Consider the following 57,671-nt stretch of genomic DNA (forward strand, 5'->3'; position numbering starts at 1 on the left):
GGAAAGTATCAGACGGTAAAGAATATAGCATAATTGTCAGACAAACAACGGCAGATGCGTATAACGTAAAGATAAATAAGTGTTACTATAACGTGCCTGAAGATCTGATAAATAAGCTTTCGGATATTATCACAGAACAAAAAGAAAACTAATATGCAAAAAAACTCCCGACAGTCGGAAAACCTGTCGGGAGAAGTCTTATTAAGGGGATCAATAAGTTATCGCTGTTTTTGTTTCTTTCAGCATATTTATTATATCATATCTATTTTCGTTTTTGTTAAGCTGGCTGCTTAGTTTTCACTAAATATTTTGTGTCCTATTTAATTCATATAACATAAATGAAAACAAAACTTCGGCGGATACGAACTCTCGTATCCGCCAAAATATTATTATAGATCCTTATGAAATAAGCCAGTTAAGTATCTGGAAGTTAGGCTTTGCGTCATCAACGACAGTTACCTCAACAGTGTGAGTAGCCACCTCGTCAGATGAGTATATCTGCTGTGCCTTAGCGTAGTTGCCCCAGCCGCTTGTGAAGTCAGCGTTGATAGTCGCAACGTCCTCGCCATCGACCTTTACCGCAGCCACGCCGGACTTGCCGTCAACTGTCATGTAGTATATCATACCAATGTTCTTTGCAGTTATCTCAAACTTGATAGTGCCGCCTGTTGTCGTTCCCCAACCGTCTGTGAACTTCTGGAATGTTGTAACATCTGTGAATGTTCCCTCATCAGTTGTCTTTACAATGTCCTCTGTCTGACGGCTTCCGATAGTAGCGTCAGCGAATACATCGCCCGTCGGTGCAACAGTGCTTGTGTCAAATGCCTTTGCTTCCTTGTCAACGCTGTCAATATTGTCCTTTATGTTGCCAACGAATTTTGTGAGCAGTGAAGCCATTATAACGTGTCCGTCATCATTAGGGTGAACGTTGTCAGGTGAAATGTCAGCCCATGTGAAGTTGCCAGCCTCTATCTCAGGCATAACAGCGTCATGATAAGAAATCATAGGAATGTTGTAAGCCTGTGCTACCTTGAGATGTGCAGCCTGTGGAGATGTACCCCCCTCAGTTGAAGGTTCAAGTATCATAACTGCAGGATTGTTGTCCTGCTCAAGACACATTCTTACAAGGCTGTCCATGCAGGACTCATAAAATTCATCATCAGCGTCATTGATAAACTCGATAACGATAATGTCAGGCTTAGCCTCCAAAGCGTCACGCTGTGCCCTGTGAACACCTATGTATGAGTCAGTTGCACCGATACCGGCATTAGTAACATCAACGTAGAAGCTTATGTTTTCCTCCCACCAGCTCTTGAACTGGTTTACATACTGATTAGTTGAGGAGTTAGCACCCGAACCTGCCGTGATAGAGTCGCCGATGAAACAGATCTTTGTTGTCTCCTTAGGATTTTGCAGAGCGTAGTCGAGTTTAGCCGCAAGACGGGAAGTGTCGCCCTCGTTGATAACGCTTCTGGCGATCATGTTCTCAGTAGCACCATTTTTAACATCTATCTTTTCCGTAGATGCAGGGTATTCAGCAAGAAGCTTGTCTGAAACACTTTCGGTATCAGCCGCACTTGAATCGGAAGCCTGAGAGTTTGCCGCAGCGGAGTTTGAGTCAGCAGCAGAAGAGCTGTTTGAATCACCGCAGCTTGTGAGAGCAGCGCTTGTCATGCAAAGAGCAAGAGCCGCCGCAAGGAATTTCTTCATAGTAATAAGGTCCTTTCATATCTTGATTTTGCCAAATGGCTGTATATATTAACAAATATATTATACAACAAAAAGCAAATTAATGCAATAGGTATAAAACGATTACATTTGAATAAATCAGGGGCGAGGCTAAGTGAGGAGCGGAGTTAAATGAGGAGTGAGGAATGAGAAATGAGGAATGAGGAATGAGCATAGCAGACCAAAGTAAATTGCAAGCATAAAGTAAAATAATGCACCGAGCGAAGCGAGCAAAAGGTCCAGGGACACGTCCCTGGTCAGGGTCAAGGGGTGAAACCCATTGTGGGTACAGGGCAAAGCCCTGTCGGAGTTTGAGGCAGAGCCTCAATAGGCGCAAGCCTACCAAGCGGTGCAGAGTGGTGAAAGAAGAATTTCTAATTTTATTTTTATATAAAGGTTGAGTCGGAGTGGTGAACTCTGCACCGCCTTTCTAGCCCTAAGCGCAATGTAGATACGCAAAGAGCGGAGCGATTTTGCGGCGGCAGGAACTTGCCCGAATGAGGTGTAGGGGCGAACATTGTTCGCCTGTGCTTGGAGTTTGCTGTAAATTCAGGATTGTAGGGGACGACGTCCTCGGCGTCCCACTCGGAGGAATACTGCTGTATTTTTTGTATCTTTGATGTTGAATTATTCGGGGGGTGACATTATTGTGAAATTTTCCAATAATTTAACGGGCAAGAAATATCGGGACGTCGTATTTCTGCAAAGCAGAAATTGCGCCGCTCCCCTACATGGCTGAAAAATCTTAATTGACACCCCACCCCAACCATGCTATAATAAAAGAAGGAGGTGACATAACATGGAAATGTTTGATCTGAGAGCCGACTATAAAACACTGCCTGACGAAACTCTTCGCAGGCATTTCCGCAGGCTTATAAAAAGGCAGCGGCGATTTGCAGCTTTTACCTTTGCGTTGCTTATTCCTGCGGTTATAATATACGGAATGATGGGATGGGCGAATTTTTTTGCGGCGGAAAGTGCGATGTTCGCATTTTTTGATGCAAGCTCAAATGCCTTTTTTAATTATGTGGCTTTTGCCGCAAGCGGAGCTTTGCTCATGGCGGATACAACTAAATTGATAGTCGCCTCCCCTGCCGTGATGATATTATATATAGGTCTGAAATTCGCCCTTTTTGACAGCGTGTCAGGCGATACTTTCGTTATGCTCGCCTACCTTATAGTAGCCGCTGTCATCACCGCAAAAACTGTGTCTGACCTTAATTTCATGCGTAAACTCCCCAACTTTCCCTTCGACGGCAGAAAAGAGCGTATAGACTTCGAGGGGCTTTCCCGTGATAAAATGACCGAAAACCTGCAAAAATTACTGGATAACCAAAAGGGCGATAAGGTCATAACTAACGATTATGAGGATATCTTTACAAGCGATAAACCACAGGATATCGCCAGCCCTCCCGAAAATACCGACGAGTATCTCCAACAGCATAAAATGTCTTATCAGCGTGTAAGGTCATGGAACGATGTGAGCAGACTGGATTAACAGCCTGCTCCTTTTCTTTAATCATTTAATCAAGTGTGCGAAACTATGTCTTAATTTCTTAAAAATCGTCCGATTTTCTCTTGATTTATTCATTAAATCATGTTATAATAACACTGTGTTTGAATTTATAGGAAAGGAGCTGTGCTGTATGATCGGTAACATCAAAATAATTGCGGTCTGTATGTGTAAAGTCTATGATGAGCGTAATTATAGAATCATACGGGCTCTTAATAATCTTGCTGTTGAAAACGATTACAGGTTGTTTGTATATCACACCTGCTCAGACCTTTATTGGAAGACTCTGTCTGAAAAAGGCGAGCAGTCTGTGTTTGACCTTATTGATTATAATATAACAGATGCTGTCGTGACCTTTGAAGAGGGTGTGTATGCTGAGAATGTAATGACAAAAATCAGAATGGACGCCGCCAAATATGGTAAGCCTGTCATATCAGTCGGCGTAGAGCATGACGATTGCATAAGCATCAAATTTGACTATGCAAAAGGCTTTGAACAAGTGGTTCGCCATGTGATAGAACAGCATGGTGTAAGAGATATAGGCTTTATCGCAGGCAGAAAAGACGAAGAAAATTCAGAAGAGCGTATAGCAGTTTTCAGAAAGCTACTCGAGGAGTATGATATTCCCTTCAGAAATGATGTCTTTTATTACGGTGACTATTGGTCTGTTCCTGCTTTGAAAGCAGTGGACGATATGATAGAAAAAAATAAAGTCCCAAGAGCGATCATCTGTGCAAACGATATGATGGCTATAGCCGCAGGGGCTGAGTTTCAAAGAAGGGGCTATAAGATCCCGGAGGATATTATCGTAACAGGCTTTGACGGCTCAGAAGAAGCTAATTTTTGCACTCCTATGCTTACAACAAGCGGCTGTAGCTATGATGATACCGCTAAAACCATCATTGATGTTATAAGTAAAGCTTTGGCTGGTGAAAAGCCCGAAAAGATATATACAGTAGACTATGATCTGTCCGTTGAAAATTCCTGCGGCTGTGAACCATCAGTGGAGCAGATAAATACAGGGGAGTATATCAGAATACTCCGAGACAGAATGAATCGCTATCAGGACGAGGAGCGTGTCCTCTATGAGCTTGCAGTGAATATCATGAATTGCGAAACTCCTAAGACTCTTGCCACACTGCTGAAAGAGTATGCTTTTGGCGATATGGCTGTTGTGGTGAATGGTGATTTCTTTGACGAACGTAAAGACCCTCGTATAAGCAATAGAGAACCGCTTTTTAGCGATAAAATGATACTTTTGCGGAGCCGTGCCGTGGAAGATAGAGATATCCCACAGTCTTTTGACCGCACCAACATCATTCCCGATATAGAGAATATAATGGACTATAAAGTCCCCCTCATATTCTCCGCACTTGCCTATATCGGCATACCACTTGGCTATGCCTGCTTCTATTTTCCTGTCATGCTCAACGAGTATTTTAAAATACCACTCTATGTAAATTCCCTAAACACCGCCTTGGGCAGCTTCCGAAGCGTCACCTATCAGAAGTATATGACAAAGCATATCGAAGAAATGTACCGTCACGATATGCTAACAGGGCTTTATAACCGTACTGGCTTTTATAACGCCCTTGAAACTCTCCCACGAAGAAACGACCAGCTTGCATTGGTGGTCTCAGTGGACGTTGACGGACTGAAATATATAAACGATAATTTCGGTCACGAGGCAGGCGACTATGCAATAAGAGCCGCCGCAAACGCTATCGACAGCGTGAGCATAGAAAATAAAGTCTGCGGAAGATTTGGCGGAGATGAGCTTGCCCTTTTTGCTATAGTTGATACAGACCTTGCCGAGCAGGTCAAGGAAGAGATAAAGGATAAAATGGCAGAGCTGAACAGACGAAGCGGTAGATCCTATGTTCTCTCAGTAAGCGTGGGCGCAGCCGTTGCTCCGGTAGAAAATTTCTGGTTCGACGATGTTATGCACATCGCCGATAAATATATGTATGAAGATAAAAGACTTAAACCTCATAACAGAATATGACCTGTAATGGGTCTGAAAAAAACTTGTATGGGCGACCTTTGGTCGACCTCTTTTTGTCATTGACCGATCGGCAAAAATTTTCATACACCCTCAGCGGACGGATAAAACCGTCCGTTTTTTTGTTTTTGCACAAGTTTACTTGACAAAATGAAGAAAAAGTTGTATAATATTAATTAATGCTTTATGAACTTTGTGTTTAAGCACCATGTACAAAAACAGCGTCTTATATTTGTGCGAAAGATAGAATTTTGTAAAAAATAGCGACATTTTGCCTTTTTAAAACGTACTTATATATAGTAGACTCACTTTTTGCAGTGTTGTCCACAAGAAACTTTTCAGAACGGAACATAAAAAATGAAGATAAAACAGCTTTTTTCGGGTGATACCGATAATACATTCATACAGTTTTTCAGATACGTCTTTGTGGGCGGCTTTGCCTTTGTGGTGGATTACGGCATTATGACCGCGCTTGTGGAGCTTTGCCGCTTCGACCCCGTCGTTGCCGCGACTATCTCTTTCGTGGCAGGACTTTTGGTGAATTATGTTCTGAGTACGTTTTGGATATTCAAAAATTCAAAGATAAAAAACCGCCTTGCAGAGTTTGCGGCATTTGCCGCCGTAGGCGTTGTGGGACTTGGCATAAACGCCGCAATAATATGGTTTTTCAAGGATATCCTTGCTTCAAAGCTCATATTCGGCACACTTCTCCCGCAGGATAAATATTATCTTGTGGGCAAACTCGTTTCCACAGTGATAGTTTTCATATGGAACTTTGCAGGCAGAAAATTTATTATATTTGATAAAAATAAAGTCTAAACAGGAGAGGATAACACATGGAAAAGGTAATTATTATAGGCGCAGGCCCAGCCGGTCTGACTGCGGCAATAGAGCTTCTTAAAAACGGCGGTGACTATGACGTGACCATACTCGAAGGCTCGCAGGCAATGGGCGGAATATCACAGACAGTGAGATATAACGGCAACCGCATGGATATAGGCGGACACAGATTTTTCTCCAAAAATCAGCAGGTCATGGATTGGTGGGCAGACCTTATGCCTTTGCAGGGCAAGCCTGCCTATGACGATAAAAAGCTAGGCCACGAAAAGCCGCTTGCCGAAAACGGCCCCGACCCTGAAACCGAGGATAATGTAATGCTCGTCCGTGACAGAGTGTCAAGAATTTATTACAATAAGCACTTCTTCGACTACCCTATCTCAATGAAGCCCGAAACCATAAAGAACATGGGCTTTGTCACCACCATGAAAGCAGGCTTTAGCTACCTTTGGGCGTGCGTGTTCAAAAAGCCTGAAACAAACCTTGAGAACTTCTATATAAACCGCTTCGGAAAGGTCCTCTACTCTATGTTCTTCGAGGGCTATACCGAAAAGCTCTGGGGCAGACACCCTAGCGAGATATCCGCAGATTGGGGTTCGCAGCGTGTAAAAGGTCTTTCTATCACAGCCCTTTTGAAAGATATGTTCAAAAAGGTGTTCGGCACAAAGAATAAGGGCGAGGTGGAAACCTCCCTTATCGAACAGTTCTGGTATCCAAAATACGGCCCTGGTCAGCTTTGGGAAACAGCCGCTGAGAAAGTAAAAGAGCTTGGGGGAAAAATACTCACAGGCTGTCAGGTAAAGAAAATAATGTGCGAGGGCAGAAAAGTCACCTCCGTTGTCTGCGATACAGCTGAGGGTGAAAAGACCTTCACAGGTGATATCTTTATCTCCTCAATGCCTGTCAAAGACCTTATCCTCGGCATGGACGGCACAAAGCCTTGCGATACCGTCATAAAGATAGCCAAGGGTCTGCCATACCGTGACTTTGTTACCGTTGGTCTGCTGGTCAATAAGCTCAACCTTAAAAATGAAACAAATAAAACAACTCTCGGCAATATCGTCCCTGATTGCTGGATATATGTTCAGGATAAGGGCGTAAAGCTTGGCAGAATACAGATATTCAACAACTGGTCGCCTTATATGGTGGAAAAGCCTGAGGATACAGTTTGGATAGGCCTTGAGTATTTCTGTGCCGAGGGGGACGACTTCTGGAATATGTCCGATGAGGACTGCGTGAAGTTCGCAACTGCCGAGCTTGTTAAAATGGGAGTTATCTCCGAAAACGAAGTCCTTGATTCCCATAGAGAAAAGGTCAAGAAAGCATATCCTGCTTATTTTGATACATATAAGCATTTCGATACCATGATAAAGTTCCTCGATACTTTCCCGAACCTCTATTGCGTTGGAAGAAACGGTCAGCATAGATATAATAATATGGACCATTCAATGCTCACCGCCATGGAAACAGCCGAAGCCATAAAAACAGGCAAAAAGAGCAGAAAAGATATCTGGAACGTGAATACAGAAAAAGAATACCACGAAGAAAAATCTGGAAACTAATATGAACAAAAAGAAAGGTGGACTTCTTCTGTCCCTGCGGAAAGACATGAACAGAAGAGCCATAAGCGACAGACGGCTTGAGGCGATCTTCCGCACCCTCAGCCGTCACCCTTATATAGTTGCAGCGTTCATATGCCTTGCACTCACAGGCTTTGGAAGCTATAGCTATAAGTTTTTAAACGGCGTCATTGTGTATGGCGTTTTCATGATAATAGAGTTTTTCTACCTCAGACGGTTTTTGAAACAGCTCGATGACAGCGGAAAACATACCGCAGGCTCAGTTTTGACCTTTGCAGGCAAGACCCTTTTGACCCTTGCGGCAGTGAATTATTTCGTACATACCCAGTATAAAGCGGCTTTTATCTGCTTTGCAGGACTTTGCGTCGTGCTTGTTATGTATGTCGCGTTGCTCAATAACGATAAAAAGTTCCACGACCGTGTCACCTGCCTTGCCTTGGCAGGAGCAGGCTTTGTGCTGAGATATTCCTATGTTTTCATGTCCGATATCTATACAAGACAGAATGACGTGTGGTATTTCGGCGGCGAGGGCGGTCACGCAGGCTATATAGAGTATATCTATAATAACAACGCCCTGCCGAATTTTGACCCTACCACCCTTTGGCAGTATTATCACCCGCCTCTGCATCATATCATCTGTGCAGTATGGCTGAAATTCTGCGCCTCCATAGGCATAGAGTATTACATGGCGTGCGAGGCTATACAAGCCTTGACCCTCTTCTATGTCTGTGCCGTAACAATAACAGTCTATAAGATATTAAGGCTCTTTGACCTTAAAGGCAAAGCCCTGACCATACCGTTTGGAATGTGCTGTATGTATCCATACTTTGTCCTTATGTCAGGTGGAATAAATAACGACCCTCTTATGCTGTGCTTTACAGTGGGAGCAATATATTGCGTGCTGAAATGGTATAGAGAGCAGACCGCAAAGAATATCGTTAAAGCCGCCCTCTGTATCGGTCTTGGCATGATGACAAAAATATCCGTAGGGCTTATCGCCCCTGCCGTAGCCATACTTTTCTTTGTGGCGCTTGTGCAAAATCGTAAGAATATGGCAAACCGCCTAGGTCAAATGTGCCTTTTTGGTGTAATATGCTGTCCTCTTGGACTTTGGTGGAGCGTGAGAAACTACCTGCGTTTCGGCATAAAACCAAACTATGTCCCAAGCCTTTCAAATGCCGACGTCCAGTATATAGGCGACCTTACAGCCAAACACCGCCTTACAGACTTCAGCTTCTCACAGATCAAAATAGTCTTTGAGCAGTGGGGCGGAGAAAGCTATAAAGAGTATAACCCTACCATAGCAATGCTTAAAAACTCCATTTTTGGCGAGGGCATAAACGAAACTTTCTTCCCCGAAAACGCAAGGCTCGTGCCATATGCACTTTTCTGGATAGCCTTGGTTCTTGCGGTCATAGCGTTCATCGCAATGCTCATAGTGCTTTTTGTAAAGACCGATAACGCAAGATTTACCGAAAAACTCATGCTCACAGTGGTCTATGCCACTATCTTAGGCAACTATTATAACTTCTGTATCAGATATCCTTTTATCTGCACAATGAATTTCAGATACATAATCCCTTGTATGCTCATAGGACTTATAAATATCGGACTTTTCACAGACCTTTGCAACCGCTCTGAAAAAGCCCCCTGCAAAGCCATAGTCAGCACCCTGAGCTATCTTTCTTCTGCGTTTATCGTCCTGTCCTACATAACATACTTCTTTGTGGCAAGCACCAACGGATAAAACCCCGACCCCATGTAGTGGCGAACAACGTTCGTCCGCCTAGCTTCCCCACAAACTGAAAAATATCGCAAAAAAATACCGACCGCTCAACCCGAGCCGTCGGTATTTTCATTATGCCAATATAGCCTTATTTCTTAGTAGTCACATTCTTAACAGCCGACCAAGCCCCGTAATACTTTGTGCCGCCTACAGTTGTGTAAGATCTTACACGAACATAGTATTTTTTGTTGGCAGAAAGCTTTGAAACAGTGGTCTTGTCTGTCTTGTTGTTTGTTATAGTCACTTTCTTTGCACTTGTGAACTTTGAGTTTGTAGCATACTGAATTTCATATCCGGTAGCAGAGCCTTTCTGCGCCCAATCCACAAAGAAAGCCTTTGACTTAGCCGTAAGCTTCTGTATCTCCTGCTTTGCAGGATTTATCTTGAACGTCTTTGTGATAACTCCGCCATACTTGCCCTTGCCTGTTATCTTTACAGTAGCCTTGCCAACTTTTTTGTTGTTTGAGTATGAAACTGTGTAGTCAGTGCCGTTTTTTAGAACAGTGTTTCCGACCTTTACAGTTACGTTCTGTGTAATAGCCTTTCCTGTGAACGCCTTTGTGGAAATGCCCGAAACAGTAGCCTTTGTGATGTCGTTGTTAGCTGTCTTTATGCTCTTTACATCAGACCATGCGCCGTAGTATACCTTGCCGTTTACGTTTGTGTAAGAACGAACACGAACATAATATGTCTTGTCCCCCGACAGACCGTTTACTGTCAGCGTGTCAGGCTTGTTTGCTGTCAAATGCTTTGAAACTGCACCGCTCATGTTTGCGTTTACAGAATACTCAACGTCATATCCCGTTGCAGAGCCTTTCTGCGCCCAATCAACAAAGAAGCCCTTGTATTTTGTTTCAAGCTTCTGTATCTGCTGTTTTGCAGGAACAATGTCGAACTTAGCACTCAGAGAGCCTGAATAGTTGCCCTTGCCGTATACATAAACGTTTGACGTGCCAACGTTCTTGTTGTTTGAGTATGAAACTGTGTAGTCAGTGCCGCTTGTAAGCGTCCTGCCTGCTACCTTTACTGTAACTGACGGAGTAATATTGCTTCCCGTGAATGAAACGCTTGAAGCCACTGAAACTGTTCCGCCTGCCATTGCACGCTTTGTGATAGTGAAGTTCTTTGATGTGTAACCTGTGTAGTCGCCCATGCCTGTCGCAATAACAGTTGTAACGCCAACGTTCAGATTGTTTCTGTATGAGATAGTGTAATCCTTGCCTTCCTGAAGCACCTTGCCGCCAAACGTAACTGTAGCCGCAGGCTTTTTGTATGTGCCGTCATAAACATAGCTTGTTTCTGAAAGCGTAATAAGTCCGTTGTTAAGGCTCTTCTTTGAAACAACTATCTTAACGTCCTTTGAAACGCTGTTATAACCATTTGCAGAAGCCGTAACAGTAACATATCCTGTGCCTGTCTTGAGAGCGGTCACGTTTCCGTTTTTGTCAACAGTGCATATTGACGGAGTCGTGCTTTTGTATGTGAGAACAGCGCCGCTTGTTGATGAGCTTGCGCCAATGTTCTTGCTCTGTCCCGCAACTATAGTAACGCTTGAAGAGCAGTTAAGATCTGCTTTTTTGCCGTAAGGCTTCATAAGAGCCTCGATAACGTCCTTTGCAGGGCTTGTAACAGTGTTGTTTTTTCTGTTTATGTAGCCGTGATATTCACTGTTGAGAACAATACTGCTTCCGTTGTATACTGCAAAAGCATTGTTGTCCCACAGTACGCATGGAATGTTGTTCTTCTTTGCAAGCGCAGTGTAGTCTGTTGCCCACTTTACACGCTCAGCAGTGTTGTTCTTGTCCGTTGAGCCAAACTCGCCGATAACAACAGGTATACCCTTGTCACGGAAATTGCTTTTCAGCGTGCTGAAAAGGTCCCGAAGCTCGTTCTTTATAGAAGATGTATATGTAGAGGTAGAGCCTGAACCAACATTCATTGCAAAGTTGTAAGGGCTGTAAGCGTGAACTGATACAGCGATGCGGTTTTTGTTGCCTGAGATATCTGTAGGAAGCTTGAAGCCTGAAACAGTTGCCCCGTCTATGGAAGCGTCATAACCAGGACACATGATAAGTCTGCCCCTGTTGTTTGAGCCTGTGTTTCTTATGGTGTCAACAGCCTTCTGATTGAGCCTGTTAATGCAGTCTATAGCGTCCTTTACCTCTGACGGAATGTTCCACTTGTCGAACCACCACTCATATCTTGTGCCAATAAGCCGAGGCTCGTTAAGGGTCTCAAATATAAGATGATAGTCATAATCCTTGAAATATTCTGCCGCCTGTGACCATACGCTCGTAACAAATTTCTCAGAGCTTGAATATGCAGAAGACCTTGGATAATATCCTGCTCCCGAAGCGCTTGCAGAAGACTTTGTGTCATGATGAATGTTGAGAATTACATACATATCGTTTTTGTAGCAGTAGTCAACTACTTCCTTTACTCTTGCAAGCCATGCTGAGTCGATAGTGTAGTTGTCACCCGATACGTGCTTGCCCCAAGAAACAGGCACTCTCACTGTGTTGAAGCCTAAAGACTTTACCTTGTCTATAAGAGCCTGAGTTGTTTTAGGATTGCTCCACGATGTTTCCGTGTCAAGACCCGAACCGCCTGTTGCGTCAAGAGAGTTGCCCAAATTCCAGCCCAGACCCATATCCTCAAGTATGGCTTCCGTGTCAGCGTTTTTGAGAGTATCTCCCGACAATGCCTGCGCATTTATATCCCCAAGGTCAAGACCAATAAATATGGTCATTGCCATTAAAAGAGATAAAATAAAGCTCAGGTATCTTTTTGATACTGATTTCATTCTTTCCCGTCCTTTCATATATAAAATATTAACCTCATCAGTACCTTTTATTATACCACATCTCTGTTCAAATTAGAATACGCTTATTAAACAAATAACGTACATTCTTTTTGTGTATAAATCTCATATGTTCATATTTTTAATCACTATATGAAAAAGTGTCGATTATTAGAGCTGATATAATTATACAATGTTAAAATTTTAGAGGATATTATCTGCAAAAAAATCAGATCTTGCTATTGAAAATGGAGCAGTATTGTGCTATAATCAAATGTGTTCAAAACTTTAGTCCAAAGAAAGGGAAGGTATATTTTATGAAAGTTAAACAGTGGCTTGCATCATCACTTGCAGTGCTGATGCTTGTTTCGACCGTGGGCTGCGGAGATAATTCCTCAAGCTCAAAGGCTGAAAGCAAATCAAACAACAGCTCTGCCGTTGTTTCGGAAACTGCAATGCCTGAAAAGGATTATGCAACAACGACCGACGGCTCAGCGAAAGTCAAGATCGACGGAACAAAATTCATGGTGGGCGACAAGGAGCTTTGGTTCAATGGAGTGAACGCTCCATGGGATAAGTGGAACGACTTTGGCGGAGGCTTTAATTTTGAGTTCTGGCAGGATCATTTCCAGAAGCTTCACAATTCAGGCGTAAATGCCGCAAGGATCTGGATAATCTGCAACGGCGACGTTGGTATGGCTATCTCAGCAGACGGTACATTTGACGGTGCAACAACAGCTCATTGGGAGGATCTTGACAATCTGTTCTATCTTGCAGAGCAGTATCAGATCTATATAATGGCAACAGTTCAGTCCTTTGATAACTTCAAGGATCAGAACCAGAATTATCAGGCTTGGAGAACGCTCATTCAGGACAGCGACAAGACAGATATGTTTGTAGATAACTATATAGTTCCTCTCGTTCAAAGATATGGCAAGAGCGATTATTTCTGGTCTGTGGACCTTTGTAACGAGCCTGACTGGATAGTTGAAAATGAAGAGTGTGGCAAGCTTGATTGGCTCTATCTGGAGCAGTATTATGCAAAGGCAGCCGCAGCTATCCATGCAAATTCAGACGTTCTCGTAACTGTGGGCATGGGTATGATAAAGTATAACTCCGACAGCCAGCAGGGCAACAAAATATCCGACAGCGAGCTTCAGACCGTTTTGAGCGGTGATAAGTATGACAAGAGCCTTGCCTATGTTGACTTTTATTCAACTCATTGGTACACTTGGATGCAGGGAATGTGGGGATATCCTTTCAGCGAATCTCCAACAGACTTTGGCCTTGACGGTACAAAGCCTTGCGTTATAGGCGAATGCCCAGCCGTTGCAAGCGACAGCGATTTCGACATCACCTCAGCTTATGAGGACGCTTACAATAATGGCTGGAACGGCGTGTTTGCATGGAAAACAAGCGGTCAGGACGACGGCTGCGGTCTGTGGCTGGATATACAGCCTGCTATAGAGAAAATGGCAGGTATCTGCGAGGATAAGATATTCCCTAACGGCAAAAAAGCTGTATAAACAAACTTTGATAAAATAATCACAAAAAGAGCCGACTTTTGCGGCTCTTTTTTGTTGCTCTTTTTTGTGAACAAATTGTGCTGTCTGTTGACTATAGTGCGGCATAATGCTATAATAAGATACGGAAAATCAATGACGATTTGCAGAGAGTAAAATGCTGTAGATCGTTATTTTTACGCATTAACGTCATATAATGGCGGCGTGGAAAGGAAGTAAAATCATGGAAGAATACAGCTACATATTGTTTATTGCACTTATACTGCTTTCGACCAAAATTCTCGGACTTGTAACAAAGAAAATGAAACTGCCGCAGGTAGTCGGTGCGTTGTTGGCGGGTGTAATACTCGGACCTGCCGTTCTTAATGTTGTAAAAGAAACTGAGTTCATCTCAGAACTGTCAGAAATTGGCGTTATCGTGCTGATGTTCACCGCAGGACTTACAACAGACGTTAAGGAGCTTAAAAGGACTGGTAAAGCGTCATTCATAATCGCTCTTCTTGGCGTTATCGTACCACTGTTCGGCGGACTTGGACTTGCCGCTGCAATGGGCGTAGGCAAGGGCGATAAGCTCGCCTGCTCACCATTCCTGCAGCATCTCTTCATAGGCGTTGTGCTTACTGCAACATCAGTTTCTATCACAGTAGAAACTCTGAAAGAGCTTGGCAAGCTCTCTACAAGAGCAGGTAATGCCATTCTCGGTGCGGCTATCATAGACGATATCCTTGGTATCATCGCATTGACCCTTATCACAAGCCTTGCAGATACAAGCGTTCACGTTGCAACAGTTCTTATTAAGATAGTAGCGTTCTTTGCAGTGGCTATCGGCTGTACAGTGGTTTACCATGTTGTATTCACAAAGTGGAGAAAAAGAGATAAAAAAGACCTTAGACGTCACGTTATCATTTCCTTCGTTTTCTGCCTGCTCATGGCGTATGTAGCAGAGCTTTTCGGCGTAGCAGATATCACAGGCGCATTTGTTGCAGGTCTTGCAATTTCAAGCGAAAAGGACGTAAAGTATATCTCAAACAGATTTGAAACACTTTCGTATATGTTCCTTTCACCAGTGTTCTTTGCAAGCATCGGTCTTACAATGAATGGTATCAACATGAACGGCAAAATGGTGCTGTTTACAGTTTTGCTCCTTGCTGTGGCAATAATCACAAAGATAATAGGCTGCGGACTAGGCGCAAAGGTTTGTAAGTATACAAATCAGGAAAGCTTGCAGATAGCAATGGGTATGATCTCACGAGGCGAGGTCGCACTTATAGTAGCGGCTAAAGGACAGAAGCTTGGACTTATGGGCGACGAGGTTTTCGCACCTATCATCATCATGGTGGTTGCAACAACGATAATCACACCGGTATTCCTGAAGTTTGTGTTTAAGGATAATCATGAAGAGCACGTTGAGGACGAGCTTATGAAGTCTGTGGAGGGCTTCTCACAGTATGAACAGGAGCTGCAGGAACTCTCAAGAAAAGAAAAGTAATGAAAAAATCAAAGAGCGGAGCAAAAAACTCCGCTCTTTTTTTGTACAAAAAATCCGCTACCACGAATGATAGCGGATATGGGTGCAGGGGCACGCCCCTGCTTAAAGATTGAACATGATCTGATTGAGTACGCTCTCCAGATATTCCTGTCTGCCGCTAGAAAGTGAGTCAGTAACTTCGCCCTTCTCAACTGCATACTTCTCAAGGCTCTCCATGTCAGCCTTACCTGCAATGATGTCTGCACCAATGCCTGTTGTCCAGCTTGCATATCTGTCATCAACGAACTTGTCAAGTCTGCCGTCCTCAATGATCTTTGCAGCAGCCTTAAGACCAAGTGCAAATGTGTCCATACCTGCAATGTAGCTCAGGAAAATGTCTTCCATTGTGTATGAGCCTCTTCTTGCCTTAGCGTCAAAGTTCAGACCGCCGTTTGTGAAGCCGCCTGCCTTGAGAACTTCGTACATACAAAGTGTAGCGTCATAAGCGTTTGTAGGGAACTGGTCTGTATCCCAACCGAGCAGTGGGTCGCCCTGGTTAGCGTCGATAGAACCGAATACACCGTTATCTCTTGCAACTCTCAGCTCATGCTGGAAAGTGTGCTGGGCAAGTGTAGCGTGGTTAGCTTCGATGTTCATTTTGAAGTCCTTGTCAAGACCATATTTTCTCAGGAAGCCGAGAACTGTAGCTGTATCGAAATCATACTGATGCTTTGTAGGCTCCTTTGGCTTTGGCTCGATGTAGAAATCACCAGTGTAGCCCTTTGAACGAGCATAATCAACAGTCAGCTTCATAAGTCTTGCCATGTTGTCAAGCTCCAGACCCATGTTTGTGTTCAGAAGAGTTTCATAGCCTTCTCTTCCGCCCCAGAAAACGTAGCCCTTACCGCCAAGCTTGATAGTAGCGTCAACAGCGTTCTTGATCTGAGCAGCCGCATAAGCGAAAACATCAGCAGAAGGTGATGTGCCTGCACCATGCATATATCTTGGGTGATCGAAGCACTTAGCAGTACCCCAAAGAAGCTTCTTAGTAGGGTCAGCAGCCATTTTTTCAGCTATGTAGTCAACTACCTCAGCAAGCTTTGCGTTAGTGGTGCCGAGATCACCGTACTCAGGAGAAAGGTCACGGTCATGGAAGCAGAAATAGTCGATAGAAAGCTTGTCCATTATCTCGAAAGCAACATCGACCTTCTTCTTAGCTCTTGCCTCAGGAGCAGCCTCGCCCCAAGTCTTGTCAGTAGTGCCGCAGCCGAACATATCAGTGCCGTCGCCGCCCATTGTGTGCCACCATGAAAGAGCGAACTTGAGCTGTTCTCTCATAGTCTTGCCCATTACAACCTCATCTGGGTTATAGTACTTAAAAGAGAGGGGATTAGTTGAGTTTACACCCTCATACTTGATCTTTGGAATATCCTTAAAATACTCTGCCATAATTTTGACCTCCGAATATATTATTGTTTGATCTTAACGATTAAACGATTACAATACAATAATACACCAAATCGCACCCGTTTGTCAACTGTTTTTTATCAAAATTGCATATATTGATATATATTAAAATTGTGGGATAACTGCATAGACACACTATTTTTTTCTCGTACTTTCATCAATATTTCTGTAATAATTTTGTGTAATAACTGCACAAATTCTGACAACTAAACTTGTGCAAACAAATGATTTATCTTTTAATTTGGCAACATTTCTGCAATTGTTGCATTTTTTATGCAACTACAGGGCAAAGCCCTGTCGGAGTTTGAGGCAGAGCCTCAATAGGCGCAAGCCTACTAAGCGGTGCAGAGAGAAAAAGACAAATTGCAGAGTTGCAATCTGATACAAAGCTAATATCGAAGCACAAAACTGCACCGCTTATACTATATCTTTATACAAAGTAAAATCCGCAAAGAGCGCAGCGATTTTGCGGCACTGCAAACCTTGGCTAAAACAACGTAACTCCGATTAGCAAAGACTAAATTAAAAAAAAGTTCTCAATAATGATGTTGACAAGTTTAATTAAATGTTGTATGATTATAAGAATAATAAATTAAGAATTCAAAATGTTTGCGGGAGGTTAATTTATGCTGGATACTAATGTAAACAATAAGTTTGGTAAAGAGGGTCTTACCTTTGATGACGTTCTCCTTATCCCAGGCGAGTCGGATTGTACACCTGATATGGTGGATATCCATACACACCTTACTAAGGATATAGTCCTCAATACACCTATAATGACATCTGCTATGGATACAGTCACAGAGTCAAAAATGGCTATCGCTATCGCAAGAGAGGGCGGTATCGGTATTATCCATAAGAATATGACTATCGCTCAGCAGGCAGAAGAGGTGGATAAGGTAAAGCGTTCTGAAAACGGCGTTATCGTTAATCCTTTCTCTCTTACAGCCGATAAAACTGTTGCTGAAGCTGATAAGCTCATGGGCAAGTATAAGATCTCCGGCGTGCCTATAGTCGATAAGGATGGCAAGCTCGAGGGTATCCTCACTAACAGAGATCTTAGATTTATCACTGATTTTGAAAATATCAAGATCGGTGACGTTATGACTAAGGAAAACCTCGTTACTGCTCCTGTTGATACGGATCTTGAAGGCGCTCAGAAGATACTTATGAAGCATAAGATTGAGAAGCTTCCTCTTGTTGACGCAAACGGTATTCTCAAGGGTCTTATCACTATCAAGGATATTGAAAAGGCTGTTCAGTATCCAAATTCCGCAAGAGATAAAAAGGGCAGACTTCTTTGCGGTGCTACTATCGGCATGACTAACGATATTCTCGAAAGAGTTGCCGCTCTCGTTGAAGCTCAGGTAGACGTCCTCGTTCTTGACTCTGCTCACGGCCATTCTATGAACGTTATAAATTGTCTTAAAAAAGTTAAGGCCGCTTTCCCTGATACACCGGTTATTGCAGGTAATATCGCTACTGCTGAAGCCGCCAGAGCGCTCTGCGAAGCAGGTGCTGACGCTATAAAGGTCGGTATCGGCCCTGGTTCTATCTGTACTACCCGTGTAGTCGCTGGTATAGGTGTTCCTCAGGTCACTGCAGTTTATGACGCTGCTTGCGCTGCTGCTGAGTATGGCATTCCTGTTATTGCTGACGGCGGTATCAAGTATTCAGGCGATATCGTTAAGGCTCTTGCTGCCGGTGCAAACGTTGTAATGCTTGGTTCACTCCTCGCAGGCTGTGACGAAGCTCCAGGCGAAACTGAGATCTATCAGGGCAGACAGTTCAAGGTATACAGAGGCATGGGTTCTCTTGCCGCTATGAATAAAGGCTCAAAGGACAGATATTTCCAGACAAACTCAAAGAAGCTCGTTCCAGAGGGCGTTGAGGGTCGTGTGGCTTATAAGGGTCCAGTTTCAGATACTATCTTCCAGCTTGTTGGCGGTATCCGTTCAGGTATGGGCTATTGCGGTTGTCATACTATTGCAGAGCTTGGCGAAAAGGCTAAGTTCATCAGGATAACAGGCGCAGGTCTTAAGGAGTCACACCCACACGATATTTATATCACAAAGGAAGCTCCAAACTATTCCGCAGGTATCTAATAGAATTTATATACAAAAAAAGAGCAGAGATCTCGTTTCTCTGCTCTTTTTTGCGTTGTTTTGCAAAAAATATTACTCCATAAATTCTCCCAAAAGACCACTTGCAATTGCTACAGTTTCAGGACATGGACGCTTCTGATAGTATTCTTTTGTGCGCTTTGCAGGGTCAGGGTCACTAGGTCCGCTCAGACCGAGAAGCTCACGGCAGATGATAGTGTCAGAGCCAAGCTCTTCCTTGAAACGCTTTGCAAAAAGCTGAACACGCTCATAATCCTTGCCCTTTGCCGCCCTGTCACTGCCTATGGTGTTGCCAAATTTCAATCCAAGCACCATGACTGCACCTGTAAATGCTCCGCAGACCTCTCTCATTCTGCCTATTCCGCCGCCAAAGCCCGAAGCTATCTTGTATGCAGTTTCGCTGTCAAGGCCGATATCCTCAGCCCATGCGCCTACTACCGCCTGTGAACAGTTGTAGCCCTCCATGAAAAGAGCCTTTGCTGCCGCTGCTTTTTCCTTATTCATTTTAAAAAAACTCCTTTTTTGTCATATATTGATCTTCATTATAGCACAGCTTTAAGTTTTTTTCAAGACGTATTATTGGTTAGTATAGTCTACGTCAAATTGCATAAAAAATTGCCATAAAATTTTGCAATATTTTTATATTGTTAGACAAAACTAACCTATTGACAAATGTACACTAATGTGGTATACTTTAATCACAGCAAGGGAAAAGCTGCAAAGAATAACGCAGATAAAGCGAAAACGCTGGTCTGTGGAAAAGTAAAAAATGATATTCAAATAAGGAGGACAAAAATTATGTCAAAGTTTGTATGTTCAGTATGCGGTTACGTTTATGAGGGCGAGGCTGCTCCAAAGGAGTGTCCTATCTGCCATGCACCAGCAGAAAAGTTCAATAAAGTAGAAGAAACAGCTATCACATGGGCTGACGAGCATAAGGTAGGCGTTGCAGAGGGTCTTGATGAGGAAGTTGTTGCAGGTCTTAGAGAGAACTTCAACGGCGAGTGCTCTGAGGTAGGTATGTATCTTGCAATGGCAAGGGTTGCTTACAGAGAAGGCTATCCTGAGGTAGGTATGTACTATGAGAAGGCTGCTTATGAAGAGGCTGAGCATGCTGCTAAGTTCGCAGAGCTTCTGGGCGAGGTAGTAACACCTTCTACAAAGAAAAATCTCGAGATGAGATATATGGCTGAGAATGGTGCTTGTGAGGGCAAGATGAAGCTTGCTAAGAGAGCAAAGGAGCTTGGCTATGACGCTATCCATGACACTGTTCATGAAATGGCTAAGGACGAAGCAAGACATGGATGCGGCTTCAAGGGTCTGCTTGACAGATATTTCGCTAACAAGTAATTTATCTTAAAATAGTATAAATTAAAGATTACGACGAATTTTTCCCGAAAAAGGCGGAGGTATTTGAAAAAATACTTCTGTCTTTTTGTTTTATAAAGCCGTTATAAAGGCTCAAATCTATTGCAAATGACGTAAAACTGTGGTATAATATCTTAGTATGATAAAAAAATGCTTTAGGAGATGATAGTGTGATAGAAACACTGGCGGCGGAAACTGCGACCTTGCAGAACGTTTATGCCCCCTTGCCTTTCAAGGTGCATATGATATTCTGCGTTATCGCTACGCTTTTATATATAACTCAGTTCATAAGGAAAGGTTCTTATCATTATCTTACATTAATGATAGCTATCGACCTTACTATAGTTACTCAGTTTACCACAAAAAGCTTTGTTATCGGTATGCTTTTCGGTGCAGAGGTAGCGCTTCTTGCGGCAACAGCTTTTATTTCCCATAGGTTTGCTAAAAAGCAAAAGGCTTTGGAGAATGCCGAGGAAAAGTCGGAAACTGCTCAAAAGGAAGATGAAGAATGAAAATAGTTATACTTGACTCTGAAACAGTTTCAAGAAACGATGTGTCGCTGGAGGAAATAACAGTCCTTGGTGAAAGCATTGTTTATGGTTTTACACCAAATGAACAGGTCGCAGAAAAGATAGGCGACGCTGACGCCGTTATATGTAACAAGTGCCTTATAACAGAGGAGGTATTCTCAAAGTGCAAAAACCTGAAATACGTCGGTCTTTTTGCAACGGGATATAATAATGTTGACCTCTCCGCCGCAGACAGGCATGACGCAGTGGTCTGCAATGTGCCTGCATATTCTACAAACGCAGTTGCTCAGCATACTTTTGCACTTATCCTCAACTATTTCAGCAAGATAAGAGAATATGCCGAGAAAGTTGACGAGGGTGGCTGGGTGAATTATAAGCTGTTTTCATATTTTGGTATCCCTACCTATGAGCTTGCAGGAAAAACCATTGGTATAGTAGGCTATGGCGACATAGGAAAGAAAGTTGCTGAGATAGCAAGAGCGTTCGGCATGAAGGTCATCACCTTTACACGCTCACCTCAGAAAATAACTGACGGCACGCCTGCGGTAAGCCTTGAAGAACTTCTAAAGACCTCTGATATAGTGACGCTCCATTGTCCTCTTACAAAGGATAATGAGAAAATGATAAATGCCGAAAGCCTTGGCATGATGAAAAAGTCAGCATTTTTCGTCAACACTGCAAGAGGCGGTCTTGTGGACGAAAAGGCTCTTGCACAGGCTCTTGGAAATGAAGTCATTGCAGGGGCAGGAATTGATGTTCTCACAAACGAGCCAATGAGTGAGAACTGCCCGCTCAGAAACGTGAAAAACTGCACTGTTACCCCACATATAGCGTGGGCGCCAAAGCAGACGAGAGAAAGGCTTCTTGAAACTGTTGCGCAGAACTTGAAAATGTGGATAGAGGGTACGCCGCAGAACGTTGTCAACGGAAAATAACAATAAGGACATGATGAAAATGATAGATATGACAAAAAAGAAAAGAGTTGTGGTAAAGGTAGGAACTTCTACTCTTACTCACAGCACAGGGCTTTTGAACATACGCCGTGTGGAACAGCTCGTTAAAACTCTTGCCGATCTGCAAAATGCAGGACATGAGATAATCCTTGTATCAAGCGGTGCGGTGGGCCTTGGCAGAGCAAAGCTTGGCATAAAGGAAAGACCCAAGGACACTCCCACAAGACAGGCTTGTGCGGCAGTGGGTCAGTGTGAGCTTATGTATCTTTACGATAATCTTTTCTCTGAATACAGCCTTAATGTGGCTCAGCTTCTGCTTACAAAGTATATTCTTCTTGAGGACAGACGCATAAATGTGCAGAACGCCCTTAACCGCATTATAGAGCTTGGTTCTATCCCTATTGTGAACGAGAACGATACGGTGTCTATTGATGAGTTGGAGCTTGAAATGGGCGAGAACGATTCTCTTGCGGCAAATGTTGCGGTGCTTGCTAATGCAGATCTGCTTATAATAATGTCTGATATCGAGGGACTTTTTGACAAAGACCCTCATAAGTATGATGACGCTGAGCTTATCCCTGTTGTGCCTGAGATAACGGAGGAGATAAAGGCTATTGCAGGGGGTGCAGGTTCTTCACTTGGCACAGGCGGAATGGCGACAAAGATAAAAGCCGCTGAGATATGCAAAAATGGCGGAATAGATCTTATAATAATGAATGGCAGAGATCCAAGACATTTGTATAAGGTATTTGAAAATAAACCTATAGGAACACTTTTTACAGCTAACGGGGAGGTATAGTAAAAATGAGTTACATCGATATTTTGGGACAGAAAGCAAAAGCTTGCAAAAAGGATATCGCCTTCGCTTCAACAACACAGAAAAATGACGCACTTCTTGAGATCGCACATATCCTGAGAGTTTGCAAGGACGATATTATCGAAGCAAACAAGGTTGACCTTGAAAACGGCAGAATGAGAAAAATGTCTGAGGCTATGCTTGACAGACTTGCACTCAATGACAGCCGTATAGAGGGCATGGCAAAGGCTTGCGAAGAGCTTGCACAGCTTGACGACCCTGTGGGCGAGGTAGTTTCAGGCTCAACAAGACCTAACGGCATGAAGATCGAGAAAGTAAGAGTGCCAATGGGCGTTATAGGCATTATTTTTGAAGCCAGACCTAACGTTACTGTAGACGGCGCTATACTTTGCCTTAAAAGTGGAAACGCTGTTATACTCAGGGGCGGAAAGGAAGCAATAAACTCAAACAAAATGCTTGCCGACCTAATGAGAAAGGCTGTCGAAAGGGCAGGCTTCAGTCCTGATATCATTCAGCTTGTGGAGGATACTGACAGAGGCATCGCTCTTGATATGATGAAAGCTAATGATTATATTGATGTCCTTATCCCAAGGGGAGGCGCACAGCTTATAAAGGCTGTTGTACAGTCTGCCACTGTGCCTGTTATCGAGACCGGCACAGGAAACTGTCACGTTTATGTTGACGCAAGTGCGGATATAAAAATGGCTGTGAACATTGTTGATAACGGCAAGACCTCACGTCCGTCTGTATGCAACGCAGTTGAAAGCTGTCTTGTTCACAGGGATATTGCGGAGGATTTTCTCCCGAAGCTTAAAGAAAGACTTGACAAGCACCACGTTGAGATAAGAGGCTGTGAGCTTACAAGGCAGATACTTGGTCCTGAGAACGTTACTCCTGCTGATGATGACGATTATGCAACAGAGTTTCTTGACTATATAATCTCTATCAAGGTCGTTGACGACATGGCGGAAGCACTTGAACACATCGACAGATTTTCCACAGGACATTCTGAGTGTATCGTAACAGAAAGCCTTTTTGCGGCACAGGAATTTCAAAAGCGTGTTGACTCAGCGGCAGTATATGTAAACTGCTCAACAAGATTTACAGACGGCGGAATGTTCGGTCTGGGTGCTGAGATAGGCATTTCCACTCAGAAGCTTCATGCAAGAGGTCCTATGGGTCTTAGAGAAATGACCACCACAAAGTATCTTATCTCAGGCAACGGACAGATAAGAGAATAGATATTAGTGAGGAATGAGGAGTGAGGAATGAGGAATGAAGGTATCGCCTAACGGCGATGATTTCTCTGTAGGGGCGACCTTTGGTCGCCTGTCTGCTCTGATACTTTGATATATTACAAAAAAGAGGTAATTATAATGATAAAAGCTATGAATATTTCTTATGAGATAGGCGATAAGCTTTATCTCAACATCACAAACAAGTGTCCATGCAACTGCACATTCTGTATTCGTCACAACGGTGACGGTGCTTATGGCTCTGACCCACTGTGGCTGGAACATCAGCCTACTGCCGAGGAGGTAATAGACAACATCAAAAAGCGTGACCTTGACAGCTACAAGGAAATTATTTTCTGTGGCTATGGCGAGCCTACCTGTGAGCTTGAAATACTCAAAGAAACTGCAAAGTATATAAAATCTGTTACAAAGACACCTATAAGGATCAACACAAATGGTCTTAGCGACCTTATCAACAAGCGTGAAACTCCTGCCGAGTTCAAGGGACTTGTTGATATAATCTCAATAAGTCTTAACGCTTCTGACGCAAAGGCTTATGACGAGATAACAAGACCCTCATTCAAGGGCGTGAACTGCTTTGAAGAAATGCTCTCTTTTGCAAAGAGAGTGAAAGAGTTCGTGCCGGAGGTAATGCTCACTGTGGTTGATATAATCGGCGAAGAGGAGATAAAAAAATCTCAGGCGGTTGCTGACAGCGTGGGTATACATCTCAGAGTCAGAGAATATGTTGATTAATATTTTGTAAACAATATATTAAGTTTTATATTTGCTCAATATTCCGTTTTCAGCAAACATCTAAGTGATGTCGGAACAATAACCGAGTGCTGAAAACGGATATTTTTTTGTTCGATAATAAAAAGAAAGCTTGGTAGAAAAAATGGAAAAGGAAAAGATAAGACGTCTTGTTTTGCAGGCAGGACAGGGTGACAGAGCAGCTTTCGGCGAGCTTTACGAAGAAACGGGCAGGTCGGTATATTTTAACTGCCTGAAGCTTCTTGGAAATGCTCAGCAGGCGGAGGATATAACTCAGGACACTTTCATGAAAGCTCTTGAAAAGCTTGACAGCCTTAAAGAGCCTGAGAATTTCTCAGCGTGGGTAAACCGCATTGCCATAAACAACTGCAAAATGTATTTCAGGAAAAATCCCCGCACTGCGGAGGAGGAGTCGGAAAAGATAATCGACGATACGCCCGACAGCGAGCTTATCCCTGACGATTATGCCGACAGCGAAGAAAAACGCAGGATAATAATGAACATTATCGACACCGCTCTCACTGACGAACAGCGTCAGACAATAATACTTTACTATTTTGATATGATGAGCGTGGCTGAGATAGCAGAGATAATGGAATGTTCTGTTGGCACTGTCACTTCCCGTCTTAGCGCTGCAAGAAAGAAGATAAGGGAGGCGGTGCTTATTTACGAAAAGAAAAACAATGACAGGCTTCATGCTGTTATGCCTATACCTGTTCTGTCAAAGATATTTATGCAGGAATGTCAGCATTTGAAGCTGCCTGAATTATCCGTTTTCAGCAACACGGCAGCCGCCGAGGATATTGTTCCCGATAAAAATACTACAATAAGTAAATCGGGAGGAAAAGGTATGTTTTCAACAGTAAAAGCAAAAGTAATAGCAGGAGTAGTCGCATTGGCAGTAGTTGGCGGAGGTATCACAGGGGTGGTGCTTGCAAACAGAGATAAGACATCAGATGCTGATAAGCCAAACACAGCCGTTCAGACAGACGCACAGGGGGAAGTGAACGAGCAGGAGATAGAGGACAATCTAAACGAACTTGATGAAAATGCTGATAATGAAGATAATGTTACTGACGATGATGCAAGCGGTACAAATTCAAACAGCGAGCTTGAAATGGCTGTTTACACTGTGTCTGACGAGATAAAAAATGCTGATCTTTCGTCAGGTCTTGTTCAGCTCAATGGTGACATCATGCAGGTGGGCGGATATATAAAGACGTCTGATTTCTATGCAAAATATGCTGACGAGTATAGCTTTGTATACTGCGATGGAGGTCACTATGAGGATAAAAAGGGCGAAATGCTCAATTATCGTGTAGGTGCTGACAACTATTTCGGCGGTGAATGGTGGGATAGCTATTACATGACCCTTATCCCAAAGGTCGAGCCGCAGGGAGATGAGATAACGGTCTATGTTGCAAATCTAACAAACCCTGACGGACAGGTATCTCTTGCAGACAGCTATGTGGTATGGGCAGAGGAAACGCCTATGTCAAACGATATTTACACCCCTGCTTGGATACCGACCGGTATGCCAACAAGGCTTTGCTATGATGTCACAAGCACAAAGAAGCTTGATGAGATATATGACAACATAGACGATTATTCAGCACAATCAGTGCAGGATATGCTTGCTTCTCAGGGCATCTCAAAGGGCGAGAACAGCATTTCAGGCAACTATCTTTCCTATGTTTACTCACAGGGCGATATGTCAATGAGCGGAACATACTGTGTGAACAGCGACACTGACCCTGATGTTTTCGTTGCATATGTTGCAGGTGAGAAAAATGCCGCAGGGCTTACACCTCTCTACAGATATCATTTTGCCTTCGATACAAATTCAAAAAAGCTTTATGAAAGCAGAATGTATCTTGCAGGTATGTTCTAAAAAAACCTATCCCTCACATCTGTGGGGGATATTTTTTTGCTCGTTGACAGGCATTTTGTTATGTGATATAATTATTTCTGTAATATTATAATAACAAATATTAACCATAAGTAAATTATATATGAAGATTTTGAATTTGCTCAACAAATCGTCTGCGTTTTGCATCTAACTAATGTCGGGACTGATAAAACAGCGGACGAGAAAACGGCAATTCGGAAAGAAAGAGCAGGTCAAAAACATGGAAAAAGATGATATCAAAAAGCTTGTATTGCAGGCGGCACAGGGAAACAAGGCGGCGTTCGGTGCGCTTTATGAAGAAACGGGCAGAACAGTGTATTTTAGCTGCCTGAAGCTTCTTGGCGACCCACAGCTTGCAGAGGATATCACTCAGGAAACTTATCTTACAGCCCTTCAAAAGCTTGGCACTCTTGCACAGCCTGAGAATTTTCCAGCATGGGTAAACAGGATAGGGATAAATCTCTGCAAAATGCACTTTAGAAACAATTCCGCCCCTGAGGACAACTCAGAGGAGATAATAGAGGAGATCCCTGACGAAGGGCTTATCCCGGAGGAATATGTGAGCAATGACGCTAAAAGAAAGATAATAATGGATATTATCGACACTGTTCTCACAGAGGAGCAAAGGCGTTCGGTGATACTGTATTATTTTGATATGCTCACAGTGCCTGAGATAGCAGAGGTAATGAACTGCACCACAGGTACAGTAACTTCCCGTCTTAGTGCCGCAAGAAAAAAGATAAAGGAGGCGGTGCTTATATACGAGGAAAACAACAACGACAGACTTCATGCTGTCGTGCCTGTATTTATTCTTTCAAAGCTTCTTAATAAAGAGGCTTCAAACACCGTTCTTCCGAAACTTACCGTTTTCACAGGCTCAGCCTCAGCCGCTAATGCAGTTCCCGATAGCGTAACATCAACAAAAACTATATCGGGAGGAAAAGGAATGTTTTCAACAGTAAAAGCAAAAGTAATAGCAGGCGTTTGTGCCGTGGCAGTTGTGGGCGGAGGTATCACAGCGGCGGTAATGCTTAGTTCAAATAATAGTGATGACGATGATAATAATGATATTGTTGTTGCTTCTTCACAAAATGACAGCACAGCTTCAAAGGGCGATAAGACCCTGTCTGATACCGCTAACGATAACAAAGACGGCAATCTATATTGGATAGACGGATTTAATGGTGGTACGCCGTCAGATACTTTGCCGCAGGATATTTTCGGCAACAAAATATCAGTGCCTGTTGACCTTAGTGCCATAGACGGCGGCAATGCCAATATGAAAATGTACGGCGACGATATTGGCAGATCTAGTGATATTATGAGCATTGATAAAATGATAGGTGAAAACAGTGACGTTGAGATAACCTTCGTTTCATCAGATGAGAGCCAAACAAACTACGACCTTACCGGTGCAAACCCATTTGACCGTGACGCAAGTGTGGCTGACATTCTCAAGGAAAACAGCTGGAGCATTACCATACCTTTAGAAGAGGCTGTGGATACCTCCGACTGGGAGTATGAAAGCTACGGCTGCTACAGCAATAAAGAAGATCTTGATAAAATAATCGACAAAATGGGCTGCCCTACAAGCATTTATATGGACAGCGAATATGACGGCATGGACGATTATAAATGCTATACAATGTATTGGGAGAACGTTGACTATACAATTTCACTCGGCGTGGTGGAAACATATAGTAATTACGAAGAGTATGACGTAGTGCTTGATTACTTCTCGGCTTCCGATTTCACATACTACAGCAAAAACTATCCGCAGGAAGAAATACACGAAAAAGACGGAGAGGCGGTTTTCACATCTGAGTATACAGGCATAACAACACCGGGCGAGAGCACTGTAAACACTGATGAGAACAGAGTAAAGGTATATGATGACCTCAAGGCACTTGACCTTACTTCAGACGCTGTTCTGCCTAAGGATATAAGCGTAAGCTATAAGGGCATAGACCACGTTTTCACAGGCAATGAGCTTATTGATGATGTAAGAGCAGAAATGGTGGATACCCCTGACGATGAATACGAGTCTGCTCTTTGCTACGGAAAAACAAGCTCGACTGTGGATAATATCATCATCTTCGACTTCTGGCTCAACAGCGATCATACCCTCCATAAGATAAGAATGAGTTTCACCACCGAAAGCGACTGCTCAATATTCGGTATAACAAAAAATTCAACTCCTGAGGAGATGGCTGCGATTCTCGGCACACCTGAGGTCAGCGACAGAAACGGCAAAGATCAGTTTCTTGATTGGAAGAGCGATTCCATGAGCGTGAACGCATATTACTATGACGGCGTTTTGCAGTCTATACAGGCTTACTTTGAAAGCTAGGCGGCTTTTATTTGACAACATAAGCGGTATGTGCTATAATATTTTATATTAATACTTTACTATGATAAAATATAGAGAGGATAATGTAAAATGGGCGAAAAGCTTTGGAGAAAAAACCTTATAAATATAGAGCCATACGTTGCAGGGGAACAGCCTAAAAACGATAAGATAATAAAGCTCAATGCAAATGAAAACCCTTATCCGCCGTCACCAAAGGTAAAGGCGATATTGGAAGGCAAGACCATAGCGGAGCTTAGAAAATATCCTAGTGCTGACGCGTCTGTTCTTAGGGCGGCGCTTGCGGAGCGTGTTGGGCTTAAAAGCGAGAATGTTTTCTGCGGAAACGGCTCAGATGATGTGCTTGCCACAGCTTTCAGAGCATTTTTCAACTCTGATAAGCCTATACTTTATCCTGATATAACTTACTCTTTCTATCCTGTGTGGTGTGAGCTTCTGAAAATACCATACAAGACTAAGAGCGTTGACGATGATTTTGTAATAAATATCGAGGACTTCAAAGAGCCTAACGGCGGCGTTGTTATACCAAACCCTAATGCTCCGACAAGCCTTGGTGTGGGTGAGAAATTTATAAGAGAACTTCTTGAAAACAATCAGGACAGCATTGTTATAATCGACGAGGCATATGTGGATTTCGGCAGATATTCCTGCGTGGAGCTTGTGAAAGAGTACGATAATCTCGTTGTAACACAGACTTTCTCAAAGTCACGTTCCCTTGCAGGCATGAGAGTGGGCATGGCTTTTGCAAGTGCTGAGCTTATCAGCTATATGCGGGCTGTAAAGGACTCATACAATTCCTATCCTCTCGACCAGATAGCCATAGAAACTGCCGTTGCAAGCCTTTCTGACGAGGATTATTTCAAGGCGACAGTTGAAAAGGTCAAGGCAACAAGGGATAGAACAGCGGAAAAAATGCGTGAAATGGGCTTCAACGTCCTTGACAGCGAAACGAATTTTCTTTTTGCACAACATGAAAAGCTCTCCGCAAAGGAGATCTTCACATACCTCCGTGAAAATGGTATCTTCGTGAGATATTTCAACAAGCCGAGAATAGATAACTTCCTGAGAATCACTATCGGCACAGACGAGGAAATGGATCTTATGCTTGAAAAGCTTTCGGAGATATGCAAATAATACAGTTATCACAAAAGCTTATGGATATATCTATTCAGTGTAGGGGCAAAAAGTGTTCGCATCTTAGTTTATGATTTTTTTGAAAGACTTTTATTTGGGCGGCTCTGACCGCCCTTTTTTGTGCCTTATCCCTTAAAATCAGAGCATAAAGGTATTGAAAATCAGAAAATGTTGTGATATAATTATCATAAGTAATTATTGCCTGAAGAAAGGATATGTATATATGTTGATAAATTCACTGGCGGCGCTTGCGCTTGGCTTTGCGCTGGATATGCTCCTTGGCGACCCTGAAGTAGTGGTCTATCCTCAGTATTTTATAAAAAAACTTGTGGCAAAGCTTGATAAGTCTTTCAGAAACAGCTATAAAAATACTCCTGAAGCACAGCGCATGGCAGGTCTTATGATGACAGTGATAGTGCTTCTTATAGTTGCCGCTGTGGCATTGCTTCTTCTATTTGTGGGCTATAAGCTAAATGCCGCACTTGGCATTTTCCTCGAGGGCATAATGTGCTGGTCAGCACTTTCTGTAAAGTCCCTTAAAACTGCGGCAGGGGGAGTGATGCGTGCTGCAAGGGCAGGCAATCTTTCTTCGGCACAGCGCAAGGTAAAAAAAGTGACCTTCCGTGACACCGACGATATGAACATTGACGCTGTTATAAAAAGTACGGTGGAGTCGGTTGCAGAGAACACCACAGATTGGGCGGTCGCACCTATTTTCTGGTCTGCGATATTCGGAGGTCTGGGCGGAATACTCTACAGAACAGTGAATATTATCGACAACACAGTGGGCTATAAAACAGACACATACATAAACTTCGGCAAATTCCCTGCAAAGCTAGACGACGTTCTCAGCTTTATACCTGCAAGAATAGCCGCCCTGCTTATGAAAATGAACGTTTCTTATCTTCACCTTGACAGCAAGAACGCTTCTCAGGTATACAAAAAAGACAGAAGAAAATCCCCTAGTCCTAATTCAGCGCAAACTCAGTCGGTGTGTGCAGGTGCATTGGGTATACAGCTTGGCAGTGATGAGTATTACGGCGGACAGCTTGTAAGAAAGCCTGTTATAGGCAGAAATCTAAAGCCATGCGAGCCTAACGATATATTCTGGGCAAATCAGCTTTTGCTTGGTACATCGTTCTATGCTATGCTTTTTACAGCAGTTATAAGAACGGCACTGTTCTTTGTGATATGATATAAAATAACAATAGCCGAGAGGTAAATGCCCCTCGGCTGTGTTTTTATAGTGTAGAGGCGACCTTGGGTCGCCCGCTTATCGTTAGTTTCTGTGCAAAAAAAAGACCTCCCACCAAGAGAGGTCTTTTGTGTTATCAGTGGTTTCTGTACCAATCACGAACGAACTTGCCGCTTGCTGTGAGCTGTGAAGTGCCGCTCTTTATAGCTTTAAGGTTCGTACCGCTATTGAATGCGGAAGCCGTTTCGCTCTTTCCGCAGGCTGACCAGTTTATGTAGCCTACTTTTAGTGAGTCGAGAAGCTTGAGCCATTTTGTGCTTTCTGTTGAGTTATATCCGCCGTTTCCGCTTGCATCGCAAGTTCCGAACTCAGATACAAGAACAGGAAGTCCCTTTTTGTAGCAGTTCTGAAGTCTGTTTCTCAGCCAATCAGTGTGAGTGTTTGCATAGAAGTGAAGAGCATAAACGCAGTTTTTGTCTGAAAGCTTGTTGCCAAGTACCTGATCTATGTCCTGACTCCATGTGCCTGTACCGCAAATTATGATAGCGTCACTGTCGTATTTTCTGATAGCGCTTACAACGCTCTGGCAGTAACTTTTTATGCCGCCTGTCCATGTTACACCGCCGTTAGGCTCGTTGCAGATCTCGTAAATAACGTTATTGTAGTCCTTGTAGGTCTTAGCCATTTCTGTGAAGAACTTGATAGCTTCATTTTTGTGGTTGTTAGGGTTTCTGTCGTTGAGAACGTGCCAGTCGATTATAGCATACATACCAAGAGATTTTGCATTCTCAACGCCTGTCTTGACTTTCTGCTTTGCCTGCGCCTGATACTTGCCGTTCTCGGTGCAGTAGCCGCCCCATTCATAAGTATACATTGCGATTCTTATGGTGTTGACCTTCCAGTCATCTCTGAGAACTTTAAGTGAGTCCTTTGTAAGGATATCGGAAAAATCCTCCCACATGATGCCGTGAGTTGACATACCCTTTATCTTGAATACCTTGCCGTTCTTGTCAACAATGTTCGCACCCTTTACAGAAAGCTGACCATGCTGTGAAACAGGTGTCACAACAGCAGGAGCTTTAGATGTAGTAGCGGATACCTCTGCGGAATATTTTCCGTAGTGGTTGGCTTTCTTGTCGTCTGTCTTGCAGGCTCTTATCTTGAACTTGTAGGTGGTCTTCTGGCTGAGATTTTTTACAGTGTAGCTTGTGGAAGTGGTCTTTGCGATCTCTTTCCACTGACCATTTTTAAGCTGAAATACTCTGTAATTTGTGCATCCTATCTTTGTCCATGAAAGCTTTACGCTGTTATAGGAAACGCTTGATACTTTAAGACCCTTTGCAGGCTGTGGGTTCGTGGCGGTGTTCCAGTTGTCGGAATATGCGCCGTATACCTTTTTTCCTTTCACGGTCTTGTAGGCTCTTACCTTGAAGTTTTCACGGGTAGCATTTGGCAGATTTTTCACAGTGTATGTGAGGGTCGAGCCACTTTTTACGTCTGCGATCTGCGGATATTTACCGTTTTTCCTCATACAAACTGAGTATCCCGAAGCTCCGCTGACCTTTTTCCAGCTAAGCTTTATCTCGCTGTTGCTAAGTGTTTTTGAAGTAAGCCCTGTGACTTTTCCGACGCTTGCCGCCTCAACAGTTATCGCCGTCTGCGAAAGAAGCGGCGTTTCGTCCACAGCAGGCAGTGCCGCCGCAGCCGACATGAGTGTTACCGAGGTCAGCAGCACAGCGGCGGCTTTTTTCAGACTGGTTAATTTTCCCATAATTTTTCCTCCAATAATGAATATTGTAACTTTTCATTCATATTTATTATAAGTTTAACATATTTTCATTCATTTGTAAACAGCAAAAGCCTATTTTAAAACTTAAATACTTCACAAATTTTAAATTCGTTCATTGGTGAAAATGTAATAAATCCTCCCTATTTACTATAGAAGTACGAAAAATGAATAAATTACAAATGATTAAAAAACGGTAACAAGAGCTTTTTTGGACAGTTGAAAACTACAGTTGAAAACTTTTGAAAATGTTGAAAACTATGTTGAAAATGTTTAAAACTCATGCTATAACAGCAATTTGGTGTTGAAAATTATAAAGTTTTCAACAATCGTCCGTTTTTTTACCCTTGTCTGTAACCAAAATGTAATCAAATCATTACATTGTGATATCCAAAAAAACGTACTTGAAAGAGTTGAAAATGTACAGAATATTATTTGATTTGTAATCATTATGTAACGTGGTTTACTTTATCTCACAAAGTAAGTGAATTTTACATTCTGACGCATAAAAAATAAAAATCATGCCTGTTTTGGTGAAAACCGCTATTTACATCGTGTCATAGACAGTGTATACTATTAGCAAATCATATTTACATAGCAGTACATGACAAATGTCAATTGACAGTTGGAACGTGGTGTGCTATACTTGATTTATTCACAAAAAATATAATGATACAGACAAAGAAAGGAATGGGGAAACGATGGAAACCGTTTTACAGGTCAAAGGGCTTTCAAAGCAGTACAAAAAAGGCATTTACGCCTCCCATAACGTCACTTTTGATGTTGGAAAGGGCGAGATATTTGCGTTGATAGGTCCAAACGGTGCAGGAAAGACAACAACAATAAGAATGATATCAACACTTTTGCAGGCAACAGAGGGCGACGCTATCGTGGCAGGTCATAGTATTCTCACTGAACCTGATATGGTAAGAAAAAGCATTACATACCTCCCTGACGAGGCTGGTGCGTATAAGACCATGACAGGCAGAGAATATCTGGAGTTCATGGCTTCTATCTATGCCGACAACGGAGAACAGGCTTACGAATTTGTTAAGCGTGGCTGTGAGATATGCGAGCTTGGTGACAGGCTTAATGATAAAATATCAAATTATTCCCGTGGTATGGCAAGAAAGCTTCTCCTTGCAAGGGCGATAATGCCGCTCCCTGCACTGGCTATCCTTGACGAGCCGACTTCGGGACTTGATATCATAAACGCCCTTGAAATAAGAAGAATGATAAGAAAGCTTGCTTCTGAGGGCATGAGCTTTCTGCTTTCTTCTCACAATATGCTTGAAATAGAGTATGTTTCAGACAGAGTGGGTATAATTGCAAAGGGCGAGTTGCTGGAAGTCGGCAAGCCTGCGGAGCTTATTGAAAAATATGGCGCTCAGAACCTTGAAGAAGTCTTTGAAAGGGTGGTGCTTGACCGTGAAGTTTTATAGTCTTTTCCGCAAGGAATTAAAGGAAATGCTCAGCCTGCAAACTATTATAACAATGATAGTCACAGTAGTGGTGCTTGTTATGGCAGGTCAGGCAATGTCAGGGGCAATAAGCGACAGTGCCGAAAAGGCCTCCGACCTTACTATCTGCGACCTTGACAAAACAGAGTTCACAGAAAACGTTTTAAACTCTCTGAAAGCTACTGCAAAGGCTGGTGACGGTAAGATAACAGTTGTAGATATAAAGTCTGATGACTATGCCGCAGAGCTTAAAAGGCTCGATCAGGACAGCGTTGTGATAATACCAAAAGGCTTTACAGAGCAGGTAAAACAGCATAAAAAGGCAGACGTTGGATATGTTCAGAGAATGACCTCTCTTGCAACCATGTCAAATATAAACACAGGCTCAGACACTGCCCTTGCAGTTATACAGCAGGCAGTAAAATCAACTATCTATCAGGATAAGCTTTCAAGCGGCGCAATGACAGAGGACGAAATGAATCAGCTTGAAGACCCTGTACTGCTTTCTGAAACAACGGTTGTTGGCGACAAGGCAGATAAAGTGAGCAGTTCTGTAGTGATGTCCCTTTGTTCCGCACAAAGCATGGTAGTGCCTATAATAATGTTCGTTCTTATAATGTTCTCGGCTCAGATGATACTTAGCGCGATCTCTACCGAGAAAATAGACAAGACCCTTGAAACGCTTCTTTCCGCACCTGTTTCAAGACTTTCAGTCCTTGCGTCAAAAATGCTTGCCGCAGGTGTTGTTGCGGCTTTGCAGGCTGTGGTCTATATGTTCGGCATGAGCAAAATGACAGGCGGTCTTACTGAGGGCATGGGAGATACCTCAGCATATGAATCTGCAATGGAAAACCTTGGTCTTACTATGAGCATTGGACAGTATGCTCTTGTGGGAATACAGATGTTTGTGTCTATCCTTATCTCATTGTCACTCTCAATGGTATTAGGAGCACTTGCAAAAGACGCAAAATCTGCCCAGACAATTCTTTTGCCTATAACCTTCTCCGCAATGATACCATATCTTCTTGCAATGGTAGTTGATATCAGAACGCTTTCACCTGTTATAAAGTATATCGTCTATGCTATACCGTTCACCCATACCTTTATGGCAAGCGAGAACGTAATGTTTGGCAACTACAGCCTTTATGCAGGGGGACTTATCTATCAGATAGTACTTCTTGTAGTGTGCATGACTGTCGCACTGAAAATCTTCATGAGCGACAAGATATTCACAATGTCAATAGGCGGAAAGCAGAGAACAAGAAAGTCATTTGCTTTTAATAAGAAATAATATCACATAAAAGCTTATAATTACGCCACTTATATGTAGGGGAGCGACTCAATTTCTGTTTAACAGAAATACGACATTCCACCATATAGGTTTTATCGCAAAACAAAAAAACCGCTGCGGATCTTTCTCCGTGGCGGTTTTGCTTTGTGCTATTTAATTTTCTGAAGTTTTAAGCCCAGTGTTCTCGTCAACAATGCCGTTATCCTGCGTGATATTGAAAATGCACCATTTTCCGCTGCATTTTCCAACGTAGATGTAAAGCTTTGCGTCCTCACTGCCCTTTGAGCCTTTGAAAGTCACGTTCGTTACTATCTCATAAGCCTCTGAAACATTCGGTGCAGAGCCGTAAAAGCTTTTGTATTCGCTCAGGTCATATTCAGATTCTTTAAGCTTTGTTTCTCTGCCGAAAGATACGTCGATAGTGTAATCAGAACCATAGCTTTCAATGAAATCACCGTAAAGGACTTCTTTCATAACCTGCTCTTTGCCATATCCGCCTTCGGTTCGCTGCTGTTCGTATTCGTTCTTCATCTCTTTCGGAAAGCACTCCACGAATGAGTCGAAATCGCTTGTCTGTATGGACTTGAAGTATTTTTCTATTACCTCTGTCTTTGTGGAGTTGAAAATAACTCCGCTTTTGTATAGCACAGCCACGATAACGCCTATAACAACTACCGCCACAATGGCAAGGGTCTTTTTGCCTGCATTGGGATCATAGTGACGCTTTATCTCAGTGTCATCTTTTTTCTCCTTTTCCCACTCGGCATAAAGCTCTTTTTCCTCCTCCGTCCTGAAACGTTCAGGCTTTGTGGGCTTTTTGTATTTGTCGGCGGCGTGGGTCTTTAAGTTTGGGTCGCCATAGCCGCACTTGTCGCAGTGATCTCCCTCATAATAGTTTCCACATGATTTGCAAAGTTTTGACATTTTTGTACCTCGTGTCTGTGTTTGTAGATGTATGGTATGAGCATAAAAGCATATTGGGCGAACACTGTCCGCTCTACAGTTTTACTTCTGCTTGTAGTCTTTGAGGAAATCTCTCATTTCATTCATGGAGTATTCAAGATCCTCAAGCTTAGGAAGATAAACTATCCTGAAATGGTCAGGCTGTTCCCAGTGGAAGCCGCCGCCATGAACAAGAAGTATCTTCTTCTCACGGAGAAAATCAAGCACGAACTGCTCGTCATTTGTGATGTTGAAACGCTTTGCGTCTATCTTAGGGAAGATATAGAATGCCGCCTTAGGCTTTACAGCCGACAGACCGTCAATGCTGTTAAGTGCGTTGTAGATATACTCTCTCTGATCGTAGATACGTCCGCCCGGCAGGAGCAGATCGTCAGTTTTTGTGTAATCACCAAGAGCATATTTGATTATATACTGGCTCGGTACATTTGAACAAAGCCTCATGCTTGAAAGCATATTAAGACCCTCTATGTAGCCTTTTACTCTGCTCTTATCACCGCTAAGGGTCATCCAGCCTACACGGAAGCCTGCGATACGATGTGACTTTGAAAGTCCGTTAAGAGTGATGCAGAAAACGTCAGGGCAAAGTGAAGCGATAGAAGTATGCTCAACGCCGTCCATAAGAAGTCTGTCATATATCTCGTCTGAGAATATGATAAGCTCATGACGTCTTGCCATGTCTGCTATCTTTTCAAGTATTTCTTTTGGATATACCGCACCTGTCGGGTTGTTAGGGTTGATGATAACGATAGCCTTTGTCTTGTCTGTTATCTTCTTTTCCATGTCCTCAAGGTCAGGATACCATTCGGAGCTTTCATCACAAATATAGTGAACGGCAGTACCGCCTGCAAGAGTAACGGAAGCTGTCCACAGCGGATAGTCAGGGGCAGGAACAAGAACCTCGTCGCCGTTGTTGAGAAGACCCTGCATTACCATTGTGATAAGCTCGGAAACACCGTTTCCGGTGTAGATGTCGTTAAGACTTTCAACAGGTATGCCCTTAAAGTGTGCATAATCATAAATAGCCTGTCTTGCTTCTGTTATGCCCTTTGAGTCGGAATAGCCCTGAGCGTTTCTCAGATTGTCTGTCATTGCCTGTATTATCTCGTCAGGGGCATTGAATGCAAACGGAGCAGGGTTTCCGATATTGAGCTTGAATATCTTTTCTCCCTTTGCTATCATTTCATTTGCTTCGTCCATAACAGGACCTCTTATATCATAACACACGTTATCAAGCTTGCTTGATTTTGAAAAAGTTCTCATTTTATAAAGCTTCCTTTCGCTTTTTGGTTTTCTTTTTATCTTTACTCTTTGTAAGCTCAAAGCTTCTGAGGGTAAGATCTTCTATCTCCTCTGTTGGCACGTCGCTGTCGAGATACAATGTTATCCAGTGGACCTTGTTCATGTGATAAGCTTCCGTCACGCCCTTGTAGATATCCCTGTAAAACAGCACTTCTTCGGGTTTTAGCTTTAAGTTTACTATCCACCTGTCATTGTGGAGCATCAAAAGCCCGAACCACTTTTTCGTGTCCCAGTGGCGCAGTGCAGTGGACTGAAAGTCCTCGTTGAAAGGCTGGTCATATGTCGCACCTGCAATAGAACCGCAAAAGTCAAGATATTCTTCTTTTGTCATAAAATCACCGACCTTTGCAAAATAAAGAAGTGTACTCGTTTAAGGCAATACCGTCAGGTGGGCTTTGTGCGGTGTTGCCTTAATAGTATACCTTATTATAATAACACTGCTTTGACCCTCTGTCAAGAAGAAAGTCAAGAAAAAAGCTGTCCCGATCTCTCGGAACAGCTCTTTCCCTGAAGTAAAAGAATATGAAAAATATGAAGAAAGCTTTGTTATTTAGAAACCGTAGCCGTAATTATAGCCGCCAAGACCATTGCCATAGTTTCCATAGTAATCGTTGTAGTCGTCGTTGTTATTGTTATTATTATTGTTATTGTTGTTCTGGTCGTTGTCATTTGACTCAGAAGTGTCCTCTGTGGACTCGCCGAGAACAACGTCAACATTTATCATTTTCTTGTTTCTGTATATAGTAAGCTGAACAGTGTCACCGACTTTGCACTTGTTCTTTATCTCATTCAGCTCGCTGATGTTTGATATAACAGTTCCGTTTATGCCTATAACGATATCATTTTCCTGAATACCAGCCTTTTCAGAGCCGCTTCCCTTAGTAACGCTCTTTACAAGGAAGCCCTGTGGGATACCATAGTAAGATGAATATGCGCTTGTGATGTCTGTACCTGAAATTCCAAGGCTAGGTCTGCCTGTAACGTAACCGTTCTTCATAAGGTCCTCAACAATAGGGAGCGCCTCGTCGATAGGGATAGCAAACCCAAGTCCCTCGCCCACAGATGATGATACCTTTGCAGAGGTGATGCCTATTACCTGACCATATGCGTTGATGAGTGGTCCGCCTGAGTTACCGCTGTTGATAGAAGCGTCTGTCTGGATAAGATTCATTGTCCTGTCCTCAACAGTGAGCGTTCTGTCTGTTGCGGAGATTATACCTGCTGTTACAGAGTTTGCAAGTGAGAAGCCAAGTGGGTTGCCTATTACGATAGAAGCTTCACCTACCTGAAGATCTGCAGATGTGCCGAACTCAGCGGCTGTAAGTCCCTTTGCGTCTATCTTCAAAACTGCGATATCAGTCTGAGTGTCTTTGCCTACAAGGGTAGCTGTGTATGTGAGGTTGTCCTCATCGTCATCAGAGCTACTGTCAGAGCTTGATTTGCTGTCATCTGATTTGCTTGAAGTATCGTTGTAGCTGTCAGGAAGCACAACTGAAATAGACTGTGCACCGTCAACAACGTGTGCGTTGGTTACGATGTAGCCGTCCTCGCTCATTACGATACCTGAACCTGTTGCAGTGCCGTTTGAAAGGATACAGGAGATGCCTACAACAGAAGGTGAAACTTTCTCTACTATCTCAGGGATAGTCAGTGCGTCGGACGGAGTTGAGAGCTGCTGGATAGTTGGCAGATTTGAACGGTCAACAGTGCTTTTTGCACTGTTTGATGAGCTGTCGTCCTTTGAAACAACGGTGCCGCTGTTTGATGAGCCTACAGCGTTCTTTCCTGTAACAAGATTGTAGCCTACAATGGAAGTAGTTCCGATAGCTGCAACGCAAAGCACTGCAATAATGCCTGAAAGCACCTTCTTGCCCTTTGACTTTTTCTTATTAGGATTGTATGTGAACTCATTCACGCTGCCTGCCTGAGCCTGATATTGATTATATCCGTTTTGCTGTGTATAGCTATTCTCAAAATTGTTATTATTGTTATCATTTAAGTTGTTGTTTCTGTATTCATTCATGATGAAAACCTCCTGGTATGTCAGCGGCGTGAGCCGTGGTAGTCAATTTTAACCGCCCCTTGTGGGGCTTTCTTGTTTCGTTATCTAATATTATACTTGTCTATGTGAAAACTGTATGATAAATAGGACAATGTTTAATGTTTTTTACGGGAATATTACGTCATATTGCAGGCTTATTTCTTTCATATTTGGCTTTTTTTATAGGTTCAAATTGCACAAATGCCTTTTTGTATAGTTTTTTTTGCCTCCTTTTACATAATGTTAAGAACAGTTTTGCTTTTGCATATTTTAAATAAATATATCAAATGTTTTTTGTGCATATCGGTAGAAATTTTTCGGATTTTATTCTTCAAAATGTAAAATTATTATTAATTGAAAGCTAAAATCTTGACGGCTACAGAGTTTTCAACCTTTTTTGACAAGATTTATTGCGAAATGCACAAAAAATGATTTTATAGTTTGTTTAAGGTGACTAAATCCTCCGCAAGCCTCGTTTTTATGTTATCTTAAACGTTTAACATCCTTGACAAAATACAGAGAAATTGATATAATTAAGATTAGCTGAATGAACCCATTTTGGCATTTTACATAAAATTGTGGGCTGATTTGCATAATTTATTGCCCGAAATTTGAACATATTGTACAAGAAATACAATATGTTGTGGTCGTTGTGTGCTTCTGACACGATATGTGAATAATGCACAAATATTTTAACCTTTGTTTGAGTATATTACATAGGTCAAAATGACCAATACAGTGGATGAGATGAGGGCGAAGATCCTGTTTGATGTGATAAAGGAGCCATGCGGCATGGACACTATACTTTCAACTGAAGATCTGTGCCGTGATTTTAAGATCGGCGACGGAAGCGTTGTGAATGCGCTGAAAAATATCAACATCGAAATAGAAAAGGGCAAGCTGACGATCCTTAGAGGACGTTCAGGAAGCGGTAAGACTACTCTTATCAATATTCTTGGAGCGCTTGACAAGCCAACAAAGGGCAAGGTCATGTTTGGTGGACGGGATATTACAAGGCTTTCTGAAAGAGCCAGAGATGATATACGACGGTATAAAATGGCGTTCGTGTTCCAATCTGTGGCACTCATGTCGGGAATGACCGCTTATGAAAACGTTGACTTTGGTCTAAGACTTGCGAAATATCCATATGAAGAAAGGGATAAGCGCACAAGGGAATGTCTGCGAAGCGTGGGACTTGAAAAGCGAATGTTCCACCGACCGGGGGAAATGTCCGGCGGTGAACAGCAGCGTGTGGCTATAGCAAGAGCTATCGCACATAAGCCTGACATAATTTTTGCGGACGAGCCTACTGCCGAGCTTGATACGGCAACTGCGCTCCATGTTGTAAAGCTTTTCAAAGAGCTGGTGGCGAGAGATGAGATGACTATCATAATGACCACTCACGACCCCAGCATGATAGATATAGCTGATAAGGTCTATACATTAGAGGACGGTGAGATAGTTGAGTGATGAACTTGATACTATTGTAGCTGCCGACAATGATAAATATATGATACGGTGTGAAAATCTGGTGAAGATCTACAAAACTTCTGATGTTGAGGTGGTGGCGCTCCAAGGACTTGACCTGGATGTCGAGCGTGGAGAACTTATGGCAATCGTCGGAAACTCAGGAAGTGGTAAATCGACGCTGCTCAATATGCTTGGAGGACTTGATAAGCCTTCGGCGGGAAACCTTTATGTGGACGGTAAGGATCTTCTGAAGTTTACTGATAAGGATTATATGGAGTATAAAAGGAACACCGTAGGCTTTGTGTGGCAGAATAATGCAAGAAATCTTGTGCCGTATCTTACGGCTGTGCAGAATGTTGAGCTTCCTATGCTGCTCAACGGCGAGCATAAAAGACGGCAGAAAGCACTGGAGCTGCTTGACAGAGTGGGACTGCTGAAAAGAAAAAACAGCAGGCTCGACCAGATGTCGGGAGGCGAACAGCAAAGAGTTGCAATAGCTATTGCATTGGCAAACGATCCGAGATTACTGTTGGCTGATGAACCTACAGGCTCGGTGGATACAAAGACTTCCAATATGATACTTGATATATTCAAGGAGCTTAATAAAGATGAGAAGATCACTATAGTGATCGTTACCCATGACCTTAAGCTTGCCGATCATATCGACAGAGTGGTGGCTATCAGAGATGGAAGAACAAGCTCTGAGATCGTGAGAAAGCGTTCTTATGTGGAGGAGCTTAATGAAATGGGAGATATCGTGCTGGTTGAGAACAGCGAGGAAACGGCTCATGAAGAGCTTATCGTCCTCGACAGATCCGGACGGCTGCAGCTCCCGAAGGACTTTATGGACGCTCTTGAGATAAAAGGCGGCGATAAGGTCAAGGTCGAACTTGATGAGAACGGCGAAAAGCTCGTGCTGTTCAGATCGGGGGGGACGTAAGTTTTATTTTCTTTATTTCCCGTGGGGGATCACATAATGAAGAGGTTCTATACTATTTATATTAGAATGTAATTAAGTAGGCTTGATTCTCGCAAAACCAAAAGCAATTTATTTAGAAAGGTGGATTCATAGTGAAAGACACAATGTTTAGGCGTGTTATTGCTTCCGCATTGGCACTTGCTCTGTGTGCAAGCGCATCAGTTCCAGCATTTGCAGACAGTGAAGCGGCGGACGACAGCACTCTAGGCACGCAGGCAACTGCTGATGATTCTGCAACAGGCGACGGAAGCTCCGCTGCCACGACGGGTACCGATTCGATCCGTCAGACTTCTTATACTAACTATGTAAAGAAGTATGCCGACGCTGCAAGACCTGACCAGACAGTCGAGGTCTTGGGAAAGGATTACGATCCTGCTTCAGTAACAGACGCTCAGATCACTGTAACTACAGTAGATGGAGAGAATGATGTTATGCAGTGGGCAAATCAGGAGGGTTCAGTTTCTTGGACGGTGAACATTCCTGAAACAGGCGTCTACAATATCAAGATGATATATGAGGCACTTGAAAGCAACACAAACGACGTTGAGTTTTCGTTGCTTATCGACGGCGAAAGCCCATATGCAACAGCGTCAAGAATCACGCTTAGCAAGAGATGGATCAACGAATCTGAGATCAAACAGGATTCAAGACAGAACGATATCCGTCCTGGACAGATATCGACTCCATGCTGGCAGGAAACTCCTCTGGAGGACATCGACGGACTTTTTAACGAGCCGCTGGAGTTCTATATGGAGGCAGGCGAACATACGATAACATTTGAATCTGAAAAGGCTGAGTTTGCTGTCAAGAGCTTTACTTTCTATCAGTATGAAGCGCCTGCTGCTTACACAGCACCATCAGACAGCGATCTGACACAGGCTCAGGGACAGAAGATCACTCTTGAGGGTGAAACTGCTGCCTACAAGTCATCAAGAACTCTTTATCCTACATCAGATAAGAGCTCTTATCTCACATCGAGCGCAAACGGCTCAAGCCCTACTAAAACAAGATATAATACTATCGGTTCAGGAAGCTGGACGCAGTCAACTCAGACAGTAACATGGGAGTTCAATGTTGACAAGGCTGGCTACTATAAGATAGGTATAAGAGGCAGACAGGATCAGATGAGAGGTATGTACTCCAACAGACGTCTTTATGTCAATGGCGAAGTACCTTGCCTTGAAGCTAATCAGATAAAGTTCTACTACGATACAGACTGGAGCATCACAACGCCAAAGTCTGAAAATGGCGACGATCTTTATTTCTACCTCCAGGCAGGCACAAACACTATTTCTCTGGAAGCAGTTCCTGGTGAGATCGGTGAGATCATGGGCGATCTGGACGAGCTTGTTTATAACATAAACAGCTACTATAGACAGATCAGACAGATCACAGGTCCTGATCCTGATGAATACAACAACTACATGATCGATACAGCCATTCCTTCTATCGTTCCTGATTTCAAGGAATATGCTAAGACATTGAGAGATAAGAAGGCTGAGATCGAGAAGCTTTCAGGTTCAGGCGGAACTGAGGCTGAAACTCTTGAGAAAATGGCTATCGTTCTTGATAAGTGTATAAAGAAGCCTGACCTTATCCCTGAGATGATGTCACAGATCAAGGATAACATCACATCGGTTTCTTCTTTCGTAAACCAGTATCGTGAGCAGCCTCTTGAGGTCGATATGATCGAGGTAGCTACTTCCGATCAGGATTTCACTTCATGTGACAAGTCATTCTTTGGCTCACTTGGCTTCGGCTTCAAGGGCTTTATCGGTTCATTCTTTGAGGACTACAACGCACTGTCCGATGAGGACGAAAGCGCTATGGAGTGCTGGGTAATGCTCGGTCGTGATAACGCTGAGGCTCTCCAGCAGCTCATTTCAAGTGAATACAATCCAACAGCTAAAACAAAGATCAATCTTAAGCTCGTTCAGGGTGGTATCGTTGAGGCTACATTTGCAGGCAAGGGTCCTGACCTCGCTCTCTTCATGGGCGGCGACTTCCCTATCCAGCTTGCAGCCCGTGGCGTTCTTACAGATCTCACCACATTCAGCGACTTTGACGAGGTAAAGACACGTTTTGCAGACGACGCTACTGTTCTTTATCAGTACAACGGCGGTACATACGGTCTTCCATGTGACCAGACCTTCCCAATGCTGTTCTATCGTTCTGATATCCTCAGCGAGTACGATATCGACCCAGCAACAGATCTTAACACTTGGGACGGACTTCTTAACTGCCTGCCAACACTTCAGAGAAACTACCTTGAAGTTGGTCTTATCCTCCCTGTAATGACAAGCACAGGCGGAACAACTCAGGTATCTGCTATCACAGAGCCTGGTAACACATTCGCTATGCTTCTTCTCCAGCAGGGTCTTAACTACTACAACGAAGAGCAGACAAAGACAACATTCGATACTCAGGAGGCTGTAAACGCTTTCGATACTTGGACAAAGTTCTATACAACATACAGCTTCCAGCAGACATATGACGCATTCACACGTTTCAGAACAGGTGATATGCCAGTAGTTATCCAGAACTACACATTCTATAACCAGCTTTCTGTAGCCGCTCCTGAGATCAAGGGCTGCTGGGGATTCCAGCCAGTTCCTGGTACTGTTCAGGAAGACGGAACTATCAACCACGCAGCAAACTCCAATGGTTCAGGTGCTATTATCTTCACAAAGGCAGCAGATCAGGAGGGCGCTTGGGACTTCATCAAGTGGTTCACCTCAACTGACGCTCAGGTCAAGTACGGTAACAACATCGAGTCTATCCTTGGTACAATGGGTAGATATGCAACAGCTAACGAAGAAGCTCTTCAGCAGTTGTCTTGGACAACTTCAGAAGTAAATCTTCTTCTTGACCAGCTTAATTCACAGGTAGAGATCCCGATCATTCCTGCATCTTACGGTGTAACAAGAAACGTTATGAACGCATTCAGAGCTGTAGTTAATGACTACGACAACGCTCGTGATACACTGTTCTGGTACAATAAGGATATCAATGACGAGATCACTCGTAAGCTTGAAGATCTTGGTCTGTACGACAATTAATGAAAGGGGAGTAACTAATGGCCAAAACCAATCCTGAAGCGCCTATGATAAAACAGGGCAAGTGGAAGTACACATGGCACATGATGAAAACCAACAAGGCTTGCTATGCAATGCTCCTGCCTTTCATGTCTTTGTTCATTATCTTCACGGTAGTGCCTGTCGTAATGTCGCTGCCAATGGGCTTTACAAACTTTAACATGATCGAAACTCCTAAGTTCGTAGGACTTTCAAATTTCTATACGCTGTTCCTTAACGACGACGTATTCCTTATCGCAGTAAGAAACACTCTTATCTTTGCGATATTCACAGGACCGTTCTCTTATATCCTCAGCTTTATCATTGCTTGGCTGATAAACGAGATGAACGCATTCCTCAAAACCTTCTTCACATTCGTGTTCTATGCACCTTCTATGACAACTTCCGTATATGTTACCTGGCAGCTTATCCTGTCAGGTGACTCCTACGGTTACCTGAACGCTGTGCTTATCGATCTGGGTATCCTGAACGAACCTGCACAGTGGCTCACAGATACAAACTATATCCTTACAGTTGTTATCATCGTTCAGCTTTGGATGTCAATGGGTGCAGGCTTCCTTGCTATCCGTGCAGGCTTCCAGAACATTGATAAGTCAATGTACGAAGCAGGTGCTATCGAGGGTATCAAGAACAGATGGCAGGAGCTTTTCTACATCACTATCCCTTCAATGGGACCACAGCTTCTGTTCGCTGCCGTTATCCAGATCTCAGCATCATTCACAGTCGGTGTTGTTGGTCAGAACCTCGTAGGTCTGCCTTCAACAGACTATGCAGCTCACACGATCATGAACCACGCAACAGACTATGGTAACATTCGTTACGAAATGGGTTATGCGTCAGCAATATGTTTCGTATTGTTCGCTGCAATGCTCCTTGCCAATAAGGGTATCAACTGGCTCTTAGGCAAGTATCTTGACTAAAGGAGGGGAGTATATAAAATGGCTAGAAAAAGAAAAAAGCAGCAGTCTATTGAAAAGCTGAAGGTCAAAGAGAAAAAGGCGAGAGTCAATGGTTCTCTTGGCGGAGATATAGTTATTTTCGTATTCCTCTGTCTCCTTGGTGCATTCATGGTGTTCCCGCTGTATTACTCAGTTATCCAGTCTATGAAGCCTGTTGAGGAGCTGTTCGTGTTCCCTCCAAAGCTTTATGTACTGAATCCGACTACCAACAACTTCTCAGATATGTTCAAGGTAGCCGCAAGCTCATGGCAGGTACCGCTGTCAAGATATATCTTCAACAGCTTCTTTATTACAATAGTAATTTGTATCTGCAACCTTTTCGTTTGCTGCTGTGCAGCATTCGTTCTTGCAAAGTGTAAATTTCCAGGAAACAAGGTCATTAACCAGATCATCGTTATTGCCCTCCTGTTCTCCTCAAATGCAACATGGATCATGCAGTTCCTCGTAATGGCTAAGCTCCATATGATCGATACATACTGGGCATTGATCCTCCCAAGCATTTCAACATCAATGGGTCTTTACCTCATGCGTCAGAGCATGACAACCATCCACGACTCCATGGTGGAAGCGGCTAAGGTGGACGGCGCAGGTCTGTTCAGGATCTGTTGGCAGATCGTCGTTCCAAACTCAAAGCCAGCTTTGATGACACTTATCATCTTCGCTTTCCAGGGAGCATGGAACATTCAGGGCGGAGCACTTATCTACTCCGAGCAGCTCAAAACACTACCTACAGTTGTACAGCAGATCACAGCAGCAGGTCTTGCTCGTCAGGGCGTTACATTTGCCGCAGCAGTTGTACTTCTGATACCACCACTGATCGTATTCCTTGTAGCTCAGGGCAACGTCATGGAAACAATGGCTAACTCAGGTATGAAGGATTAATTTGAACTTAGATTATAGAAAAGGAAAAAAGGTGATAAGTAGTGTCGAGAAATAAAATCTCTCTAAAACGAATGATCTCTGCGGCACTTGCAGCAGGTCTGGCGCTGACCATGACCGTGACTGCTTTCGCAGATGAGCCTTATACAGCCTATAACTACGACTATTGGGACGATGCGATCCCATCGCAGAGTGCCTACCGTGTAGAAAAGACTGTAACAGGTGCAGATATGGGTCTTGACAGGCTTTCAGATCCGAGCGACCCGCTTTATATAAGCGATGACGCTCCTGCAAAGCTCTCAGATGCAAAAGACCTCTTTTACGATCAGGACAACGATACTTTCTGGGTGTGCGATTCAGGCAACAACAGAATACTCCGTCTTGATACTGATCTTAAGGTAACAGGCTGTTATACCGGATTCACAGGCTCTACAGAAATATCTGTAGGCGAGGACGGAAGATCGACCTTCCTTAATCCTAACGGCATATATGTCAAAAAGAGCATCTTTGATGATAAGCTTTATGTTTACATCGCAGATACAGACAATTCAAGGGCTGTTAAGTGTACTGTTGAGTCAGGCACAGAAATGACTCTGGTGCAGGAATACACAAAGCCTGACACAAAGCTTTATGATTCCGAAACATTCAACCCTTCAAAGATACTTGCAGATAAGGCAGAGAATATCTACGTTGTTTGTAAGTCAGTAAACACAGGTTCTGTTCAGTTCAATAAGGACGGCGAGTTCCAGGGCTTCTACGGTGCGAACCGAGTTGAGGTAACAGCTGCCGTTATCGCTCAGAAGCTGTGGAGAAAGATCGCTTCAAACGAGCAGATCTCAGCAATGACAAGAAACGTTCCAGTCGAGTATGCAAACTTCGATATCGACGCAGACGGATTTATCTACACTGTTACTGAGGCTGCAAATACTACGACCGACGCTGTTAAGAAGCTTAACCCAGCAGGTTATAACATCTGGGATAACGCAGTCGGCGATGAGTATTCATTTGGTGACGTTGCTTCAGAGTATGATTCAACAACAAATAAAACTTATAAGTGCAGACTTACAGATATCTGCGTTTCTGACAACGGAACAATAAATGTTCTTGACTATGAGAACGGTAGAGTGTTCCAGTATGATAAGCTCTGTAATCTTCTTTGCATCTTTGGTACAAAGAACTCCACTTCTGATCAGGCAGGAAGCTTCCTTGGACCAAACGCTATCGAAGCAAGAGGCAACGAGGTCTATATCCTTGACGGAACAAAGAACGATATCACAGTTTATACTGAAACAACTTTCGGTAATGTCGTTCACAGAGCAGTTCTCCTCTATGACGAGGGTAGATATTCAGACGCAAGAGCTGACTGGGAAGAAGTTATAAAGAGAGACGGCGGCTATGCAATGGCTTATGTCGGACTTGGTAAGGCTTGCCTTAACGACGGCGAGTATATGAAGGCTCTGGATTACTTCAAAACAGCTTACGATCAGGACGACTACGATAAGGCGTTCAAGTATGCAAGAGAAGAATGGCTTAGAGATAACTTCACAGTGATAATGATAGTTATTATCGTTTTGATCGCCCTTCTCATTGTAAAAGCAGTTCTTAAGAAAAAGGGCATAAAGCTCATCAAGCGCAAAAAGAAGGAGGGAAACTGATATGTATGAATTTACTCCGGTAGGTTGGCTCAAGCATTGTGTTTTCCACCCTGTTGAGGGCTTTGAGGACCTGAGATGGAAGAAACAAGGCTCAATGAAAATATCGATGCTCATAGTTCTCTTCCTCTTTATTGCAATGGTCGTTGACAGACAGCTCACAGGCTTCCAGTTCAATGACAGCTACGTTAAAGTATTCAACGTTGTTCCGCTTATCGTTCAGTCTGTAGTTTACTTCTTCACTTGGGTACTCGGCAACTGGGCAATATGCACACTTCTCGACGGTGAAGGTACACTTAAAAAGATCTGCATCTATTCTGCATATTCTCTTGTTCCTTACATCGTTTGCACATTTATCGCAGTGATCTTCTCAAACGTTCTGGTACAGGACGAGTCGATCTGGATCACAGCAATCCAGTATCTTGGCATCGGCTGGTCTGTTATCCTTATGGTGCAGGCAATGAGAGCCGTTCACCAGTATTCATTCGGAAAAACACTTGCTTCAATTATTGGTACGATCATCGCAATGCTTCTTATATTGTTCCTTGCGATACTTCTCCTTTCATTGTTCCAGCAGGTATATGTATTCGGGTACTCAGTTTATACTGAGATCATGTACAGGATCAGAGGCTAAAACAGAAACGGTGGTGTAAATAATAAATGCATAACAAAAGTTACAAGAAAGCAGTTGTCTTTGCTATCTGCCTTACAATGCTGATGCCTCTGGGGTCAATGGTGGTTTCTTCCACTGACGAGAGTTCAAGCCAGGCTGATTCAAGCGCCGCAGTAAAGGATACTGACAGCAGTGTCGATTCAGCGGCTGATGATACAAGCTCAGCTGACGCTTCCGACGCAGCAGCTACTGCCGACGAAAGCAGCGATAAAGCTGCTGAAGACTCGGCAGCCGATGAGAAAACAACTACTACAGCAAGCAAGGACGACGAGGTTCAGCCTATAACTGACGAAGAAGCTCTTGCAATGTGCGAAAAGATAACAGAGAACGACAAGATAGCTCTTTATCTTGACGAAGAAAACGAAAGACTTTGTCTTTATGTAAAGGCTTCAGGTAAGTATTGGTGGACTTCGCCTATAAATGTTCAGGCTGACCAGACAATTATCGACACAGTTAAGGGCACAGCAATGAAAAATGCCCAGAGAAAGCAGATCGCTGCAAGTGCCGCTATCAGAGTCGGTGACCTTAGACAGGAAAAGAGAACAGAGTCCCCTGCTCCGGTTTACTCCAACAAGGCAAAAGTAAAATGGCAGAAAAATTCAGACGGCGTTGTTGCTACATATAACTACGTTTCTGATGGTGTGAAGCTCAAGATACACTATGTTCTTGAGGACGATAACCTCTATGTTTACTGCGATTCAGATGAGATCGAGGAGAAAAACACTTCTCAGGTAGACGGAAAGGTGCTTACAAAGATCGAGTTCTGCCCTAACTTCGGCGCTGCTGATTCAACTGCGACAGGCTATATGATAGTTCCTGACGGAAGCGGTGCTGTAATAAACTACAACAACGGCAAGACCGAGTACGCTGACTATAATCAGCAGGTATTCGGCAGAGATTATACAGCCGTTCCAATAACAGCTCCAAGAACCACTCAGCAGGCTTATATGCCGGTCCTTGCAACAGTAAGCGGTTCATCTGGACTTGTTTGCGTTGCTTCTGACGGTGAGTCAAACGTTTATGCTCACGCTCAGGTATGCGGACAGGAAAAGCAGGCTTACAACACTTGTTACTTCGAGTTTGAAACAAGAAGCTCAGACTCATTCTTCATGAGCGGTGATAACTCAAACAAGATCACAGTGTTCGAGAAAAACGGAATAAAGACCGAGAGATTTGGAGTTCGTTATTATCCTGTTGATTCAGACAACGGCGAGGATCTTAACTACGCTGACTGCGCTGAGGTCTACAGAAACTACCTTATCAATAATAAGGGTCTTACAGCTAAGGCTCAGGCAAATAAGAGCGATCTTTACGTTGACCTTTATGGCGGCGTTATGAAGGATACTTCTATTCTCGGTATCCCATTCAATCTTAAAACAGAGATCACTGGCTTCGATCAGGCTTCCGACATACTTGATATCCTCAAGGACGGCGGAGTTGACAACATAACTGTCAACTATAACGACTGGACAAATGACTCTATCAAGAACAAGATATCCACAGAGGTATCTCCGTCCGGCAAGCTTGGTGGTTCAAGCGCATTCGATAAGCTTATCTCAAAGGACGATAATATGAAGATCGTTCCTTCAATGAACAACTTCAAGATGGACAGTGGTTCATGGGGATATATGACTCTTACAAGCACAGCTATCAGAGTTTCAAATGCTTATTCAAGACAGTCATCATACAGCCCAGCCTTCGGTGTTGCAGAAAAGGGAGTTTCACCTGCTCTGCTCACACCAAACAAGTACTCGAATGTGTTCACAGAAATGCTCGAGAGCTATACTGATGAAAAGCTCACTTCTATCGGCTTCGGTGATTATTCAACAAAGCTTGTTTCTGACTATTCAAAGAAGGATCCTTCAAGCAGAAGCAAGACCATGAATACTATCGTTGACGGCTATAAGAGTGCGAGCGAGAAGATCAGTACAGTATTCGCAGACGGTGCGAACTCTTACGTTCTCCCATATGTAACAAACGTTTCAAACGTTCCTGTTTACTCCAGTGGATTCAACGTAACAGATTTCGATATCCCGTTCTATCAGATGGTCATTCACGGATATGTTGACTACGCTTCAACACCTATCAATAAGAGCTCAAATTCAGATGAAACATTCCTGCTTTCACTGGCTTCAGGCTCACAGATACACTATGATATGACATACGCTGACGCTGATACGCTTCAGGATACAGAATATGACGACTTGTATTATTCAAACTATGCAGGCTGGACAGATCTTGCGGCTAATCAGTACAAAAAGGTAAGCAGCATACTTTCAGGCGTTTCAGATTATACGATCACAAAGTATGAGCTGAGCGATGACAAGAACGTTCTTACCACAACTTATTCAAAGGACGGAGCTTCAGACGTTGTTATCAGTGTTGATAAGAAGAACGCAACAGCTACCGTAGGCACAGAGGTCTATGACCTTGCAGATTGTATAGAAGGAGGTTTGACAGAATAATGAGCGAAGAGATCAAAAACACTCCTGAAGAGATCGAGGCTGTTAAGGCTGAGGATCTTGAAGATACAGTCGAAAAGGAAAATGACGCTGAGGCTGTTACAGAAGATATTTCAACAGAGGAGATAGTCACAGAAGAGCCTGCCGCTGAGGCAGTCGCTCCTGCACCTGTGATGAAGGAAAAGAAGCACAGACTTTCTTATGAAAAAAGAAAAGGACTTTACGGCTACGGATTTATAGCGATCTGGGCGCTGGGTACTATCTACTTCTTTATCCTGCCTCTTATAGAATCTCTCATTTACTCATTCAACAAAACTGAGGTAACTCAGGGCGGAATGAAAATGACCTTTATCGGTTGGAAAAACTATGTAAACGCTTTCCGTAAGGATCAGGATTATTCCAAGGCTCTGGTAGCAATGATCGAGAATACGGTTTTGAGAACTCCTCTTATCCTCATATTCTCTATCTTTATCGCAGTTATCCTTAATCAGAAATTCAAGGGAAGAACATTCGCAAGATCAGTATTCTTCCTCCCTGTTATCATCGCTACAGGTCCTGTTATCGACATCATCAACGGTAACATGAGCACAGGCGGATACGCAGGCGGATCTGAGCAGTTCAGCTCAATGTTCGAGGCTGACCTCGTTGACCAGTTGCTGAACTTCCTCGGTATCTACAACATCAGTGATAAGCTCACTGAGATAATAAACTCGCTGACCACCGACATCCTGAACCTTGTATGGAACTCAGGTATCCAGATACTTCTGGTGCTTTCAGCACTTCAGGGTATCCCGCTCTCAGCTAAGGAAGCAGCCCAGATCGAGGGTGCAACTTCATGGGAGTTCTTCTGGAAAGTCACAATTCCTTATATCAGCCCAATGATACTTTCAAGCGTGGTTTATACAATCGTTGACTCATTCGTCGATCCACAGAACGAAGTTATGACGATCGTTCTTAACAAGGCAAGCAACTGGGAGCATGGCTACTCAGCGGCAATGGCTTGGGCATACTTCCTTATCGTAGCAGTATTCCTTGCACTTGTCGTAGCACTTGTTAATAAGTTCGTTTACTATGAAGTAGAATAAGGGGGGATTTAAGTGGCAACTAAAAAAGAAGAAAAAGAGTTCGAAAAAGAACGAAAGGCTGCTATTAAAGCCCGTTATAAGAAGATGAAAGAGGATGGTCTTGAGAAATATCTCACCCCTGAGCAGATCAGCTATAACAGAAGAAGAAGAGCGATCGGAATGGTTTGGCCGTTCTTCAGATTCCTCATCCTGTTTGGTCTGTGCTTCGTAATCCTCTATCCACTGATATTCATGTTTTCAACTGCGTTCAGACCAAATGAGCAGATGAACGACCCGTCAGTAGTTTGGATCCCTAAGAGCTTCACACTTGATAACATCAAGGACGTTTGGGGAGTAATGAAGTTTGAAGATACTGTTGTAAACACAGTTATCCTTAACCTCGTGGCCTCTGTCCTTCAGGTTATCACCTGCTCTATCACAGGTTACGGCTTCGCTAGATTTAAGTTCAAAGGTAAGGGAATCCTGTTCGGTATCGTTGTTCTTATGATCATCGTACCTCCACAGATCACAACTATCCCACTTTACCTCCAGTATGCTTACTTCAAGCCAGAGTGGCTCGCTAAGGTATTCACGCTTGGTAAATCAACATCGCTTATCAACAGCGGTTGGACAATGTATCTTCCTGCATTGTTTGCAAACGGACTCCGTGCAGGTCTGTTTATCTTCATCTTCCGTCAGTTCTTCAGAGGACTTCCTAAGGAGCTTGAAGATGCTGCATACCTCGACGGCTGCAGCCCACTGAAAACATTCCTTGTTATCATGTGTCCTAACGCAAAGTCTTCGTTCCTGACAGTATTCCTGTTCTCTATCGTTTGGTACTGGAACGACTACTATGTATCATCATCATTCTTCACACAGAACGACACTGTTGCTCTTATGCTGAAGAACCTGAATACAAACCTGACTCAGCAGCTCTTCGACGGTCAGGCGGTATCTGTAAGACAGATAATCGTATGGCTTGAAGCAGGTTGTCTGCTTTCTATCACACCTATCCTTGTTATGTATGTATTTCTCCAGAGATACTTTATCGAGGGTGTTGAAAGATCAGGTCTTGCAAACTAATTTGCAAATAAGCTTATCAAAAGTCCTGCACTTCGGTGCGGGACTTTTTTTTGCGTGAAGCCCTTTTTATGTTCATATATTTAAGGCTTATTAAATTTGTACATATATAAAGCAACGCAATTGTGCATATTGCTTTGAAATGTCAGGTTAATTTAGTACAATCGTGTATAGAAAAAACATCTTTTTTTTGATATAATTACTTTGGGTATTATTGCCCATGGTAAGTTGTTTATAAAAATATTCAGTTAGGAGTCTGAACATGAATATAAAAGTTGATTTAAAAAAGCTTTTTGCTGCCGCAGTATCAGCGATAATGTGCCTCTCCGCAGGGGGTTGCTATCTGCTTCCTGACGAGGAGGAAGTCCTTGATGCGCCGACCGTGAAGGCAAGCGATGTTACATATTCCACAGTGACGGCAAAGAAAAAAGACCTTGAAAAGAAGATAGTCGCCACAGGCACTGTCACAGCGGAAAATCAGTATACTCTTTCTTATGAAAAGCAGAGCGGTACAGTGTCAAAATTTTATGTAAAAGCAGGCGATAAGGTCAAAAAGGGTGATGTTATCTGTGACCTTGATACATATGATCTTGACTATCAGATAGAAGAAAAACAGCTTTATCTCGAAAAAGCAAAGCTTAATGTTGATATAATTTATGAGGGCGGCGGCTCCCAGGCAGAGATAGACTCTGCTTATGTTGACGTTCAGCTTCTTGAAAAAGAGCTTGAAAAGCTTCAGGCTCAGAAGGAGGATTCAAGCCTGAAATCACCTATAGACGGCGTTGTTTCTTCACTCTCTGACGTAAGAGCAGGCGACAACGTAAATCCGGGTCAGACTATCGCAACTGTTATAGATACTTCGGCTCTTTATATCGCAATACAGCCTGACGACCTCACCCAGTATGATATCGACACAGAAGTGCAGATAAGGATAGGCGAGGATTATTATGACGGTGTTGTTTTTATGACCCCTAAAAAGCTTGCGGATTATCAGGAAGAGCAGAAAGAGGATCACAATAATGTTGACGATACAGGTATAGATTATCAGGCGGATACTATCTATGTTCGTTTCAAGGATACCGCCCCTGCGGAAACAGTGGGTCAGCTTGCAGATACGATACTTGTTCTCGACAGCGTTAAGGACGCTATCGTTATCTCAAATAATCTGATAAAAAAGGTTGACGGCACAAAGGTAGTTTATGTGCTGAAAAACGGTGAAAAAACTGCCGTTGAAGTGGAAACAGGACTTTCTACAGGCTCTCAGACCGAGATAAAATCGGGTCTTAAAGAGGGCGACGAAATTGTTATCAGATAGGTTTGAAAGGATAAGCTTATGTTCACCTTATTGTTCCGTAAAATGCGAAACACCAAATGGATGGTGCTTTGCCTGCTGATAGGCTTTGTTATGGCGTCTGCCATGATGAGCACTATCCCTATTTATATGAACGCTTCTCTGCAAAGAATGCTTGTAAAGGATCTTGAGTCGTTCCAGACAGAATATGAGATCTATCCAGGTGCGTATAATACCAGCTATGGATTGAAAATGGATATCTCAGGCAGTGAGCAGCAGAAAGCTGTTGAGAATTATAATAACAAAGTGGAGGCTAAGTTCAAGGAGCTTGGTCTGCCTGAAAAGCTTGATAAGAAGTATATAAGTGACGAGTATCTCTATGTGCGTTCACTTGCCGTTTCAGATGGCAATTCGCAGGCAAGATTCACTCTCGGCGGTATGACGGATATTTCCGACCATATCAGCATAAAGCAGGGCAGAATGTTCACTGCAGGCAAGCGTTCAGACGGCGTTTACGAGTGCGTTGCCACAGAAAAAGCCATGAAAAGCACAGAGCTTGCTATAAACACAGTATATGAGATAGCCGACGTGTTTGATGATAACAAGTCAATAAAAATAGAGATCGTGGGCGTTTTTGACGTTAAGGACGAAAATGACGCATATTGGGCAGAGGGTCTTGATTCTCAGTATACAGCCGTTGTCTTTACAGATTATGACACAATGCTCGGGGATTGCGTTGATACTGGCGTTGTGAATATCACAAAGGCTGTCCATAACTATGCGGTGGATTATGCTTCCATGAATATGACTGACCTTGCAAGCACAAATGAGACGATAGCAAAGCAAAAGACCTTTTTTGGTGATAATTCCATAGGCTTTTCGATGCCTGCCTCAGATATCCTCAAGGACTATGAGAGCCGTTCATCACAGCTCCAGCTTGTTTTGTGGCTTTTGCAGATACCTGTCATACTTATGATAATATTCTATCTCTTTATGGTGTCGCAGCTCAACGTTGAGCAGGAGCGTAACGAGATAGCGGTGTTCAAAAGCCGTGGAGCAAGCCGCTTGCAGATAATGGGCATTTATGCTCTGGAATCTCTCGTACTGGGCGTTCTGACCGTTATAATAGGACCATTCGCAGGCCTTGGACTTTGCAAGGTACTTGGTGCGTCAAACGGATTCTTGGAGTTTGTCAACAGGCGTTCGCTCCCTGTTCATATGACAATAGAAGCTGTCGTCTATGCGGCAATAGCCGTGGCAGTGTTCTTTGTCACAACTATGATACCGATCGTTCCTGCCACAAAAACAACTATTGTTGAGCATAAGCAGTCAAAAGCCAAAAAGAAAAAGCACGCTCTGTGGGAAAAGGTCTGCCTTGATTTTATCCTTGTGGGCGGTTCAGTTGGCTGGCTTTATTATTACAACAAAACTCAGGAAAAGCTTGTTGCAGAGGGTGTAACAGATACCACCGCAACAGTAAACCCTATAATGTTCGTGGCTTCCACTGCCTTTATACTTGGTCTTGGTCTGTTTCTTATAAGGATATATCCTTATATAATAAGGCTTCTCGCAAGAATAGGCAGAAGAGTGTGGTCGCCTGCACAGTATGTTTCACTGACTAATATCGGTCGCTCCTCAACGGGCAGGGAAAGATTTTTGATGCTGTTCCTTGTTCTTACTGTATCATTGGGCGTGTTCTTTGCCAATACCGCAAGAGCCTTGAACAGAAATGCCGAGGAAAGCGTTGCCTATGGGGTTGGCTGCGACGCTGTTCTTACAGAGCAGTGGTATAGCAGTAAAATAGAATCTGCACAGCAGACCACTCCTCAAAACGCATCTCAGGCAGCTCAATCAGGCACAAAGCAGACTTCCGAAGAAAGCGACGAAGAAGATACAGAAACTACCATACAGTATGTAGAGCCTGTTTTTGAGCGATTTGAAAAGCTCGCAGGAGTGGAAAATGTCACAAAGGTTTTCAGAAAAGACGACGTGACCATATCTTCAAACAAAATGAACGTTCCAAGACAGCAGACAAAGTCTGACGATGAGGAAAAGACCCGTGACGATTTCCTTGACCAAAGCGTTGACACAAGCTCAGGCAAAAGCTCAACAAGCAA

Annotated in this window: 42 protein-coding genes (2 of these 42 only partly in view); 33 read left to right on the forward strand and 9 right to left on the reverse strand. The window is 43.2% G+C overall.

Annotation, left to right across the window (positions count from 1 at the left end; all coding sequences use genetic code 11):
• On the forward strand, positions 1-152 hold the final stretch of the coding sequence (locus QVO88_RS03815; RefSeq protein WP_022287202.1) for a hypothetical protein. It extends 373 nt beyond the left edge of the window; the window shows 152 of its 525 coding nt (coding positions 374-525); the start codon falls outside the window, past its left edge; the stop codon is at positions 150-152.
• A gap of 247 nt (positions 153-399) precedes the next feature.
• Here QVO88_RS03815 and QVO88_RS03820 read toward each other — a convergent pair whose 3' ends face one another.
• Positions 400-1,710, reverse strand: coding sequence for an SGNH/GDSL hydrolase family protein (locus QVO88_RS03820; protein ID WP_022287203.1), 1,311 nt, complete (start codon positions 1,708-1,710; stop codon positions 400-402).
• 817 nt (positions 1,711-2,527) lie between these two features.
• On the opposite strand from QVO88_RS03820, the gene QVO88_RS03825 reads away from it, so the two are divergent.
• The 5 genes from QVO88_RS03825 to QVO88_RS03845 all read left to right on the forward strand — a co-directional run bounded on the left by QVO88_RS03825 (position 2,528) and on the right by QVO88_RS03845 (position 9,407).
• Positions 2,528-3,226, forward strand: coding sequence for a hypothetical protein (locus QVO88_RS03825; protein ID WP_022287204.1), 699 nt, complete (start codon positions 2,528-2,530; stop codon positions 3,224-3,226).
• 148 nt (positions 3,227-3,374) lie between these two features.
• Positions 3,375-5,246 carry a diguanylate cyclase gene (locus tag QVO88_RS03830; RefSeq protein WP_022287205.1) on the forward strand — a complete coding sequence of 624 codons (1,872 nt, stop codon included), beginning with the start codon at positions 3,375-3,377 and terminating at the stop codon, positions 5,244-5,246.
• A gap of 354 nt (positions 5,247-5,600) precedes the next feature.
• Positions 5,601-6,062 carry a GtrA family protein gene (locus QVO88_RS03835; protein WP_022287206.1) on the forward strand — a complete coding sequence of 154 codons (462 nt, stop codon included), beginning with the start codon at positions 5,601-5,603 and terminating at the stop codon, positions 6,060-6,062.
• 17 nt (positions 6,063-6,079) lie between these two features.
• A complete protein-coding gene (locus tag QVO88_RS03840; protein WP_022287207.1) occupies positions 6,080-7,642 on the forward strand; it encodes an NAD(P)/FAD-dependent oxidoreductase in 1,563 nt (520 codons plus the stop codon).
• Between the two features lies 1 nt (position 7,643).
• Positions 7,644-9,407, forward strand: coding sequence for a glycosyltransferase family 39 protein (locus tag QVO88_RS03845; RefSeq protein ID WP_022287208.1), 1,764 nt, complete (start codon positions 7,644-7,646; stop codon positions 9,405-9,407).
• A 127-nt stretch (positions 9,408-9,534) separates the two neighbouring features.
• On the opposite strand, the gene QVO88_RS03850 is transcribed toward QVO88_RS03845, so the two are convergent.
• Positions 9,535-12,249, reverse strand: coding sequence for a cellulase family glycosylhydrolase (locus QVO88_RS03850; RefSeq protein WP_022287209.1), 2,715 nt, complete (start codon positions 12,247-12,249; stop codon positions 9,535-9,537).
• Between the two features lie 314 nt (positions 12,250-12,563).
• Between QVO88_RS03850 and QVO88_RS03855 the strand changes: the two genes are divergently transcribed.
• Positions 12,564-13,772: a carbohydrate-active enzyme gene (locus tag QVO88_RS03855; RefSeq protein WP_022287210.1), complete on the forward strand. Its 1,209-nt coding sequence runs from the start codon at positions 12,564-12,566 to the stop codon at positions 13,770-13,772.
• 220 nt (positions 13,773-13,992) lie between these two features.
• Entirely contained in the window at positions 13,993-15,258 is a 1,266-nt protein-coding gene (locus QVO88_RS03860; RefSeq protein WP_022287211.1) for a cation:proton antiporter, read from the forward strand.
• A 102-nt stretch (positions 15,259-15,360) separates the two neighbouring features.
• Here the strand turns inward: QVO88_RS03860 and xylA are convergent, their stop codons facing one another.
• Positions 15,361-16,686 (reverse strand): xylose isomerase, encoded by a 1,326-nt coding sequence (gene xylA, locus QVO88_RS03865; protein WP_022287212.1) that lies wholly within the window; start codon positions 16,684-16,686, stop codon positions 15,361-15,363.
• A 644-nt stretch (positions 16,687-17,330) separates the two neighbouring features.
• Between xylA and guaB the strand changes: the two genes are divergently transcribed.
• On the forward strand, positions 17,331-18,809 hold the full coding sequence (gene guaB / locus QVO88_RS03870; RefSeq protein WP_022287213.1) for an IMP dehydrogenase: 1,479 nt from the start codon (positions 17,331-17,333) through the stop codon (positions 18,807-18,809).
• 72 nt (positions 18,810-18,881) lie between these two features.
• Here the strand turns inward: guaB and QVO88_RS03875 are convergent, their stop codons facing one another.
• Entirely contained in the window at positions 18,882-19,331 is a 450-nt protein-coding gene (locus QVO88_RS03875) for a C-GCAxxG-C-C family protein (protein ID WP_022287214.1), read from the reverse strand.
• A 294-nt stretch (positions 19,332-19,625) separates the two neighbouring features.
• On the opposite strand from QVO88_RS03875, the gene QVO88_RS03880 reads away from it, so the two are divergent.
• From QVO88_RS03880 to cbiB, 10 genes are all read left to right on the forward strand, one after another.
• Positions 19,626-20,177 (forward strand): NADH peroxidase, encoded by a 552-nt coding sequence (locus QVO88_RS03880; RefSeq protein ID WP_022287215.1) that lies wholly within the window; start codon positions 19,626-19,628, stop codon positions 20,175-20,177.
• A gap of 188 nt (positions 20,178-20,365) precedes the next feature.
• Positions 20,366-20,707: a hypothetical protein gene (locus QVO88_RS03885; RefSeq protein WP_022287216.1), complete on the forward strand. Its 342-nt coding sequence runs from the start codon at positions 20,366-20,368 to the stop codon at positions 20,705-20,707.
• The gene (locus QVO88_RS03890; RefSeq protein ID WP_022287217.1) at positions 20,704-21,660 is read left to right on the forward strand and encodes a D-2-hydroxyacid dehydrogenase; all 957 of its coding nucleotides are present in this window, start codon (positions 20,704-20,706) and stop codon (positions 21,658-21,660) included. The genes QVO88_RS03885 and QVO88_RS03890 overlap by 4 nt, the downstream gene beginning before the upstream one ends.
• Positions 21,661-21,679: 19 nt before the next feature.
• Entirely contained in the window at positions 21,680-22,477 is a 798-nt protein-coding gene (proB, locus tag QVO88_RS03895) for a glutamate 5-kinase (RefSeq protein ID WP_022287218.1), read from the forward strand.
• A gap of 5 nt (positions 22,478-22,482) precedes the next feature.
• The gene (locus QVO88_RS03900) at positions 22,483-23,736 is read left to right on the forward strand and encodes a glutamate-5-semialdehyde dehydrogenase (protein WP_022287219.1); all 1,254 of its coding nucleotides are present in this window, start codon (positions 22,483-22,485) and stop codon (positions 23,734-23,736) included.
• Positions 23,737-23,871: 135 nt separating this feature from the next.
• Complete coding sequence (locus tag QVO88_RS03905; protein ID WP_022287220.1) at positions 23,872-24,486, forward strand: TIGR04100 family radical SAM protein; 615 nt, start codon at positions 23,872-23,874, stop codon at positions 24,484-24,486.
• Positions 24,487-24,616: 130 nt separating this feature from the next.
• Positions 24,617-26,395, forward strand: coding sequence for an RNA polymerase sigma factor (locus QVO88_RS03910; RefSeq protein ID WP_278643649.1), 1,779 nt, complete (start codon positions 24,617-24,619; stop codon positions 26,393-26,395).
• Positions 26,396-26,633: 238 nt separating this feature from the next.
• On the forward strand, positions 26,634-28,763 hold the full coding sequence (locus tag QVO88_RS03915; protein WP_022287222.1) for an RNA polymerase sigma factor: 2,130 nt from the start codon (positions 26,634-26,636) through the stop codon (positions 28,761-28,763).
• A 90-nt stretch (positions 28,764-28,853) separates the two neighbouring features.
• Complete coding sequence (hisC, locus tag QVO88_RS03920; RefSeq protein ID WP_022287223.1) at positions 28,854-29,915, forward strand: histidinol-phosphate transaminase; 1,062 nt, start codon at positions 28,854-28,856, stop codon at positions 29,913-29,915.
• A 223-nt stretch (positions 29,916-30,138) separates the two neighbouring features.
• Positions 30,139-31,110, forward strand: a complete 972-nt coding sequence (gene cbiB / locus QVO88_RS03925) for an adenosylcobinamide-phosphate synthase CbiB (RefSeq protein WP_022287224.1) — start codon at positions 30,139-30,141, stop codon at positions 31,108-31,110.
• Positions 31,111-31,246: 136 nt separating this feature from the next.
• On the opposite strand, the gene QVO88_RS03930 is transcribed toward cbiB, so the two are convergent.
• Complete coding sequence (locus tag QVO88_RS03930; RefSeq protein WP_022287225.1) at positions 31,247-32,881, reverse strand: cellulase family glycosylhydrolase; 1,635 nt, start codon at positions 32,879-32,881, stop codon at positions 31,247-31,249.
• A gap of 716 nt (positions 32,882-33,597) precedes the next feature.
• Between QVO88_RS03930 and QVO88_RS03935 the strand changes: the two genes are divergently transcribed.
• Together QVO88_RS03935 and QVO88_RS03940 are read left to right on the forward strand one after the other, a co-directional pair.
• Positions 33,598-34,338, forward strand: coding sequence for an ABC transporter ATP-binding protein (locus tag QVO88_RS03935; protein WP_022287226.1), 741 nt, complete (start codon positions 33,598-33,600; stop codon positions 34,336-34,338).
• Positions 34,325-35,647 carry an ABC transporter permease gene (locus tag QVO88_RS03940; protein WP_265290334.1) on the forward strand — a complete coding sequence of 441 codons (1,323 nt, stop codon included), beginning with the start codon at positions 34,325-34,327 and terminating at the stop codon, positions 35,645-35,647. The genes QVO88_RS03935 and QVO88_RS03940 overlap by 14 nt, the downstream gene beginning before the upstream one ends.
• 153 nt (positions 35,648-35,800) lie before the next feature.
• Here the strand turns inward: QVO88_RS03940 and QVO88_RS03945 are convergent, their stop codons facing one another.
• The 4 genes from QVO88_RS03945 to QVO88_RS03960 all read right to left on the reverse strand — a co-directional run bounded on the left by QVO88_RS03945 (position 35,801) and on the right by QVO88_RS03960 (position 39,932).
• Positions 35,801-36,571 carry a hypothetical protein gene (locus tag QVO88_RS03945; protein WP_022287228.1) on the reverse strand — a complete coding sequence of 257 codons (771 nt, stop codon included), beginning with the start codon at positions 36,569-36,571 and terminating at the stop codon, positions 35,801-35,803.
• A gap of 81 nt (positions 36,572-36,652) precedes the next feature.
• Positions 36,653-37,870, reverse strand: a complete 1,218-nt coding sequence (locus QVO88_RS03950; protein ID WP_022287229.1) for a pyridoxal phosphate-dependent aminotransferase — start codon at positions 37,868-37,870, stop codon at positions 36,653-36,655.
• 1 nt (position 37,871) lies between these two features.
• A complete protein-coding gene (locus QVO88_RS03955; protein WP_022287230.1) occupies positions 37,872-38,240 on the reverse strand; it encodes an MmcQ/YjbR family DNA-binding protein in 369 nt (122 codons plus the stop codon).
• Between the two features lie 219 nt (positions 38,241-38,459).
• Positions 38,460-39,932: a S1C family serine protease gene (locus QVO88_RS03960; RefSeq protein WP_022287231.1), complete on the reverse strand. Its 1,473-nt coding sequence runs from the start codon at positions 39,930-39,932 to the stop codon at positions 38,460-38,462.
• A gap of 744 nt (positions 39,933-40,676) precedes the next feature.
• Here QVO88_RS03960 and QVO88_RS03965 point away from each other — a divergent pair.
• The 12 genes from QVO88_RS03965 to QVO88_RS04020 all read left to right on the forward strand — a co-directional run.
• The gene (locus tag QVO88_RS03965; RefSeq protein WP_022287232.1) at positions 40,677-41,420 is read left to right on the forward strand and encodes an ABC transporter ATP-binding protein; all 744 of its coding nucleotides are present in this window, start codon (positions 40,677-40,679) and stop codon (positions 41,418-41,420) included.
• Positions 41,413-42,360 (forward strand): ATP-binding cassette domain-containing protein, encoded by a 948-nt coding sequence (locus QVO88_RS03970; protein WP_022287233.1) that lies wholly within the window; start codon positions 41,413-41,415, stop codon positions 42,358-42,360. The genes QVO88_RS03965 and QVO88_RS03970 overlap by 8 nt, the downstream gene beginning before the upstream one ends.
• A gap of 131 nt (positions 42,361-42,491) precedes the next feature.
• Positions 42,492-45,458, forward strand: a complete 2,967-nt coding sequence (locus QVO88_RS03975; RefSeq protein WP_022287234.1) for an extracellular solute-binding protein — start codon at positions 42,492-42,494, stop codon at positions 45,456-45,458.
• Positions 45,459-45,475: 17 nt separating this feature from the next.
• Positions 45,476-46,414 carry a carbohydrate ABC transporter permease gene (locus QVO88_RS03980; protein ID WP_022287235.1) on the forward strand — a complete coding sequence of 313 codons (939 nt, stop codon included), beginning with the start codon at positions 45,476-45,478 and terminating at the stop codon, positions 46,412-46,414.
• An 18-nt stretch (positions 46,415-46,432) separates the two neighbouring features.
• Positions 46,433-47,335, forward strand: coding sequence for a carbohydrate ABC transporter permease (locus QVO88_RS03985; RefSeq protein WP_022287236.1), 903 nt, complete (start codon positions 46,433-46,435; stop codon positions 47,333-47,335).
• A gap of 41 nt (positions 47,336-47,376) precedes the next feature.
• Entirely contained in the window at positions 47,377-48,987 is a 1,611-nt protein-coding gene (locus tag QVO88_RS03990) for a tetratricopeptide repeat protein (RefSeq protein ID WP_147338059.1), read from the forward strand.
• A 1-nt stretch (position 48,988) separates the two neighbouring features.
• Positions 48,989-49,618 (forward strand): Yip1 family protein, encoded by a 630-nt coding sequence (locus QVO88_RS03995; RefSeq protein WP_022287238.1) that lies wholly within the window; start codon positions 48,989-48,991, stop codon positions 49,616-49,618.
• A gap of 26 nt (positions 49,619-49,644) precedes the next feature.
• A complete protein-coding gene (locus tag QVO88_RS04000; RefSeq protein ID WP_022287239.1) occupies positions 49,645-52,122 on the forward strand; it encodes a DUF5696 domain-containing protein in 2,478 nt (825 codons plus the stop codon).
• Positions 52,122-53,204, forward strand: coding sequence for a carbohydrate ABC transporter permease (locus QVO88_RS04005; RefSeq protein ID WP_022287240.1), 1,083 nt, complete (start codon positions 52,122-52,124; stop codon positions 53,202-53,204). Before QVO88_RS04000 ends, QVO88_RS04005 begins: the two co-directional genes overlap by 1 nt.
• Positions 53,205-53,216: 12 nt before the next feature.
• Complete coding sequence (locus tag QVO88_RS04010; protein ID WP_022287241.1) at positions 53,217-54,266, forward strand: carbohydrate ABC transporter permease; 1,050 nt, start codon at positions 53,217-53,219, stop codon at positions 54,264-54,266.
• A gap of 259 nt (positions 54,267-54,525) precedes the next feature.
• Positions 54,526-55,578 carry an efflux RND transporter periplasmic adaptor subunit gene (locus tag QVO88_RS04015; protein WP_022287242.1) on the forward strand — a complete coding sequence of 351 codons (1,053 nt, stop codon included), beginning with the start codon at positions 54,526-54,528 and terminating at the stop codon, positions 55,576-55,578.
• Positions 55,579-55,620: 42 nt separating this feature from the next.
• Positions 55,621-57,671, forward strand: the 5' portion of a protein-coding gene (locus tag QVO88_RS04020) for an ABC transporter permease (RefSeq protein WP_288177762.1). The gene runs 901 nt beyond the window's last position; the window shows 2,051 of its 2,952 coding nt (coding positions 1-2,051); it begins with the start codon at positions 55,621-55,623; its stop codon lies off the right edge, out of view.

Origin of the sequence: Ruminococcus sp. CAG:57, from assembly GCF_000435935.1 — a bacterium.
In the GTDB taxonomy this organism is placed as follows: domain Bacteria; phylum Bacillota; class Clostridia; order Oscillospirales; family Ruminococcaceae; genus Hominimerdicola; species Hominimerdicola aceti.

Coding starts and splice junctions, on each gene's coding strand:
- guaB (WP_022287213.1), top strand. CDS start 17,331: ATGCTGGATACTAATGTAAACAATAAGTTTGGTAAAGAGGGTCTTACC.
- QVO88_RS03860 (WP_022287211.1), top strand. CDS start 13,993: ATGGAAGAATACAGCTACATATTGTTTATTGCACTTATACTGCTTTCG.
- QVO88_RS03900 (WP_022287219.1), top strand. CDS start 22,483: ATGAGTTACATCGATATTTTGGGACAGAAAGCAAAAGCTTGCAAAAAG.
- QVO88_RS04015 (WP_022287242.1), top strand. CDS start 54,526: ATGAATATAAAAGTTGATTTAAAAAAGCTTTTTGCTGCCGCAGTATCA.
- QVO88_RS04005 (WP_022287240.1), top strand. CDS start 52,122: ATGAGCGAAGAGATCAAAAACACTCCTGAAGAGATCGAGGCTGTTAAG.
- QVO88_RS03820 (WP_022287203.1), bottom strand. CDS start 1,710: ATGAAGAAATTCCTTGCGGCGGCTCTTGCTCTTTGCATGACAAGCGCT.
- xylA (WP_022287212.1), bottom strand. CDS start 16,686: ATGGCAGAGTATTTTAAGGATATTCCAAAGATCAAGTATGAGGGTGTA.
- QVO88_RS03995 (WP_022287238.1), top strand. CDS start 48,989: ATGTATGAATTTACTCCGGTAGGTTGGCTCAAGCATTGTGTTTTCCAC.
- QVO88_RS03905 (WP_022287220.1), top strand. CDS start 23,872: ATGATAAAAGCTATGAATATTTCTTATGAGATAGGCGATAAGCTTTAT.
- QVO88_RS03830 (WP_022287205.1), top strand. CDS start 3,375: ATGATCGGTAACATCAAAATAATTGCGGTCTGTATGTGTAAAGTCTAT.
- QVO88_RS03930 (WP_022287225.1), bottom strand. CDS start 32,881: ATGGGAAAATTAACCAGTCTGAAAAAAGCCGCCGCTGTGCTGCTGACC.
- QVO88_RS03985 (WP_022287236.1), top strand. CDS start 46,433: ATGGCTAGAAAAAGAAAAAAGCAGCAGTCTATTGAAAAGCTGAAGGTC.
- QVO88_RS03880 (WP_022287215.1), top strand. CDS start 19,626: ATGTCAAAGTTTGTATGTTCAGTATGCGGTTACGTTTATGAGGGCGAG.
- QVO88_RS03915 (WP_022287222.1), top strand. CDS start 26,634: ATGGAAAAAGATGATATCAAAAAGCTTGTATTGCAGGCGGCACAGGGA.
- QVO88_RS03855 (WP_022287210.1), top strand. CDS start 12,564: ATGAAAGTTAAACAGTGGCTTGCATCATCACTTGCAGTGCTGATGCTT.
- QVO88_RS03850 (WP_022287209.1), bottom strand. CDS start 12,249: ATGAAATCAGTATCAAAAAGATACCTGAGCTTTATTTTATCTCTTTTA.
- QVO88_RS03840 (WP_022287207.1), top strand. CDS start 6,080: ATGGAAAAGGTAATTATTATAGGCGCAGGCCCAGCCGGTCTGACTGCG.
- QVO88_RS03935 (WP_022287226.1), top strand. CDS start 33,598: ATGGAAACCGTTTTACAGGTCAAAGGGCTTTCAAAGCAGTACAAAAAA.
- QVO88_RS03845 (WP_022287208.1), top strand. CDS start 7,644: ATGAACAAAAAGAAAGGTGGACTTCTTCTGTCCCTGCGGAAAGACATG.
- cbiB (WP_022287224.1), top strand. CDS start 30,139: ATGTTGATAAATTCACTGGCGGCGCTTGCGCTTGGCTTTGCGCTGGAT.
- QVO88_RS03945 (WP_022287228.1), bottom strand. CDS start 36,571: ATGTCAAAACTTTGCAAATCATGTGGAAACTATTATGAGGGAGATCAC.
- QVO88_RS04000 (WP_022287239.1), top strand. CDS start 49,645: ATGCATAACAAAAGTTACAAGAAAGCAGTTGTCTTTGCTATCTGCCTT.
- QVO88_RS03890 (WP_022287217.1), top strand. CDS start 20,704: ATGAAAATAGTTATACTTGACTCTGAAACAGTTTCAAGAAACGATGTG.
- QVO88_RS03980 (WP_022287235.1), top strand. CDS start 45,476: ATGGCCAAAACCAATCCTGAAGCGCCTATGATAAAACAGGGCAAGTGG.
- QVO88_RS03965 (WP_022287232.1), top strand. CDS start 40,677: ATGACCAATACAGTGGATGAGATGAGGGCGAAGATCCTGTTTGATGTG.
- QVO88_RS03955 (WP_022287230.1), bottom strand. CDS start 38,240: ATGACAAAAGAAGAATATCTTGACTTTTGCGGTTCTATTGCAGGTGCG.
- hisC (WP_022287223.1), top strand. CDS start 28,854: ATGGGCGAAAAGCTTTGGAGAAAAAACCTTATAAATATAGAGCCATAC.
- QVO88_RS03960 (WP_022287231.1), bottom strand. CDS start 39,932: ATGAATGAATACAGAAACAACAACTTAAATGATAACAATAATAACAAT.
- QVO88_RS03835 (WP_022287206.1), top strand. CDS start 5,601: ATGAAGATAAAACAGCTTTTTTCGGGTGATACCGATAATACATTCATA.
- proB (WP_022287218.1), top strand. CDS start 21,680: ATGATAGATATGACAAAAAAGAAAAGAGTTGTGGTAAAGGTAGGAACT.
- QVO88_RS03950 (WP_022287229.1), bottom strand. CDS start 37,870: ATGAGAACTTTTTCAAAATCAAGCAAGCTTGATAACGTGTGTTATGAT.
- QVO88_RS03825 (WP_022287204.1), top strand. CDS start 2,528: ATGGAAATGTTTGATCTGAGAGCCGACTATAAAACACTGCCTGACGAA.
- QVO88_RS03875 (WP_022287214.1), bottom strand. CDS start 19,331: ATGAATAAGGAAAAAGCAGCGGCAGCAAAGGCTCTTTTCATGGAGGGC.